Source organism: Paradesulfitobacterium aromaticivorans (assembly GCF_054657415.1).
The window spans coordinates 343,714-401,384 of the sequence record NZ_BAAHYT010000011.1 but is presented as its reverse complement, the minus strand read 5'-3'; the positions used below and the strand labels follow the sequence as shown (position 1 = coordinate 401,384).

48 protein-coding genes, 1 tRNA gene and 2 pseudogenes (2 of these 51 only partly in view) are annotated in these 57,671 nt (G+C 45.6%); 5 read left to right on the top strand and 46 right to left on the bottom strand.

The annotated features are described in order from the left end of the window. The 9 genes from ACYQ2N_RS18710 to ACYQ2N_RS18670 all read right to left on the bottom strand — a co-directional run. A protein-coding gene (locus ACYQ2N_RS18710) for a (Fe-S)-binding protein (protein ID WP_460000929.1) crosses the window boundary here: on the bottom strand, positions 1-1,090 show its 5' portion. 128 nt of this gene lie to the left of the window's left edge; 1,090 of the gene's 1,218 nt are visible here — the first part of the coding sequence; the start codon lies at positions 1,088-1,090; the stop codon falls past the left edge of the window. Between the two features lie 4 nt (positions 1,091-1,094). Further along, positions 1,095-2,621 carry an FAD-binding oxidoreductase gene (locus ACYQ2N_RS18705; RefSeq protein WP_460000928.1) on the bottom strand — a complete coding sequence of 509 codons (1,527 nt, stop codon included), beginning with the start codon at positions 2,619-2,621 and terminating at the stop codon, positions 1,095-1,097. Positions 2,622-2,935: 314 nt separating this feature from the next. After that, complete coding sequence (locus ACYQ2N_RS18700; protein ID WP_460000927.1) at positions 2,936-4,501, bottom strand: sigma-54 interaction domain-containing protein; 1,566 nt, start codon at positions 4,499-4,501, stop codon at positions 2,936-2,938. A gap of 173 nt (positions 4,502-4,674) precedes the next feature. After that, the gene (locus tag ACYQ2N_RS18695; protein WP_460000926.1) at positions 4,675-4,875 is read right to left on the bottom strand and encodes a hypothetical protein; all 201 of its coding nucleotides are present in this window, start codon (positions 4,873-4,875) and stop codon (positions 4,675-4,677) included. A gap of 18 nt (positions 4,876-4,893) precedes the next feature. Next, a complete protein-coding gene (locus ACYQ2N_RS18690) occupies positions 4,894-5,529 on the bottom strand; it encodes a methyltransferase family protein (RefSeq protein WP_460000925.1) in 636 nt (211 codons plus the stop codon). A gap of 20 nt (positions 5,530-5,549) precedes the next feature. After that, on the bottom strand, positions 5,550-6,803 hold the full coding sequence (locus ACYQ2N_RS18685; protein ID WP_460000924.1) for a purine-cytosine permease family protein: 1,254 nt from the start codon (positions 6,801-6,803) through the stop codon (positions 5,550-5,552). A gap of 1,171 nt (positions 6,804-7,974) precedes the next feature. Further along, positions 7,975-9,117, bottom strand: coding sequence for a glycerate kinase (locus tag ACYQ2N_RS18680; RefSeq protein ID WP_460000923.1), 1,143 nt, complete (start codon positions 9,115-9,117; stop codon positions 7,975-7,977). A 136-nt stretch (positions 9,118-9,253) separates the two neighbouring features. Beyond that, a complete protein-coding gene (locus ACYQ2N_RS18675; protein ID WP_460000922.1) occupies positions 9,254-10,720 on the bottom strand; it encodes a sensor histidine kinase in 1,467 nt (488 codons plus the stop codon). Further along, positions 10,717-11,400 (bottom strand): response regulator transcription factor, encoded by a 684-nt coding sequence (locus tag ACYQ2N_RS18670; RefSeq protein WP_460000921.1) that lies wholly within the window; start codon positions 11,398-11,400, stop codon positions 10,717-10,719. The genes ACYQ2N_RS18675 and ACYQ2N_RS18670 overlap by 4 nt, the downstream gene beginning before the upstream one ends. 441 nt (positions 11,401-11,841) lie before the next feature. Here ACYQ2N_RS18670 and ACYQ2N_RS18665 point away from each other — a divergent pair, with 441 nt between their 5' ends. Beyond that, positions 11,842-11,982, top strand: a complete 141-nt coding sequence (locus ACYQ2N_RS18665; protein ID WP_460000920.1) for a BTAD domain-containing putative transcriptional regulator — start codon at positions 11,842-11,844, stop codon at positions 11,980-11,982. Positions 11,983-12,009: 27 nt separating this feature from the next. Here ACYQ2N_RS18665 and ACYQ2N_RS18660 read toward each other — a convergent pair whose 3' ends face one another. Both ACYQ2N_RS18660 and ACYQ2N_RS18655 read right to left on the bottom strand, forming a co-directional pair. After that, positions 12,010-13,824 (bottom strand): ABC transporter ATP-binding protein, encoded by a 1,815-nt coding sequence (locus ACYQ2N_RS18660; protein ID WP_460001757.1) that lies wholly within the window; start codon positions 13,822-13,824, stop codon positions 12,010-12,012. Between the two features lie 125 nt (positions 13,825-13,949). Then, a pseudogene (locus ACYQ2N_RS18655) lies at positions 13,950-15,676 on the bottom strand (ABC transporter ATP-binding protein). A gap of 523 nt (positions 15,677-16,199) precedes the next feature. On the opposite strand from ACYQ2N_RS18655, the gene ACYQ2N_RS18650 reads away from it, so the two are divergent. Beyond that, positions 16,200-17,372: a S1C family serine protease gene (locus tag ACYQ2N_RS18650; RefSeq protein WP_460001755.1), complete on the top strand. Its 1,173-nt coding sequence runs from the start codon at positions 16,200-16,202 to the stop codon at positions 17,370-17,372. Between the two features lie 165 nt (positions 17,373-17,537). On the opposite strand, the gene ACYQ2N_RS18645 is transcribed toward ACYQ2N_RS18650, so the two are convergent. From ACYQ2N_RS18645 to ACYQ2N_RS18510, 28 genes and pseudogenes are all read right to left on the bottom strand, one after another. After that, positions 17,538-18,563 (bottom strand): molybdopterin-binding protein, encoded by a 1,026-nt coding sequence (locus ACYQ2N_RS18645; protein ID WP_460000919.1) that lies wholly within the window; start codon positions 18,561-18,563, stop codon positions 17,538-17,540. A gap of 94 nt (positions 18,564-18,657) precedes the next feature. Next, positions 18,658-18,981: an XdhC family protein gene (locus ACYQ2N_RS18640; RefSeq protein WP_460000918.1), complete on the bottom strand. Its 324-nt coding sequence runs from the start codon at positions 18,979-18,981 to the stop codon at positions 18,658-18,660. 2 nt (positions 18,982-18,983) lie between these two features. Beyond that, complete coding sequence (locus ACYQ2N_RS18635; protein ID WP_460000917.1) at positions 18,984-19,757, bottom strand: XdhC family protein; 774 nt, start codon at positions 19,755-19,757, stop codon at positions 18,984-18,986. After that, on the bottom strand, positions 19,750-20,559 hold the full coding sequence (gene yqeB / locus ACYQ2N_RS18630; protein ID WP_460000916.1) for a selenium-dependent molybdenum cofactor biosynthesis protein YqeB: 810 nt from the start codon (positions 20,557-20,559) through the stop codon (positions 19,750-19,752). The genes ACYQ2N_RS18635 and yqeB overlap by 8 nt, the downstream gene beginning before the upstream one ends. 113 nt (positions 20,560-20,672) lie before the next feature. Beyond that, a complete protein-coding gene (locus tag ACYQ2N_RS18625; RefSeq protein ID WP_460000915.1) occupies positions 20,673-22,991 on the bottom strand; it encodes a xanthine dehydrogenase family protein molybdopterin-binding subunit in 2,319 nt (772 codons plus the stop codon). A gap of 31 nt (positions 22,992-23,022) precedes the next feature. After that, a complete protein-coding gene (locus ACYQ2N_RS18620; protein ID WP_460000914.1) occupies positions 23,023-23,481 on the bottom strand; it encodes a (2Fe-2S)-binding protein in 459 nt (152 codons plus the stop codon). Positions 23,482-23,503: 22 nt separating this feature from the next. Next, positions 23,504-24,358 carry an FAD binding domain-containing protein gene (locus tag ACYQ2N_RS18615; protein WP_460000913.1) on the bottom strand — a complete coding sequence of 285 codons (855 nt, stop codon included), beginning with the start codon at positions 24,356-24,358 and terminating at the stop codon, positions 23,504-23,506. A 90-nt stretch (positions 24,359-24,448) separates the two neighbouring features. Continuing rightward, positions 24,449-26,383: an oxidoreductase gene (locus ACYQ2N_RS18610; RefSeq protein ID WP_460000912.1), complete on the bottom strand. Its 1,935-nt coding sequence runs from the start codon at positions 26,381-26,383 to the stop codon at positions 24,449-24,451. 265 nt (positions 26,384-26,648) lie between these two features. Beyond that, positions 26,649-28,142, bottom strand: coding sequence for a sodium:solute symporter family protein (locus ACYQ2N_RS18605; RefSeq protein WP_460000911.1), 1,494 nt, complete (start codon positions 28,140-28,142; stop codon positions 26,649-26,651). A 265-nt stretch (positions 28,143-28,407) separates the two neighbouring features. Further along, positions 28,408-28,884, bottom strand: a complete 477-nt coding sequence (locus tag ACYQ2N_RS18600; protein WP_460000910.1) for an SRPBCC family protein — start codon at positions 28,882-28,884, stop codon at positions 28,408-28,410. 11 nt (positions 28,885-28,895) lie between these two features. Continuing rightward, the gene (locus tag ACYQ2N_RS18595; RefSeq protein WP_460000909.1) at positions 28,896-31,229 is read right to left on the bottom strand and encodes a xanthine dehydrogenase family protein molybdopterin-binding subunit; all 2,334 of its coding nucleotides are present in this window, start codon (positions 31,227-31,229) and stop codon (positions 28,896-28,898) included. 25 nt (positions 31,230-31,254) lie between these two features. After that, a complete protein-coding gene (locus ACYQ2N_RS18590) occupies positions 31,255-31,725 on the bottom strand; it encodes a (2Fe-2S)-binding protein (protein ID WP_460000908.1) in 471 nt (156 codons plus the stop codon). A gap of 18 nt (positions 31,726-31,743) precedes the next feature. Continuing rightward, positions 31,744-32,595, bottom strand: a complete 852-nt coding sequence (locus tag ACYQ2N_RS18585; RefSeq protein WP_460000907.1) for an FAD binding domain-containing protein — start codon at positions 32,593-32,595, stop codon at positions 31,744-31,746. Between the two features lie 23 nt (positions 32,596-32,618). Continuing rightward, positions 32,619-33,440 carry a carbon-nitrogen hydrolase family protein gene (locus ACYQ2N_RS18580; protein WP_460000906.1) on the bottom strand — a complete coding sequence of 274 codons (822 nt, stop codon included), beginning with the start codon at positions 33,438-33,440 and terminating at the stop codon, positions 32,619-32,621. A 16-nt stretch (positions 33,441-33,456) separates the two neighbouring features. After that, positions 33,457-34,812 (bottom strand): dihydroorotase, encoded by a 1,356-nt coding sequence (locus ACYQ2N_RS18575; protein WP_460000905.1) that lies wholly within the window; start codon positions 34,810-34,812, stop codon positions 33,457-33,459. 257 nt (positions 34,813-35,069) lie between these two features. Beyond that, positions 35,070-37,901, bottom strand: coding sequence for a GAF domain-containing protein (locus ACYQ2N_RS18570; RefSeq protein ID WP_460000904.1), 2,832 nt, complete (start codon positions 37,899-37,901; stop codon positions 35,070-35,072). A 201-nt stretch (positions 37,902-38,102) separates the two neighbouring features. After that, on the bottom strand, positions 38,103-38,336 hold the full coding sequence (locus ACYQ2N_RS18565; protein ID WP_460000903.1) for a hypothetical protein: 234 nt from the start codon (positions 38,334-38,336) through the stop codon (positions 38,103-38,105). Next, on the bottom strand, positions 38,320-38,508 hold the full coding sequence (locus ACYQ2N_RS18560) for a hypothetical protein (RefSeq protein ID WP_460000902.1): 189 nt from the start codon (positions 38,506-38,508) through the stop codon (positions 38,320-38,322). Before ACYQ2N_RS18560 ends, ACYQ2N_RS18565 begins: the two co-directional genes overlap by 17 nt. Before the next feature lie 73 nt (positions 38,509-38,581). Continuing rightward, positions 38,582-38,701, bottom strand: a complete 120-nt coding sequence (locus ACYQ2N_RS18555) for a Ger(x)C family spore germination C-terminal domain-containing protein (RefSeq protein WP_460000901.1) — start codon at positions 38,699-38,701, stop codon at positions 38,582-38,584. Positions 38,702-38,732: 31 nt separating this feature from the next. Then, entirely contained in the window at positions 38,733-38,906 is a 174-nt protein-coding gene (locus ACYQ2N_RS18550) for an EscU/YscU/HrcU family type III secretion system export apparatus switch protein (protein WP_460000900.1), read from the bottom strand. Further along, positions 38,903-40,036 carry an AAA family ATPase gene (locus ACYQ2N_RS18545; RefSeq protein WP_460000899.1) on the bottom strand — a complete coding sequence of 378 codons (1,134 nt, stop codon included), beginning with the start codon at positions 40,034-40,036 and terminating at the stop codon, positions 38,903-38,905. The genes ACYQ2N_RS18550 and ACYQ2N_RS18545 overlap by 4 nt, the downstream gene beginning before the upstream one ends. 766 nt (positions 40,037-40,802) lie before the next feature. Further along, the gene (locus tag ACYQ2N_RS18540; RefSeq protein ID WP_460001754.1) at positions 40,803-43,484 is read right to left on the bottom strand and encodes a TOTE conflict system archaeo-eukaryotic primase domain-containing protein; all 2,682 of its coding nucleotides are present in this window, start codon (positions 43,482-43,484) and stop codon (positions 40,803-40,805) included. A gap of 66 nt (positions 43,485-43,550) precedes the next feature. Beyond that, complete coding sequence (locus tag ACYQ2N_RS18535) at positions 43,551-43,820, bottom strand: hypothetical protein (protein WP_460000898.1); 270 nt, start codon at positions 43,818-43,820, stop codon at positions 43,551-43,553. 624 nt (positions 43,821-44,444) lie between these two features. After that, on the bottom strand, positions 44,445-44,987 hold the full coding sequence (locus tag ACYQ2N_RS18530) for a hypothetical protein (RefSeq protein ID WP_460000897.1): 543 nt from the start codon (positions 44,985-44,987) through the stop codon (positions 44,445-44,447). Positions 44,988-45,225: 238 nt separating this feature from the next. Continuing rightward, positions 45,226-45,621: pseudogene (locus ACYQ2N_RS18525) on the bottom strand ((2Fe-2S)-binding protein); the annotation flags it as partial. A 213-nt stretch (positions 45,622-45,834) separates the two neighbouring features. Beyond that, positions 45,835-46,224: a mercury resistance transcriptional regulator MerR gene (merR, locus tag ACYQ2N_RS18520; protein ID WP_460001753.1), complete on the bottom strand. Its 390-nt coding sequence runs from the start codon at positions 46,222-46,224 to the stop codon at positions 45,835-45,837. A gap of 685 nt (positions 46,225-46,909) precedes the next feature. Further along, a complete protein-coding gene (locus tag ACYQ2N_RS18515; RefSeq protein ID WP_460000896.1) occupies positions 46,910-47,305 on the bottom strand; it encodes a secondary thiamine-phosphate synthase enzyme YjbQ in 396 nt (131 codons plus the stop codon). A gap of 125 nt (positions 47,306-47,430) precedes the next feature. Next, positions 47,431-47,778: a hypothetical protein gene (locus ACYQ2N_RS18510; protein ID WP_460000895.1), complete on the bottom strand. Its 348-nt coding sequence runs from the start codon at positions 47,776-47,778 to the stop codon at positions 47,431-47,433. Between the two features lie 115 nt (positions 47,779-47,893). Here ACYQ2N_RS18510 and ACYQ2N_RS18505 point away from each other — a divergent pair, with 115 nt between their 5' ends. The 3 genes from ACYQ2N_RS18505 to ACYQ2N_RS18495 all read left to right on the top strand — a co-directional run bounded on the left by ACYQ2N_RS18505 (position 47,894) and on the right by ACYQ2N_RS18495 (position 50,510). Then, positions 47,894-49,573 carry an IS1634 family transposase gene (locus ACYQ2N_RS18505; protein ID WP_460000894.1) on the top strand — a complete coding sequence of 560 codons (1,680 nt, stop codon included), beginning with the start codon at positions 47,894-47,896 and terminating at the stop codon, positions 49,571-49,573. Positions 49,574-49,876: 303 nt separating this feature from the next. Beyond that, a complete protein-coding gene (locus ACYQ2N_RS18500) occupies positions 49,877-50,353 on the top strand; it encodes a type II toxin-antitoxin system VapC family toxin (RefSeq protein WP_460000893.1) in 477 nt (158 codons plus the stop codon). Between the two features lies 1 nt (position 50,354). Further along, positions 50,355-50,510: a hypothetical protein gene (locus ACYQ2N_RS18495; RefSeq protein WP_460000892.1), complete on the top strand. Its 156-nt coding sequence runs from the start codon at positions 50,355-50,357 to the stop codon at positions 50,508-50,510. Between the two features lie 298 nt (positions 50,511-50,808). Here ACYQ2N_RS18495 and ACYQ2N_RS18490 read toward each other — a convergent pair. The 7 genes from ACYQ2N_RS18490 to ACYQ2N_RS18460 form a co-directional block, all read right to left on the bottom strand. Beyond that, positions 50,809-50,885: transfer RNA gene (locus ACYQ2N_RS18490), tRNA-Pro, on the bottom strand. A gap of 73 nt (positions 50,886-50,958) precedes the next feature. Further along, the gene (locus ACYQ2N_RS18485) at positions 50,959-51,405 is read right to left on the bottom strand and encodes an ACT domain-containing protein (protein ID WP_460000891.1); all 447 of its coding nucleotides are present in this window, start codon (positions 51,403-51,405) and stop codon (positions 50,959-50,961) included. A 97-nt stretch (positions 51,406-51,502) separates the two neighbouring features. Next, entirely contained in the window at positions 51,503-52,489 is a 987-nt protein-coding gene (locus ACYQ2N_RS18480; protein ID WP_460000890.1) for an arsenic resistance protein, read from the bottom strand. Between the two features lie 263 nt (positions 52,490-52,752). After that, positions 52,753-54,339: a cell wall-binding repeat-containing protein gene (locus tag ACYQ2N_RS18475; RefSeq protein WP_460000889.1), complete on the bottom strand. Its 1,587-nt coding sequence runs from the start codon at positions 54,337-54,339 to the stop codon at positions 52,753-52,755. 33 nt (positions 54,340-54,372) lie between these two features. Next, positions 54,373-55,596 carry an ABC transporter permease gene (locus ACYQ2N_RS18470; protein WP_460000888.1) on the bottom strand — a complete coding sequence of 408 codons (1,224 nt, stop codon included), beginning with the start codon at positions 55,594-55,596 and terminating at the stop codon, positions 54,373-54,375. Further along, complete coding sequence (locus tag ACYQ2N_RS18465) at positions 55,593-56,321, bottom strand: ABC transporter ATP-binding protein (RefSeq protein WP_460000887.1); 729 nt, start codon at positions 56,319-56,321, stop codon at positions 55,593-55,595. The genes ACYQ2N_RS18470 and ACYQ2N_RS18465 overlap by 4 nt, the downstream gene beginning before the upstream one ends. Before the next feature lie 39 nt (positions 56,322-56,360). Beyond that, a protein-coding gene (locus ACYQ2N_RS18460; RefSeq protein ID WP_460000886.1) for an efflux RND transporter periplasmic adaptor subunit crosses the window boundary here: on the bottom strand, positions 56,361-57,671 show its 3' portion. It continues 270 nt past the right edge of the window; the window shows 1,311 of its 1,581 coding nt (coding positions 271-1,581); its start codon lies beyond the right edge, outside the window — the gene reads right to left on this strand; its stop codon occupies positions 56,361-56,363.

Here is a 57,671-nt window from a genome sequence, read left to right as displayed (position 1 = left end):
CCGCTGAACAATCAGCAGCACTTCTGAGACGTTTCTGTCCAATCTTATAAGAAACATCCGGATGAACTTTTTTGAATGAGGCAGTGCCATTGCCACAGCAGTATGCCCACTGGGTGACCGGGTCTTCGTCGGCAAATTTGACACCGGGGATCATGCCAATTAGTTTCCGTGGGGATTCCCAAACTCCGCTTAATTTATTCAGAGCACAGGGATCGTGGTAACTTACCGTTAAATCAACCGGTTTGAACTCAACTTCTTTTCCTTCTAACAGTTCGAGGATAAAATCTGTGATAAAGACAACCTCAAACGGTAATGAGCCCAAATATTTTGGGTACTCCCTGGAAAAATAAGAGTATTCATGCGGGTTGATGATAACTACTTTGGCTGCCCCCATCTCTGCAAGCTTAGCAATATTTTCACGTGCATGCTTTAATGCTAAATCCAAATCACTTTCCAAAAGCTCACCATTAGACACAGCCGGTTTATTAAGAATGGAAAAATCGCAACCAAGATATTGCAAGATTTTAGCAGCTAAGCGGGACACTTCGGTCGTCTGAATCGCATTAAAATAGTCAACGAACAACACCGTTTTATTTGGTGAAGTAGATAGGCTCAAACCATTGGACCATTTGGTTACGACCTCATCAGGACCCTCGTAATATTGAAGGTGTTCATTGATGTACTTATCTACTTCCTCCCAACCATCTGCGGTAACTCCTTCGGCTTTAAGATCCCGTCTAACCTTACGTACCAAGTCTAAGGTTGTGGTCGTCCTTTTATAGAAGTCACCGGCAAACAAGGTCGTTGGGCAACGGAGTTCACAGGCTCCGCATTCCAGGCAGTAACTGAAAGTGTTGGCTACATTCGCAAGATCGTCGAGACCCTCTGAGACAGAGAGCAAGGCGGTGTGCAACCCATAAGAGCTATATGATTCATTGCGCGTTTCACCATAAACAGGGCAGATTTCCCGGCAGAATTTGTGGCGGCAGGCAAAAACAGCATAACAATCTTTTTGGAGCTCACTTTGAATATTCTCGGTCAGCTTTAAAGGCTGTTCGTAAAACTTTTTGTAGCTTATAAATTCTCCCATTTTCTTAACCCTCCTGGTAGGCTTCATCAAGCAAATATTTTCCGGGATTCATAATGTTGTTAGGGTCCAAAACCTTTTTGATCTTTTTCATTAAGTCAAAGGAGCCATCCTTCAATTCGTGGTAGCATGACAACTCAACATCTCCCGGCCTGCAGCCGCCGTGACAGGCAGAAATTGAAGCACCCACTTCCAAGACGACCTCGGAGATTTCCTTTTTCATTTCTAACCAGACCTGCCAAAGTTCGGGGGTCATATTTAATTCATCCACCCCGATATCAATTTCCGTCAGGTAATCTCCCCAGGGTTTAAACGGGTTGTTGGTGTACATAAACATACCCCAGTCATCAAAAACCCCATCATACTTAGCAATATATCTCTGAGTGATTTCATGCCATTTTTTTTGGACATAGGGTAAAGCGGAATAATGAACAGCAGCATCCTCACAATGCCAGGAAAGAAGCACGACTTGACCATCTTTCCTCCGTCCGTGGTACGGAATGTGGTAACGGTCATGGCGCGAGGCCCAGTCTCCTTCGGAGATTTCTTGGCCTAGGTAGGTTCCACCGTTCTTCTCGGCTATCTCAAACAGTTTTTTCTTGGCTTCCCCAACCTCATGCTCTGTCCCATAACAGACGGCAGCAATCACAGTCCGAACATCCGGGCTTTGTGGAATATAGGCCTCATCATCCCGTCTCAAGAACTCGATTTTATATTCGTCGAACATGACAACTCCGCTTAGTGTCTTAAGTCCAGACCTTCCCATATCATAAGCACATTTATGAGATTCCGCGAAACTCTTAAAGCCAAAGAAGGCAGGAAACTCAACTTCAGGTCTGGGGTAAAGCTCAATGGTCGCTTCGGTAATGATACCCAGCGTAGCCTGGTTTCCGATAAACAAGTCTTTCAGCCTGAAGCCTACCGATGATTTGCGAATTTTTTGCCCACCGCCTTCCCCAACTCGAATGACCTCGCCTGTGGGAAGCACGACTTCCATATTGATGATGTTATTGGGGATATGCCCGTAACCGGCACCTAACAGACTCCATCCCCCTGTACCAATCCTTCCGCCGATAACAGCATTAATATATCCAGCCGGATCATCCGGGAAGAAAAGACCGATTTTACCTAAAACCTCATTTAATTTCAGCATATTTATTCCAGGTTGCACGACCGCACACATGTTTTCTTCATCAATCTCTAAAATTTCTGACATCCTTTTAACATCAAGTACGATCCCTTTTTTCAGTGGCACTGCTCCATCAGCTAAGCCACTGGCTCCTCCTCTGGCAACGACCGGTACCAAATATTCATTGGCCAGTTTCACAATCTCTACGACTTCATCGGTGCTTGTCGGTAAGACAACAACATCTGGCAAATGTGTCTCCCAATCATGGACGGGAAACGGAGAACAACTTGCGCTGCGCAAAGCTCTTTGATGGGACTCCTTCAGGACATTCTCTTTTCCCAATATCTGTTCTAGTTTATTGATTATTTCTTCCCATTTCCCGGGAACCTTTTCGGCAACCGCCATTTATGAGTCTCTCCTTCCATAGTGTGATAAATTTTGTAATCTAAAATTATTGTCTATTTTCTGATAATTACACCCCCTCAATTCCCACTACATACATTAAGTACCCATAAATTTAGTGTTAGAAACCAACACCCACCTTATTAAGCAATTTTCGTGCCATCAAAAAAATGTTGCATATATAGAAAATTCAAGGTATTCTTCTTAAAAAGAAATTTATTCGTGAAATTTAGTTTCACAAATGAAATTAGTTTATATATAAAAAAGACCCTCTACATCAAAGACGCAGATGGTCACCTGCCAGACAATAGAAATTATCAAGAGATATTTAACATTTTGCTTAATTTAAGAATTTCTCTATCAATATAGTCTACGCTATAATCCGAACCAATGATCGCAATAACTTGTTCCATTTCATCACGGATAGGGGCTAAACTCGATTTCCATTCCCCAAATTTGTCAGAATACTTGGGTGTAACCCCCACTACTCCCTCCATCGCCGCAAAGATCGTTTCCATCATTACCGGTGGACCAACATACTCTTCTCCCGGTCTGATTTTTAGCTTTTTGTCTGTTACCAAACTAATTACCCTATGATCTTCTGTAACCCTCCAGATATAGTTCCACTCAATCTTCCCTTCATCATCTCGAATCATCGTGAGTCTCTTCTGAAGCTTGTGGTAGATTGGATTTTCCTCATTGATATTTTGGAGCAATTCTTTTATTTCATCAACATTAAGTGACGCAGCGGTGACGATAGCTATCGATTGTAATTGTTTATCCAGCTCCCTTTCCAGAATATCCATCTCATTTCTGGGGCTAAGTTCTGATTGATCTGACTTAAGCCTTTGCCTAATAGCCTGATACTTGCGACTCATGGTAGGTTGGCTAATCCCCAATGCTTGTGCGGCTAATTTAGCAGATTTATACTTCTCCATAGCCATAAGAATTAATTGTTCTTCAACACAGTCAAGCGCCTCTTGCAGCGGTATGATATTCGTGACAAGCGGTTTTGTCTTCCCCGAAGTTTTTTTCCAGTGAATATATTTGCTCACGAGTTTATAATCGATCTGCTCATGTTCGCTTGTAATAGCAATTCTTTCAATTACATTTTCTAGCTCCCTGACGTTTCCATACCAAGGGTAAGATTTCAGAAAATCTATCGCATCACTTGAGAAGCTTACCTGTCTTTTATAGTTCAAGTTGTACTTATCTAAAAAGTAATTCGCTAAATTTGCTATATCCTCGATCCTCTCGCGCAATGGTGGAATATGAATCGGAACTACATTAAGCCGATAATAAAGATCTTCCCGAAATGCTCCTTCATTCACCATTTTATCTAAATCTGCATTCGTTGCAGCAACAACTTGAATATCGATAGTCTCTGGCTCAACACCCCCGACCGGTGTTACTTTTCTTTCTTGGAGTACTCGGAGCAATTTAACTTGGAGATTTAACGGCAGTTCAGCGATTTCATCAAGTAGCAAAACTCCAGAATTTGCTTGGGTAAAAAACCCAGGCTTTCCTTTCGGGTCAGCTCCGGTAAACGCCCCGCGCTTGTAGCCAAATAGTTCCGACTCAAGCAAATTCACTGGAATTGCACCACAATTAACTTTAATAAAAGGTTTATCTGATCGTGGACCCAATTGATGAATTGCTTTCGCTACCATTTCTTTACCTACGCCGGATTCCCCAATTAACAATACTGTTGCTGAAACCTGAGCCACCTTCTGCGCGAGTTTTAACACATTCTGCATCTCAATACTGCTCGCAATGAACGGATATAACTTAGGATTATTCGAAAGATTTTTGCCATCAGCACGTTGTTGCTGTAATCCTGAGCCGATCGGGCCCTTAGATGCAGAGATAGCTTCAGATTCCATATAAAATCAACCTCCAAATAGTCACTCCTCAGATTTTGTCAATGTTATAAGTTAGCTCTAATTATAAGTCATTTTCTTTATAAAGGGGAGGTTGCTATACACATTTAGTTATGTCAAAACCGCCAAGATGCCTTGGCGGTTTTGACTCAATTTTTATGTTTGAAGATTGAGTGCTAAATTAACGCGATGAAAAAATATAGAATTACGGCAAGAATAGTAATTATGGGAATAATCCAGTCTTTGGGTGAAAAAGCGGGAACAATTATTGCATCATTATCAAAGGCTTTTAGCCTTTCTTCTAATTCTGAAAACAAATTCGCAACAAAGGGGTCACCCATATTTTTGAACTTTTGGAAATACTCGCGTTGAAACATAAAAGTCAGCCTCTTTCCTTAAAATGATTTAGATCGGGCAACCAACTCCCGTTCAGCAAAAAGCTTGGGCATGATTCTAGGTACTCTGGCTTTATAAACTTCAAATTCATCTCCGAACCTTTGTTGAAGAAATTTCTCCTCGTGAATCGCTAATCGATAATACATCAAAGCCAGGGCCGGCCACAGTATTAAACTCGATATGGTCGGCCATTGAAAAAACTGACCAAATGTTAAGATTAACAACCCTAGATACTGTGGGTTTCTTGTCTTAGCATAAATTCCATCCGTAACTAACTCTTCTCCATTGATCCCACTATAATGGATTTTGCGCCAGCCCAGATAAATCAAAATGAAGCCTATCAAAATCAGAATACTTCCCATAACCCTTAGAAAAGTAGGAATTGGGTAAAAGTTTAGCAAACCCAGCTTTCTACTGATTAAGGGCTGCGCAAGATATAATGTTAAAGGTACCCCATACATCTCGAAGTAGAGAGAGACGGTGAAAGCGATAAAAATATTTCTCGACATATACGTCGGCCTTTTAGGGCCAACAACCGCCGAACCAATAAATAGCAAGAACAGGCCTAAATGAACAGCAATCGAGATCATCACCAAGTCCCATCTACCCCAAGATGGCAACTGTGTTACCGGCATAAAAATCGCCTCTCTTTAATCTACCTAGCGCTGGAAATGGTATCAGCCACTGTAGTGGTTACACAAACACTCTTAAATACAACATTGGAAAATATCAAATAGATAAACCCTGCTACGAAAAAGGTTGGGATACCAGCAGACAGATAACCGAAGAGCGGGCCGGCCACATCCGCAAGCGGATTGTAGGTCCATACGTAGAATAAGTATGATCCCACCACGGCCACAACTGATGCAGGGTTTATCCCGCGCCAAAAACGATATTTTCCGCCGCGATCATATAAGTCCACCATGCTAACCTTCTTCTTTCTAAAGAAAAAATAATCTGCAATTAACACGCCGCCGTAGGCAGCCATGATAAATGATACCGCCGAGAGAAACTTGCTGTATGCATCATAAAAATAGGGGCTGAGCATTAGCAACGCGGCTGGGACCGTAGTAAGTAAAGCGTTTATCCACTTCTGCCTTGGAAAAATACTTTTGAAACTCAGAGCCTGGGAGTATAACAGGGTTATGGCGGAAGTAATATTAGCTAAGATCAACAAGAATAATCCCAACAGGCCCCATGAAACCCCGCCGATTTTAATCATCCAGTCGGTGGGATCCATCGAAGAAACTAATAATGCTGTAAACGCACCAAAAATTGCAGCCACATTCAACACGATCCCAAAGCCATATAGTGAACCATAATGTGCCTGTTTCTCAGATTTAACCAACCTTGACCATTGCCCGATATAAGGAAGCCAAGAAAAACCCAAGCCAGCATTCCATTCGATAGCGGTGACAATTCCTCGCTGCGTGGAATCGTACGGAGAAATAGGGGTTGCATCCCATACTTTTGCAATCCCTTCGCGGAACAGAACTATAACAATCAAGCCAACCAGAATAACCAAGATGGCAGGAACCCCAATGCGGTTAAACCACTTTATTGCGACTGGACCCTTATAGGCAATGTAAAAAGATAATAAGAATGCAATTATCGCAAAAATAGGAGCCCCTGAGGTTCTTGTCGTTAGAAATTCCGGTGCGCCAAAAGCACCTGCAACCTTAATAGCAGACTCACCTAACATAAAACACGCAACCGTTATCCAACCTAGATTCAATAGTGCAAAAATAAAATAGAATATGTCACTCCCTAGATAGCCAAGTGCACTTCGCGCACCGATAAATGTATCAATGCCATATCGAGAAAAGTATTGGCTTAAAGGTGTTATCAGAAAAACCGGTAGAGCATTTCCCAAAAGAATTGCCGGAAGCGCGTACTTACCGGGTAACACTGTTCCGGAAAGACCCCCGACCAAGAAGCACCATGCTGCTATACCAAAACCTGTTTGGATAGCTATAAAGTCCCATAAACCGAACTGCCTATCCCGCCCCAAAGCCGGTAGAAACCCGAAATTCACTTCACTTTCAATTGATTGTGTACTCACTTTTCAATCCACCCCCGATTAATGTATCCATTACATCTTTAAGAATTTTCAGATATTTACTTTTGTACTTACTTTAATCAGCAAATAATTAATAGCCAATATCTCTGTTATCTTCAGATCAAATGTTATTCACCTCCTGAAGTATTTTATTACACCCATTCTTATATGAATCGATCGTAGTTATTCCTCAGTAATTACGATCGAATACTGCCACATTTATAAAAACCCAAAAATATTTTTGTTTAATCTGTTGATATCAATAAGTTTGATTAATATTATTTAAGCTACCTACTATTGTCAACAATTTTTTCGAAGCTATCAGTAATTGATAAGCAATTTCCATGCCACAAGTATGAGTTAGAAAATACAGATAATTTAGGCAACAGAGCTCATAAAGTTATTCATTTCTGAAATTCGATTTCAACATTGAAATTCGGTATATATTATATAGAAATAAATAAAACCCGTAAAACATCATTAAGTGGCTTTACGGGCTCAAAGAACAATTCAGGTATGTTCAGAACCAATGCCTAAGCACCGAGTGTTTCCATTCTCCCGACGATTTGCTGAACCTTTCTGTCTGCCCGTCTTAAGGCATTATCAATTTGTTTGGCACGATATCCATACTTATCCGATATCTGCTTGTACGTTAACCGAAAAACATTTTTTTCGAGATATGCTTTGAATTCTAACTCTGATAAATCGACTTTCATTCGGTTTACAACTAACGCTGCCACCATTTTATCAATAATCAGGTTTTCATGGCTCCCAACCCACGGAGTAAATCCCAACCCGGATAAGACTGAAAGTTTATCAAAGTTATCTCTCCAAAATACTCTTCCCTTACTTTAACCGGCGTTCCTGAATTGGTACTTAATACTGACTGAACGTTTAGTGAGCGTTTCCTGAAAATTAGCTGAAAGAATAGATGGGAGCATGACCCGTATAAAGAAAAAACGGCCTCACGTGCGGCACAGCCGCGCGTAAGAGCCGTTTTTTCTTTAATATTCTTTTCTGCTTAATTCAAGTGCATCCCTACCTTGACCAACCGACATAGCCTGGCCGTTGCCGCACCTACCAGCTCGTCTGCGGCAGCCAGGCACTCCTCTAAAGTCATCGGCTGAGGTACGATACTCATGAGTCCTGCAATTCCATGCTGTAATACATATTCATGGCCGGGTCCGAGCCCGCCGGACAGGCATAAAGTCGGCACCTTGTACTTCTGAGCCAGAGCGGCTACGCCTACGGGCGCTTTTCCATGGGCCGTCTGCATATCGGTACGTCCTTCACCGGTGATCACCAGATCGGCATGCTTCACTTTATCCTCAAAACCGGCGGCCTCCAGGATGATTTGAATCCCAAGGCGCAACTCAGCCGGCGTAAATATCAGCAAGCCTGCGCCCAGACCACCGGCAGCCCCTGCTCCCGGAGTTTCCGCCACATCTTTACCGGTAGTGGATTTTGCCAGATCAGCGAAGTGTTTAAGGGCTTGGTCCAACTCAGTTACCATCGCGGGCGTAGCTCCTTTTTGCGGACCATAAACCGCCGATGCACCACGAGGACCGCATAAAGGATTATCAACATCACAAGCAACTAAAATCCTGGTTTCTGCCAGACGGGAATCCAGTTCGGAAACATCAATCTTAGCCAAACTCTGAAGCGCCGCTCCCCCATCAGGCAGTTCATTATCAAGTTTGTCCAGGAATTTCGCTCCCAGGGCTCTGGCCATCCCGGCTCCGCCATCATTGGTGGCACTGCCGCCGATACCGATAATCAATTTCCGGATTCCTTGATCGAGAGCCGCTTTAATCAGTTGCCCGGTGCCAAAAGTTGTGGCAATCAGGGGATTGCGTTTCTCTTTAGATAATAGCGGGAGCCCGGACGCCACAGCCATTTCGATGACCGCAGTTTTTCCATCTCCTAATATCCCCCAGCGCGCTTCCACCGTTTCTCCCAACGGCCCCATCACCTTATAGGGCACAATACGACCGCCGGTCGCAGATACCAAAGCCTCCGTAGTTCCTTCCCCGCCATCAGCTATCGGCACCTTGATGACCTTTGCGTCCGGAAAAACCGCTAATATCCCGCGTTCCATGGCATTTGCCACCTGGATCGCGGATAGACTTCCTTTATATGAGTCTGGAGCTACTACAATACGCACACTCTTCACATCCCACAGTAAATGTCTTTTACTATTGTTCAGAGCGCTTGGTTCTTAACGGTTAAATCTTTGCGCTGTCTACTCTTAGCAAAGCATGTGCCAATACGCGTCATTTGGGCCAGTATTAAAACGTTTTCTAAACTTTTGTTACTGCCGGGAGCCACACATAAAACACGCTTCCCGCTCCTGCGGAACTTTCTACCCGGATCGCTCCTCCATGAAGATCAACGATCGATTTGCTAATAGCCAACCCCAGACCGGCTCCGCCGTATTTGCGGGTGCGGGAAGAATCGATCCGATAAAACCGTTCAAACAAATGTGGCAGATGCTCCTCCGGCATACCTGAACCGTTGTCTCCTACGGCCATCTCGACACCTGTATCAACACCATCTAAAGCAATCTCAATGGCTCCATTTTCCGCATCCGTATGCTCGACCGCATTATGGAAAAGATTCAAAACGACCTGTTTCATTTTGTCCTCATCAAACCGGCACCTTGAATGCGGAGCAAGCCGCAAACTCACACGGCGATTGCCCGCCAGCAGCCTTAACTGCGGTTCCATTTCCCGGATCAGGTCATCCAATTCTCCTTCAGTAAGCGCAATATTCGGCGAGCGATCGAGCTTTGCCAGCAAGAGCAGGTCTTGCACCAGCTTTTTCATGCGTTCTGATTCGGCGTACATGCTTGTTAGGGATTTGTGCAGCTTATCCGGCTGATTTACGGCACCGCGAAGCAGGACTTCCAGAAACCCGTGAATCGAGGTCAGTGGAGTGCGCAACTCGTGGGAGGCATCGGCCACAAAACGGCGCATTTGCTCTTTGGCCTCTTTTTCGGCAGTGAAAGAGGATTCCAGCCGCTCCAGCATCCCATTAAAAGATGTTGCCAGGCGGTCAATTTCCATCTGACCCTGCTCGGCGGGGAAACGCTCGGTAAGATTTCCGGCATCGATTTGTTCCACCTTACCCACCATATTGGACAAGGGAACCAATGTTTTGCGCAGCACGGGAATAAATGCCAGCAGGCCCCCGATTAAGGCCAAAAGCGCGAGCGCCAGAAACGTGAAAAGCTGCTGCAGCAAAATGTCCTGTAAAGGCTTGGTCCCGACACTCACTTGAATCACCCCGAGCAGAAGGCCCCGATCCTCGATCGTTTGCAGAACCACCAACTGCTCATTTCCGGACCCCTTATCAAACACTTTATAATTCAATCTTCGCTTCGCTTGAACCGCGGCCTGGTAATCTTCCACCGCTAGCTTGGGCGGGGCTCCGCCATCCAGCCGTGAATTGGAGAGCACGGAAAAATTACCCCCCCGGTCAATGAACGCGATGGCAGCGTCCGGTAAAAACACAAACGGCACACGGTTGGGACCGTTTACAAATGAATTGATAACAACCTGTTCCCAGGCATCCGGGGACAGCGATAAAATCTGAGTCTGCATACTGGACGCTTTATTTTGGTAGATAAACTCCCGCATCACCGCATATTGGAACAAGCCGACGATCAGCATGAGCCCCGCCATTACCAGCAACGAACGGGACAAAAGCTGAAAGCGCAGGGAGTTCTTTTGCCTGAACAAGTGCTGAAAGCGGCCGCGTATGCTCATGACAAGTCAACCCGATAGCCTGACCCGCGCAACGTACGGATCAGCCGATGTTCTTTGTCATGCAACTTGTCCCGGAGGGAGCGGATATACACCTCGACGATATTTTCATCTCCCACGAAATCATAACCCCACACTTTATCCAGGATCATGGTTTTGCTTAAAACCATGCCTTGATTGAACACCATGAATTTAAGCAGCTCGTATTCAGTCGGGGAAAGCTCCAACACCCGGTCATTATGATGAATTTCTTTGCGTCGGTCGTCAATACGAAAAGGTCCGATCACGACCTCCCCTACCAAATTGGGGAATTGATTGCGAATTCTAGCCTGAATACGCGCCAGCAATTCCTCGAAGCTGAACGGTTTGGCCATATAATCATCGGCCCCGAGCGTCAGTCCTTTCACCCGGTCCTCAACTTCATCTTTAGCCGTGAGCATTATAATTGCAATATTCGCGGTCTTTTTGAGCATGCGGCACACTTCGAACCCGTCCATGCCGGGCATCATAACATCGAGAATCGCAATATGGGGCTGGAACTGCTTGGCGATCGTGACCGCCACCATCCCGTCCTGAGCCGTTTGCACCTCAAACCCTTCATTAAGAAGACCCATCTCTAAAAACTCCAAAATATTCGGTTCATCATCGACTAGCAATATTTTAATTCCTTTTAATTTTTGCATAGAATCCGCTCCCTTTAGGTCGAAACCTTCAATGAATCCCCTTCATTATGCAATATTAAACTGAAATGAGACTGAACAAAACTCACAAAAATATTCAGCATTTCTTCAGGTAACACTCAAGGCCAGCTCCGTTTCACAAGCCATAATAGTTACGTGGTTGGCAAACCAACACGCGCAAACGGTTATCTTATGGGGGTACCTATTAATGAAAAAAATTAAATTAAGGAACGGATACCTGTGCACTCGGATGGATGTACCTGATTTCAGGCATTGTCGTTGTGCTTCTTACGGGAATTCGTTTAGTGTTAACCCGAGTTCCCAAGGCAAATACGACTCCCTAATAATGTAAGTCGTTGGGCTTCCTAATATCCGCACGGGAATTCATCCAGAAAGCCCTGACTCTGTCTATTGTTCAGGAGAATGACCGCTGGACGGCAGGCCATGGATTTATTATGGCAAAACGGGCAGAAGCAGCAGGCTTTGTTCCTGTATCAGGAGCTGGCCGCTGTCCTGGCTAAGGAGTTCGATGTAACCCCAGCCGATGAAACCAACAACTTATATGAAGAAATCCTTGGCAGTTAAACTGCCTTCTTTCCTTTCTGGAATAACCTATACCGCTTCGTTTGCAAGATTGGCTCCTGTAAACTGGCTGTTATAAAGGTCGGCATAAAAACCGCCCTGCGCGAGCAGTTCTGTATGAGTGCCCTTTTCAATCACACTGCCGTTATTCATCACCAGGATCAAATCAGCGTCCCGAATCGTGGATAGCCGGTGGGCAATAACAAAGCTTGTTCTCCCTCTCATGAGCCCAATCATCGCCTTTTGGATCAGCAGCTCGGTCCTTGTATCGACATTACTGGTCGCTTCGTCGAGGATGAGGATCGCCGGATCAGCGAGAATCGCCCGGGCAATCGTCAGCAGTTGCTTCTGCCCTTGCGAAATGTTAGAGGCTTCCTCATTGAGGATGGTGTTGTACCCCTCGGGCAGAGTTCTGATAAAGTGGTCAGCGTGAGCCGCTTTGGCAGCCCGAACGATTTCTTCCTCGGTGGCACCCTCACGGCCATAGGCGATATTGTCCCGGATTGTTCCGTTAAAAAGCCAGGTGTCCTGGAGCACCATGCCGAAAAGACTGCGAAGATCGCCGCGCGTGAGATCTCTGATGTCAATGCCGTCTACGGTAATTTTCCCGCCGTTGAGCTCATAGAAACGCATCAGAAGGTTGACCAGGGTAGTTTTGCCGGCTCCGGTCGGACCGACAATCGCAATGGTTTGTCCCGGTCGGACGTCAATATTCATGTTCTCAATCAGGGTGAGATCTTCCTTATAACGGAACTTGACCTTGTGAAATTTGACCTCGCCCTGCGGGGAGTCGATGACCTTGGCCTCTCCGGTGTCCGGAATTTCTTCGATTTCGTCCAGAAGTTCAAACACGCGCTCAGCTGAGGCCACTGTGGACTGGATCACGTTGGCGATATTCGCCGTTTGCACGATCGGCCAGCTAAACTGCCTGGAGTATTGAATAAATGCCTGGACATCCCCAATTTCAATGCTCTTTTTAATGACTAAAATACCCCCAACCACACTGACAAACACATAGCCGATATTACCGATAAAGTTCATGAGCGGCATGATCAGACCGGAAACGAACTGTGCTCTCCAACCTGCATGATAGAGTCTTTCGTTAATTTCGTTGAACTTGTTGATCGATTTGTCCTCGTGTCCAAAGGCTTTGACAATAGGGTGACCACCATACATCTCTTCAACATGGCCGTTGAGCTCACCCAGTTCCTTCTGCTGGGCCACAAAATATCTTTGCGAACGTTTGGCGATCTTTGCGGTCACCAGAAACGAAAGGGGCAGGGTGACCATCGCAATCAGGGTCATGAGCGGACTTATCGTAAGCATCATGATGACAATCCCTATAATCGTAACGATCGAGGTAATTAGCTGGGTCAAACTTTGCTGTAAGGTGGTGGCGATGTTATCCACATCGTTGGTCACACGGCTCAAGATTTCACCGTGTGTGCGTGAATCGAAGAATTTAAGTGGCAGGCGGGACAGCTTATTATTAATATCGTTACGCATATCAAAAACGGTTTTCTGCGCAACTCCGGCCATGAGAAATTGTTGCACATAGCTGAAAAAGGCACTGACCAGATAGAGCCCGACGAGCAAGAGCAAAATTTGCGCGATGTACTGAAAATCTACCTGGGCCCCGGGCACATGCCTGAATTTCGTCATGATCCCTTCAAATAATTTGGTTGTGGCTTTACCCAGGATCTTCGGACTGACAATGCTGAAAACCGTACTGAGAATGGCCATGAAAAACACGACCAGCAGTTGAAATCGCCGGGGTTTTAGATAGCCGAGAAGCCTCTTCAACGTGCCTTTAAAATTTTTGGCCTTTTCTCCCGGCATCCCCATATGCCCGCCAAAGGGACCCCTGCCTGATCTTCCCCCGGGTCTGCCTGGTCCTGCGCCGAAACCTCCTGGTCCAGCGCCTAGTCCTCCAAATCCTCCGGCGGGTCTTTGAACTCTATGTTCTTCACTCACGCGATCTCCTCCTCAGAAAGCTGTGAAGATACAATCTCACGATAGACTTCACAGGTTTTTAAGAGCTCTCTATGCTTCCCAATCCCGGCAATGCGGCCTTCATCCATCACGATGATCCGGTCGGCATCCATCACCGTACTCACGCGCTGGGCCACGATCAGCACCGTGGAGTCCTTCGTTTCCATTTTCAGCGCAGCCCGCAGCTTGGCATCGGTTTTAAAGTCTAAGGCTGAGAACGTGTCGTCAAAAACATAGATTTCCGGTCTTCTCACCAAAGCCCGGGCGATGGCAAGACGCTGTTTCTGTCCACCGGAAATATTGGTTCCACCCTGCGCGATCAAGGAATTAAAACCGTCCTTCATGTCCGTGATAAATTCGGTTGCTTGGGCGGTCTCAGCAGCGTACTTAACCTCTTCATCGGTTGCACCTTCTCTTCCAAATCGGATATTGTCCGCAATGGTGCCGTTAAAAAGAACTGCCTTTTGCGGGACAAAGCCAATTTTAGCGCGCAGGTTTTCTTGTGCTATTTCCCGCACATCCACCCCGTCCACCAAAATGCTGCCACTGTCAACATCGTAGAAGCGCGGGATCAGGTTGATCAGCGTTGATTTGCCTGAGCCGGTGCCGCCGATAATCGCCGTGACCTCACCAGGGCTCACTTGAAATGAAATATTGCTGATGGCCGGCTGTTCAGCACCAGGGTAACTAAAGGTCACATTCTCAAACTCCACAAAACCCCTTCTGCTGTCAGCCCGTTTAACCGCTGTTGCATCCTTAATTTCGGGAACGGTGTCCAGCACTTCGTTAATTCTTACGGCCGAAGCCTGGGCCCGGGGAATCATAACAAACATCATGGAGACCATGATCAAGGAAAACATAATCTGCATGGCATACTGGATAAAGGCCATCATATCCCCGACTTGCATATCCCCATGGTCGACGCGGATACCGCCAAACCAAACGATGGCAATGGTTGTAAAGTTCATCACCAGCATCATGATAGGCATCATCGCGGCCATGAGTTTGTTCACCTTGATCGCGGTGCCGGTAAGGTCATCGTTGGCTTCATAAAAACGCTTCTGCTCGTGGTCAATGCGGTTAAAAGCACGTATCACTCTAATCCCTGTCAGATTTTCACGCAATACAAGATTCAACTTATCCAGTTTAATCTGCATGGTTCTGAACAGCGGTATACTCTTCGTGGCAATGAGCATGATTGCAGCGGCAAGGAGCGGTATGACCACAACCAGCACCAGGGACAGAGTGGCATCCTTCGATACCGCCATAATGATGCCGCCGATCGCCATCATGGGTGCGCTAATCATCATGCGCATGATCATAATCAAGACTTGCTGAACCTGGGTAATATCGTTGGTCGTACGGGTAATCAGCGAGGCGGTACCGATCTGGTCAAACTCGTGAAGTGAATAGCTCTCTACCTGTGAGAAAACCTTACTGCGCAGATTTTTGCCAAATCCCGTGGCAATTTTCGCTGATAAAAAACTTGACAGGATGATACAGACTGCACTTCCCCCTGCAACAAGCAGCATGAGGGCCCCAACTCTAAGAATGTAAGGCGTATCGCCCTTGACAATACCGGTGTCAACAATATCTGCCATCAAAGTCGGAAGATACAATTCAGCAAGGGATTGAAAAAATAAGAGGATCAAACAGCCGCCACCGAGATCGCGTAGGGTTTTAAGAACCTGAATAATTTGAGCAAAAATTATCATCCCCTTGTTTTGTGCGAACAATTTGTTCAAACAAAAACCTACTACACTTCTGCTAATGCGTCAAGCTTGAATCAACTAAATACCCAGAGGCGGCTGCCAAGTGAGCTGAAAGGAAAAATAAATTAAACATTCAGCATTTCTTCAGCAAACGATCAATTTCATCTCAGGTAAAAGTTTTATACTGAGCCATATAACGAAACATTTCTTTTCCAATTCTGAAACCTAACCACACCCATCTGGATAAAACAAGGAGGACTCATCATGAACGAGCAAATTCCTGATAACAACGACTCAATGGAGTTTAACAACTCTGAAACCGAACAAAACCGAGTAACGCTTAACACAAACGAGGAATCATCAGAGGAGGCTACAGAAGTACATGCAGAGAATAATTCAGAAACAGTAAAAACAGCCGCAATAGCCCTTACAGCAGATGCTGCTGCAACAGAAGATGCAGGAGACACCGCAAAAGAAAGCAGAAATGGAGCTGCCAAATCTGCTGAGAATGAGAAAATGCTCGGATCGAGTGCAACCGTAGTATCTGCCCCCCCAAATCGCAATAAGCGCTTTTCAAAATTTGCGGCCATCGCCGGTATTAGCTTAGTCAGCGCCATAGTGGGCAGTCTGACAACGGTTGCCGCCATTCCTTATATCTACCCCAACACATCAACAAACACTCAGCTTTCTTCAGTCCAAGGGACAACTAAATCGGCTCTTCCTGTTTCCAATGCAAGTTCCAATCTCACCAATTTCCCGGTCGCGCAAATCGCCAAAGCTGTCGGACCAACGGTGGTCGGAGTATCCAATTTTCAAACGAGCCGAGGCTTTGGCGGAAACTCCGGGCTCCAGGAAGCCGGGAGCGGCTCCGGCTTTGTGGTCGATGCTAAGAAAGGGTATATCGTAACCAACAACCATGTGATTGACGGGGCGCAAAAAAATACCGTCAGTTTGAGTGACGGGCGCAATGTTGACGCAAAGCTGGTTGGTGCTGACGCGCGCACTGATCTGGCTGTGTTGCAGATTTCGGATACGGCCAATCTGACAGCGGTCAGCCTGGGGGATTCTTCGAAGCTCGTCGTCGGTGAACCGGTCGTTGCGATCGGCAACCCCGGCGGCAATGACTTTGCCCGCTCGGTAACCACCGGAGTCGTCTCCGCCACAAACCGGACCCTCAATATCCAAGGTGAGGCGAGTTTTAACCTCATTCAAACGGATGCAGCCATTAACCCCGGAAATAGCGGCGGTCCGCTCGTAAATTATCAGGGGCAGGTTATTGGGATTACTTCGGCCAAATATGCACAGCAAGGCTTTGAGGGCATGGGCTTTGCCATTCCGATCTCCGATGCCATGCCAACCATCCAACAATTGATTAATTCCGGGGTAGCCAAGCATCCGGCCCTTTTAGTATCCGTCAACGATCAATACGTCAATTACGCGCAAACGAACAACCAACCCCTTGGCGCCTATATTGCTGATGTCGTAGCGAATGGCCCTGCTGCCAAGGCCGGAATCACAAAAGGTGATGTGATTACCAAGATCAATGATGGGCAAGTTCAAAATTCCTCTGATCTTGTGCGTGAACTCTACAAATACAATGTCGGAGACAAAGTAACCATTACCTTCGTGCGCAACGGGCAGACACACCAAGTTCAGGCTACGCTCGGGGAGATAAGTTCGAATCAATAGAAGCCCGTTCTGTCAGGCTAAACTCCCAAGGCCGCACCAATAACGGTGCGGCCCTGGGAATTCTTTGTTTGGCAGACGATGTTAAAATTTTTTGTCCATATATCATAGAAGAAGTCGAACATTTAAGGTTATGCCTTTCATACAAAAGGTTAGTGACTGTGTCGTTCAAGAGCCAGCCCCAAAAGGGCAAGAGGGATAACGGCAATCATCGCATCCAATGCATAAGCCGTTGTAACCTAGATGCACTAGGTCTTGCCGCTTAATTCTTTCTCCAGCAAAGATTTGCGGGAGAACCAGATCAAAAACGGTTATGCGATCATACATAACACACCCAGGAAGACCCATAATGGGCACAGAGCCCAGATATGCCAGCATGAACATCGATCCGGGCAAAACCGGTACTCCGTAGGTAATTACCTCAGCAGACGTATTCCTAATTCCTGAAGGTGTCAGGTCGTCCGGATCAACCGACATCCCCCCGGACACACAAACCGTTTCTGCACCTTTGGCAATTAGCTCCAGGATTGCCGCAGAAATTTGCTGTGCATCATCAGAAACGTAAATCTGGTCAAATATTTTTGAACCAAAGTTCTTAATTTTCCTTTCAATGACCGGAGCAAATTTGTCCTTAATCCGGTCGTTAAAAACTTCGTTCCCCGTGGTAACGAGACCAACCTTTAATGGGCGAAAAGGTTTGACACTTAAAACGCCCCGGGATTCTAGACATGTCCGTTCCACCGTTTCAATTTGTCCTTCCTCAATCACAAGAGGTATCACCCTAGTCCCAGCCACAACCTGTCCACGGGTCACCGGCAAATTATTCCGCCGGGTAGCCAGAACCACCCCTTCAACCGAGTTCACTTGGGCTAAAACCTCGGTATTAACTGTCAGCATACCATCGATAGCAGCCTGGAAATTAATCTTTCCTTGATTAGGTGCCGTCAACACCACCCCAGAACCGCTAGCGGCCAAAGCGATTCGTTCGGCGGCTTCATCTTCGTGTAGAAAACCCTTCGTCAATTCCCAGACATAAATGTGGTCTTTGCCAATTTTCAGTAGTTCATCAACGTCTTCTTCCCTAATGATATGGCCTTTTGCAAAAGCCCGCCCTTTAAATTCACTGGGGACAATTTTGGTAATATCGTGGCACAGAACCAAACCGATCGCTTCTTGAACAGATACTGTCTTCATCTTGCCTTTCCCCCTCTGATAACACAGCCTATATTCTGCTCGTTTATTTGCTGTTAAGAAATAATTTACTGTTATGATTGAGGAATCCCTGATTTTAGTGGTTGCTGGCTATCAATTCCAAAAAGACGTCCATTGTTCCTCCACAAACCATTCCTTCTTCTGCGGCGGCTTCGTTAGTGAGATCCAACCTATAGATTCGTGACTGGCCTTCTACCATAACGGATAGGGCTTCGCGACGAACTTCGGCCTCTGCGCAGCCACCACCAATAGTCCCCATGATACTTCCATCCCGCCTGACGACCATAGCTGCACCTGACTTTTGCGGTGTGGAGCCTTTGGTACGACAAATAGTCGCTAGCACTACCTTCTCTCCCGAAGAAAGTTCGTTTACTAACTCGCGTAACAGCTGAATATCCAAGCTCAATCAGCTCCCCTCTCACCCGTGCTCAGTGAGGTTCCGGCTCCTCCCCTGCGAACCATGATCACCTCTGCCATGATACTTATAGCAATCTCTTCCGGTGTACGTGCCCCGATGTCAAGCCCGATGGGGGCATACACACGAGGAAGTTTTTCTTCGGGATTGCCCGCTTGCAAACTTTCCAGAACGATTTTTATCCTTCGTTTACTCCCTATCATCCCAAGGTAGGCTGCCGGACGCCCAATACATAAGTTGAGACATTCGCTATCATGCCGGTGTCCACGGGTAACGATTACGACATAGGTATTAGGTCCAATTATTATTTTGTTTAAAGCAGAGATAAAATCGAGACAGATAACTTGATCCGCATCGGGAAAACGATTAAGGTTGGCAAAACTGGGGCGGTCATCAATGACCGTTACGTAAAATCCCGCAAGTTTACCCAAGGCCACTAGGGGCTTGGCAATGTGTCCGCCACCAAGGATTAGCAGCTCTGAGGGAGGGGACAACGGCTCAATGAAAAGTTCTAGCCACTCACCGGCACCCAAATTTTTGACAACTGTTTGGGGTTCACCGTTTTTAAGGCAGTCCACGGCTGCCTCGAAAACTTCAGAACGGGCCGTGGCCTCACCCTCTATTGAACCAGCATCTGAATTAACCACCCATTTTTGCCCAATCATACTTTTAAGCCCGGGACCCGCATTGATGGCCGTAACCAGGGCTTGCGTTTCTCCTCGATCAAATGTACTTAGCATATGTTTAAGTAGCTCAAGCATGTCTCTCACCCCGCTGTAAAAATAGAATTGCCTCAAGGACACCGCCAGCAACAGCCCTGGCCTTGTCCGAAATGGTAAAACAATACTCCCTATCCCCACGTGGATCGATATCTCCGACTTTCATCCCAGGGAACACCATCAGTCCCCCTCGTAATAACCCACGGATTACTCCTCCTATTCCAGCCCTTATTATCTCTGAGCCAACTTTTGCGATCGGGTCACCCGGATTAACCTGGCAGCCAATTTCTTTTAGCGTCTCAAACACCCCGCCCACCGGCGCCCGCAGAATCCGTTCCTCCCGGTATCCGCCGATGTCACCAGGTATTCCTGTATCGGGAGCAGCTTGCCCTTGAGTAATGACCCTGCCAAGGTAATGACCACGTTGAGTTTCGACCACAGCATGGACATCTATACCGGCTGTGAAGCCAGGTCCTAAACCGATGACCATGGCTGCATCTGAGAGTTGGGTGCCTAAATTCCTTTTAGCCAAAGTGGCATCAATATAGGCAACAGGAGCGAGCTCATCTACTATTGCCCCCTGAGGATCGACAACTACAGCCACTAATCCGCTCCTGGCTGTAGCCACAGCGTCACGGGCATTCTGAGCAAGGCGTCCGGTTACTCCCTCGACGCTATGCATAGTTTCATAGACCGCTTCCGCAAATGAGACTTGGCGCCTTATCACTGTAGGAGCTGCTAGTTCTGTCATTATTACGGAATATCCGCAACGAAAAAGTCTATGAGCCACCCCCGTGGCAATGTCGCCGGCACCTCTAACGATAACTAGTTCATCCCTCGGCATTTAACACCTCTCCAATTGAGTGGATAGTCCGCCTTATGGAGCATCTTGCACTAATTCATCCTCACAAGGCGGACCTTTTATCCATATACTACTTAAGGCATCCCGACTGCAGATTAAGCGTTTTTCGAGCGAATCGCTTTAAGAATCTTTTCCGGCGTGATAGGCAGATCCATAATTGGAACCCCAATGGCATCGTGGATCGCGTTGGCAATTGCCGCCGGTGGGTTAGTGAGAGCACTTTCACCAATACCCTTTTGCCCGTCTGGCACTTCAGGGTCATTGGTCTCGATTTCAAAGATCTTTTCGTCCAACATTGGCAAATCCATCATGGTGGGAACTTGATAATTAGTAAAGGATGGATTTAACAAGTGGCCGTTAGCGTCATAGACCATATCTTCATATAGAGCAAATCCTACCCCTTGAGCCAGTCCGCCTTGAATTTGTCCTTTCACAAACGCAGGGTTGAGCGCACGCCCAACATCTTCGGCCACTGCGTAGTCCAATATTTGGACAAGGCCGGTGTCTGGATCGACCTTAACTACTGCCATATGGCAGGAATTACAATAGACGATTGAGAAATGGCCGATACCGTTTTCATCGATAAGACTGGTCGGAGTATCATAAGTTGCATTACCAATGATCGCTCCTGCCGGCATGCCCGGGGGCAGCTTGCTGCGGGTGTAATGAGCAGCCATGGCTATATCGCCTATTGCCACACTGCGATCCGGCATGTCCCGCACAAATACCTTATTGTTACTAATTTCCAACTCTTCGGCGGAGGCCTCCAACCAATGAGCCGCTATTTTTAAGACTTGTGCTTTGACCTGTTGGGCCGCCAGTTTCACGGCCGTTCCTGCCACCACTGCCGTACGGGAACCCCATGTTCCCAGTCCGTGGGGCGTTAGGTCGGTATCATGAGTAATTACATTTATTTTGTCTAAGCTAACTCCCAGTTCGTTCGCACACACCTGAGCCAAAATAGTGGTATGCCCCTGGCCCGCATCACAGGCGTCGGTGGTAACAATCACACTACCATCATCCTCGAGTTTGATCACTGAACTAGAGGTATCGGCATCAAGGACAGGATTCCAGCGGCAGCTGCTCCACTCGATCATGTTGGACATTCCAATGCCTACATATGGTACCTTGGCAGCCTTTAGTTCCTCATAGTTGACCGCTTTTGCGGCTTGATCCATACATTCCTCAATAGCCAAGGTCTTAAATTTTAACCCGTTGCAGGTTTCATAGGGTAGATCTTGTTTACGGACAATATTGGCTTGTCTAATTTCCCAGGGACTGATGCCTAACTTTTTCGCAATAATATCCAGCATCTGCTCCCGGGCGAAAGTGGCCTGTGGATTGCCGAAACCCCGATACGCACCGGATGGCTGTTTGTTGGTGTAAACCACATAACCATCGCACCACATGTTTCGCGTCTTATAGGGTCCCACCGTCATGCCAAAGGACAGTTTGATTACACCGGGCCCGAAACTGGAGTAAGCTCCACTATCCTGGATAACCCTTTCCTTCCAAGCCGTAATCGTACCGTCTTTCTTTACCCCAGCTTCGACATACCGAATTTGGGGATGCCGGGAACGGGATGCTAGAAACTCTTCTTGTCGGCTAAGAGCAATTCGTACTGGGCGGCCAGTTTTCATGGCTAGAACGGCACTACAAACTTCGTGGGCGAAAAGGTCAATCTTGTGGCCGAAAGCTCCCCCAACAAAGGGGGATTTTACCGTAACCCTGGACTGAGGCAAACCCAAAACCGAGGCAAGCAAGGTTCGAATGATATGGGCATTTTGCGTTGAGGCATAGAGGGTCAACCGTTCCGTGTTTACATCGTAAGTCGCCAATGCTCCATGGGTTTCCATCGGGGTTGCTGTGGGCTTGGAGGTTTCAAATCGCTCTTTGAAAATGTAGTCCGCTTCGGCAAAACCTTTATCAATATCACCCGCTCGAACCTTGGCATGAGTATGGACATTCCCCTCAACTCCTGGAAGGTTTTGGTGAATTCGGGGTGCTTCTTCTTTCAAAGCCCATTCCGGGTCAACAACAGCAGGTAAAATTTCATATTCCACTGTAATTAAATCCAGAGCATCTTCAGCAATTAGTTCACTTTCGGCAGCCACTACAGCTACTTCATCTCCCTCGAAACGGACTTTATCCAGGGCCAGTACGAATTCGTCTGGAATTCCCGCTTGCCCATAGGGAGTCGTTAAGCCTACCATGTCCTCACCGGTTAGAACCGCAACAACCCCCGGTAGTATCTTGGCCTTGGACACGTCGATACTTTTGATGAGGGCATGCGCATGAGGACTGCGCAGGATTTTAGCATAAAGCATGTTCGGGAATGTCAAATCCGCCAGAAACTTCCCGGAACCCGTTACCAGTTGGCGGGCATCCCGTTTCTTAATGTCTTGACCTATCAAAACATAACCCTCCTTTCAAATTGTATTTGATTTAGTCACAGGCGGCCTTTACTGCCTTAACGATGTTTACATAACCCGTGCAGCGGCAGATGTTGCCAGCTAACGCCCTTTTAATTTCGTCTTCCGTCGGGTTAGGATTCTCATCCAGCAGAGCCTTAGACGCCATAATCATTCCCGGTGTGCAGAACCCGCATTGGAGAGCAAAGTTATCAATAAAGGTTTTCTGAATAGGATGAAGACCATCAGGACCGGTAAGCCCTTCAATGGTTGTAATGTCTTGGCCGTCAACGTCCACCGCAAGGATCATGCAGGAACTTACTGCTTTTCCATTTAACAACACAGTACAAGCGCCGCAATCTCCTGTGTCACACCCTTTTTTAGTTCCGGTTAAGCCCACTCTTTCCCGGATCACATCGACCAAGGTTTCCCTCGGTTCCACTTCCAGCTCGTACTTCTTACCATTAATAAATAGGCGAATTAAAGATTTCAAATTAACCATCCCTCCCTAAGACCTACTGACCCCGCTGCTGCGCCTCGGCAATAGCCCGCCGAACCATTACCCCAACCATCTCGCGACGGTATTCAGCCGTGGCGCGAATGTCCGTTATCGGCTTGGCGGTGCGCATCGCTTCGACTGCCGCGGCTTCAATGGATTTTTCGCTTATCCTTTCGCCCCTCAGCTGTTTCTCGGCGGCCTCGGCCCGAATCACGGTAGGTGCAACCGATCCCAAAGCAATCCGACAATCCCGGCAAACATCGCCATCTAAATCCAGAGTCACTGCGACTCCGACAACTGCAATCTCCATCGCTTTTCTTTTACCAAGTTTCAGATAGGAAGAGGTTTTCTGCTGGTCCTTTTTAATATTGATATCTATAAGAATTTCATCTTTGTCAAGAACCGTAAGTCCCGGACCCTTAAAAAAACTCTCCAGGTCAACTTTGCGTCTGCCTAGCGGACCGATCACTGTTACCTGGGCACCGTAGACAATCAGAGCGGGGACCAGGTCAGCAGAAGGTGCAGCTCGCCCAATGTTGCCCCCTATCGTTCCCAAGTTTCTTACTTGAACCGAACCTACGCTGCTGGCTGCATCGGCTAGGGCGGGAAAGTTTTCCCGCACCAGAGGAGACTTTTCAATAGAGCTGATAGTGGTCATAGCCCCGATAGTTAATCCTTGATCTCCTTGGATAAAGTCCAAAGCTTTGAGTTTTTTTAAGCTAATTACCTTCTCCGGTGACTGGTCGCGGTTAAATTTCATCTCGACAAGTAAGTCAGTTCCCCCTGCCAATATTCTAGTGGCAGGATTGGTACCCAGCAGATAAATTGCTTCATCGACAGAGTTTGGCTGAGCAAAATCAAACGCTCTCACATGCTTTCCTCCTTTTTTACAAGTTATTCAATTTTGAATCTTGCCTACCTGGTCATTCTCACCTCCCTACTCTTGAAACACTACTCGCGTCTACAGATTCATGGCCAACTCTGCTGCCTCATTAATGGCATCAATTATTTTCCCAGGCTTTTTGCTGTCCCCTATTACATATACCGAGGGCGCAGCCTCCCTCAAATTTGCAGCAAGTCTTTCCCTTGCCACAAACCCCACGGCTAAAATAATTGTGTCGGCATCAAGAGCTAAGATCCTTTGATCTTCATCGGAATATTCCAGCCCATTCCCGACAATGCTGGTAACTTTCGCGGAAGTAATAATTGTAATCTGTTTTTCCTTTATTTGCTGGTTAATTTCGAGTTTGTTAACGCGCACGACGTCATAGGCTACCTCTTCCAACATCTCTAAAACCGTAATATTTTGAACTGAACTGGCTTTTTCATGTGCTAAGTACAGTGCCGTTTCGATTCCAACCAGGCCACCACCTATGATCGCCACCTTCCCTTTGACCTTCGCTTTTCCCGTTAGAACCTCTGACGCCGTACACACCCTTTTATCGTCTATATTTTGAATCTTCGGCACGAGGTGTTCTGAGCCGGCAGCAACTACTAAAACATCGGGCTCCAACCTCTGAATGTCTCCAAGGCTAGCCTCCTGCGAGAGCCTTAGGTCGATGTTTAAAGAGTCCATTTGGTGCTTGTACCATGCAATCAAGTTTTTTACATCCTGTTTAAACTCAGGGATGGCTGCAACAGCGGCATTTCCCCCTACCTTACGGTTCTTCTCAACAATTGTGACCTTATGTCCCTTTTGTTTGGCGATTCTGGCAAATTCCATCCCAGCAACCCCAGCACCAACAATCACTATCTGCTTGCTTTCGCTGATAGGCCGCAGTGAGAAACTGGCCTCTCTACCTGTTGCTGGATTGGTAGCACAACGCATGGTTTTGCCCTGGAAGAAGCGTCCGATGCAGCCGTCATTACATCTAATGCAAGGGCGAACTTCCTCGTTTCTTCCTTCTCTTAGTTTATTTGGCAAATCTGGATCAGCAACAAGGGCCCTGCCCATAGCTACTAAGTCCGCATCTTCATTTTCAATTATTTTAGGCCCAACTTCGTGGTTAATGCCCCCCACTGAAATCACTGGAATGCTGACAACCTGCTTCATTTCCCTGGCTAAATAGGCTAAGTGGCCACGTTTTAGATAGGAAGGCGAGATCATGTACTGGTGGGATTCATAGGTGCCTCCTGAAGCATGGATGTAATCAATCCCTACATCTTCAAGCATTTTAACGAATTGTTTGCTCTCCTCCAAGGTAATTCCATCAATTAGGAAGTCGTCAACATTAAGCCGGAAACCGATGGTGAATTTTTTGCCAACTCTCTTTCTGATCTCTTTTACAATCTCCAGCGGGAATCTTACCCTAGCGGCAAAATTAGGTCCATACGCGTCATTCCTCTTGTTAAATCGTGGAGAGAGAAACTGATTAATCAAGTAACCGTGAGCTCCATGTATCTCTACGCCGTCAAAACCTGCGTTCTTGACACGTAAGGCAGCTTCTCCAAAAGAGTTAACTATCTTTAAGATTTCTTCGATGGTTAACTGCTTGGGGATTTCGCCAGATTTCGCTGGAATAACAGAGGGGGCCAGAGGAGCTTGCTTAATAAGGTATGAAGGAGATTGACCGCCTCCATGACATAGCTGCATTAATGCTTTCGCACCATGAAACTTAATTATTTCGGCGAGCTCACTTAACCCAGGCAATAAATTGTCATTATATACCCCAAGCTGACAAACGGCTGCTTTACTGGCTTCTTCGTCAATATAGCTATACTCTACAATTATTGCCCCGACCCCACCTTTGGCCCTAGTTTCGTAATACTTTAATAATCGTGCATTAACAGAGCCATCGGTATTGGATAATCTAGTGCTCATAGGAGGCATGACCATCCTATTCCTCAAGACCATCGTGCCAACCTGAATCGGTTGCCAGATTTTTGCTGTATTCATCTTACTTCTCTCCTAACATCAAAATGCATTTTAATTCAGCGACTGGTTTCCTCCTCTAAATGTCGCTCATCAATGAGGTAATTGTTGGGTCAGTCTAATTAATTTGTTGGCTTCATTATGGCTAGCGAAACCGCAACGTGAACTATACTCCAAATCATGAGTGCAATCACCCCTGCAAAGCTCGCCCAAATCCAGAAACTGAATAATCCGTTAGTTAACATACACTAACCCTCCTCTCTGTCGGACTTGCCCGATTGGTCAATAGCTAGGCCGGGATATGCTGATCTCCGAACAATTCCATTTGTTCAGGCTTGGTCGGTGCAACTAAAGACCATAAAACCGTAATTGCAGTACCGATGATAGTTCCTACAAGTGTAGCTATCCCGGGTGAGTTGGCAAAGAATAGATATATCGTCACTATTTCGCCGAGTAAGATAGCCCAAAACAAGCCTTGCCTGTTAACACCTTTCCAGAAGATTGTAAGCAACATTGGTATTCCTAATGGCGCATATACTGCGCACGCCAGAAGCACCATGAACAATACCGAAGGTTTAACAACCGCACTGAAAATAATGGCAATTAAAATTGCTCCCACGATGTAGTACTTTAATCTGAGCAATACGGTCTGGTCATTAGCAGCTTTTGTCTTTCGACGTTCACACCAGAACTCGTAGGCTCCCTTCAGCATAGTCGATTGAGCCATTGTTGTGACTGCAACTGTTCCACTGCCAGCAGCGAAAACCATGAACATCATCAAAAACTGAACGATTTTCGGTGAATACAGCACTGTTAAATAAGGATAAATTTCACTGCTATTAGCCGGTGCGGCTATGTGCCCGGAATTTACTAACGCAAAGCCAACAAAACCCATGGCTCCCGACAAGGAAGTGATCAAGATAACCCAAACAAAGGCAAACATATAACCTCTTCTGAGTTTTTTGGGTTTGCTGGCAATCCCCGGTTGGTACCATTCTTGCACGGCCCAACCGGAAAACCCGTAGAGCAAGGTCGCTAAAAGGAATACTTTTGCCGCTTCGGGATTCCAGAGACTTAATACTTCCGGCTTTGCCAAATTCTGCGCAGCCACATTGGCATATTGAAGAATTGCAGAAGTTCCGCCCGCTCCGCTAACAATATACGGAACATTTGCCACAACGCCTATACTAGCTATAAGGGCAAATATCCACGAAGCTAAAGCTGTGGTCCACAGGCCTCCCCTTACTAAATAAACTATGGTAATTAGGCCTAATGCCGTAGGTCCTACCCAGTATGGGACCACCCCGCGGCTTAGGGCGCTAATCACAAACCCAGCTCCACTAACATTAAATAAAAGTGTTAGGTACGATCCCATCCAAATAATCAGAAGAAAAAGCCCATAATTCTTATCGTTGAAACGGTGTTTAATAAAATCCGTAAGGCTGTCAATTTGCAGTCTGTCACTTATCTTTTTAAAGCGGGGAATGATTAAGCCGACAAAAAACAAAGATAAACCATACATGGAGTACATCCATAAACCACTGGCACCAAAACTTAGACTAGACTCGGCTGCACCCATGGTTGACGAAGTAAAAATCCAGGCCGAGACTAAAATTGCTGTAGTTAAAGGCCATGGTAACATTCTTCCGGAAACCAAGTAACTTTCGATATCCTTAACAACTCGCATTTTAGAAACGACAAAACTGACTGCCACAGTAAGTACTACAAACAGAAATATGGCCAGACCGATCTGAAAAATTATCGCCCCTGTACTCTCATTCATTATTACCCCTCCTCGTAAAGCATTTTGTGTAGCTTGAAGACTACTGTTATAAAGTGTCCGCGAGTTACCTATCTCTGAACTCATTCCAAGAATATTCTGAAAAATACACTAATCTTTTTCCTTCTCTCCTATATCTCGCGGCTATTCATTCATGCACCGTGCTCGTATTACTTTTTGTAATTAAGGCGTTGGCAATTGCCCACGCGAGCTCAGTTTTGACAACGCCTGGCACCCCATCTAAAGAGTTGATAAATTGATTTTTCTCTTAACCGCTAATTTTTTCCAGCGGTTGATTAATGTCTTCAATAAGCTTTTTCATGCTTAGACTCCATTCTTCTGCCATGCCCTCCACTTTAGCCCGCATAATCCGTGCGCCCAAATTTGCTAGGGTTCCGGTAACGCTCAATTCCGAGTCGATAGCAACTTCCGTGGAGCCGTCACTCAAAGAGTTTAGTTCGAGAGTCGTGGTTTGACTGACATTACTTAAAAGACCAACCCCCTCGCCCGTTGTGTAAGTCACTATACGAAAAGGCGCTTCTTGCTCCACAATCTTGCTAATCAATTTGAACCGGGCCTTAAGGTATGCAACCTTAACAGTTACCCTACTCAGATACGTGTTGTCATCTCTCACTTCCACTTCTTCACAGCCAGGAATTGTCTTACCAATGTTATACGGATCAAAAATGACTTCCCATACTCCAAGTATAGCAACGGGAGTTTGAAACCTGGTCGAAATTTTCATAATGGTACCTCCTATTCTTTTCTCGCCAAAGCCTGAAATACTCGTTCCCTAGTCATCGGCATTTCACCAAGGCGAATCCCAACAGCATCATAAATTGCTGCCTCAATTGCAGGACCGACAGAAATCATAACGCCTTCACCGATTCCTTTTGCTCCGAAAGGTCCCTCATTGTGATTAGCTTCAACGATAAAAGTTTTAATATTTGATGGCCCAGGTATTTCCCTCGTGGTTGGAATTTTATAGTCCATATAATTCGGATTCAATACCGCACCATTGTCAAGTGCCATCTCTTCGTAAAGAGCGCTGCCAATAGCCATCCCGATTCCACCATCCATTTGTTGCTCGCATAATTTGGGGTTGATGGCTTTGCCCATGTCATACGCACTGCAAGCCCTAACAACACGCACCTCACCCGTTTCTTCATTCACTTCGACTTCCACTCCGGTTGCCCCGTGGATGTAAAAGGCTACAACTCTTGTTCCCTGCCCGGTTTGAGGATCTTCGGGAGAGGCATACTGATACCAAGTAGCTTTGCCTAAAAGTTCACCGCCTTCCTTCAGAACCTTTCCAGAAGCGAACATCGTTGGAATAAACAGGTCACTGAAAGCTATTGACCGGTCGGACGATCTTTTGACATAGATCCTTCCGTTAGCGGTTTCGAGTTCTTCAGGCGAAGCTTCTAGCTTTTTGGAAGCCTGTTCAAACAGTTGTCTCTTGGCATCCTTACATGCTAAACGTACAGCATTACCGGTATTATAAGTGGTACGGCTTGAAATGGAGCCCTGGTCATAAGGTGTAATCAGGGTATCACCAGCTACGACCTTGACTTTATCAAAGCCAACATTAAACTCTTCCGCTGCGATCTGTGCCAAAACCGTTCGTGAACCCTGTCCCATTTCGTCAGCACTGGTTCTGAGCTCTACAAAACCATCATCGTGTAATTTGATAATTGCACACGATGCGGTCGGAGCAATGCTGTATTTATTGGCAAGCCCAATCCCGCGCCCACGTTTCCATGGTCCTGAACTCTTTGATTTTGTTTGGTTGTAACCAATTTCTTCGACTACCTTCTCTAAACATTCTTTGGTGCCATAGCTGTGAGTGGTTTCCCCACTGACATTGATGTCCCCCTCGGAAAGAAGGTTCTTACGTCTAAGCTCAACGGGGTCAATTTTTAGTTGATCTGCAATACGATCCATTTGGCATTCGATAGCCCAGCAAACCTGGTTGGAGCCAAAGCCTCTGAAGGCACCTCCAATCGGAAGATTAGTATAAACTCCGTAAGAATCCAGTTTGAAATTTGGAACCTTATACGTTCCCACCGCCCCGAAAGAGGCATTGCGGACCGTAAGATACCCGTATTCGGAATACGCGCCTCCGTTGAGGATAATCTTTACTTCCCGGGCAATGAGGGTTCCATCTTTTTTCACTCCGTCCTTAACATAAACAACGGAAGGATGGCGAACCGTAGCAGAAGTAAACACTTCCTCACGAGTAAAGGCAAACCGCACCGGCCTGCGGGTTTTTATGGCTAGGCCGACGGCAATAGCTTCGGTCTTAATCTCGACTTTCCCGCCATATCCTCCACCTACATAGGGAACGATGACCCGTACCTTGGAAGAACTCATTTGTAATGCATCACAAAGCATCTGCTTGATACCATATATGGTTTGGGCGGAAGTCCATACCGTAACATCTCCATTTAATTCGGCCCTAGCCACTGCAACATGCGGTTCCATTTGGCAGTGTTGGATCATGGCAGTCGTGAAGCGATTTTCAATAATCACATCGGCTTGCAGAAAACCGACCTCAAGGTTCCCATGGCGTATTTTGTAGTGGTTGTATACATTGGGTTTGTCATCATCAAAAGCGGGAGGGACGACGGGAGAAAAACTATAACTGCGCAAATCAGGATGAACAATGGCTGGGGGATTGGTTTGCATTGCAATCTCAGGATCAAAGACGGCAGGGACTTCTTCATACTGAACATCTATTAATGTTAAGGCCTCCTCAGCAATGTCCTCAGATTCCGCAGCAACCGCCACCACGGGTTCCCCCACGAAGCGAACCCTGTCAATGGCCATGGTGGGCTCATCGATCAGGCCTGCTCCATGATTTGTTTTAGGCAGGTCAGCCGCCGTCAGGATCCCAACCACACCAGGTAATTTTTCCGCTTCGGTGGTATCAATTTTGATGATTTTGGCATGAGGATAAGGGCTTCTCAAGACTTTGGCCCAAAGCATGTCAGGTAAAAACATGTCATACACGAACATGGCTTTGCCCGTAACCTTTTCCAGAGCATCGGACCTTTTAACACTCTTTCCAACGACATTTAAGTCACTCATTTTTCTTTTACTCCTTTCGAACGATTTACTGTCCGATCCTTTCTGCTGCATCCAAGACCGCCTCGACAATTTTTACATAGCCCGTGCAACGACAGATATTGCCATGCAGCCCATCGCGTACTTCTTCTTCTGTAGGATTTGGATTTTGATCCAGGAGCGCTTTGGCCGACATTAACATGCCGGGCGTACAATAACCGCATTGAACCGCATGCTTATCGATAAATGATTCCTGCAAAGGGTGCAATTCTCCGTTGTTGCTCAAACCCTCCACTGTTAAAATTTCTTTTCCCTCCGCTTGCAGGGCTAGTACTAGGCAGGACTTTACAGACATCCCGTCCATTACCACGGTACAGGCCCCGCAGTTTCCTGTAGAGCATCCCACCTTGGTCCCAGTCAGTCCTAATTCCTCTCTGAGTACATCCCTCAGGCTTTCCGAAGGAGAAACCTCAAGATTGTATGATTTTTGGTTTACGTGTAATTTTAAGGGGTATTTCATTTTGTTTTCCCTCCTTTTCTAGGCTTGCTTGGCACGACGAAACGCCGTTTGAATAACATTGCGTAATTTTATCCTAGCAATTTCATATTTATATTCTTTGGATACATAAGGATCCAACCGGATAATTGATTGATCGAAGTGAGGGTCGATTTCTAGATCTCCTTTGCCTCCTTGCCCTTGCAACTCTTTTTCAAGGGTATTCAGACGTATCGGCATCTCACCTACGGCTGCGACAACTACTACTGCCCGAGTAATGCCTTGGGAGCCCATTTCAATTAGAGCTGCAGCTGAAGCGAGGGCCATATCCCCTGCCCTTACTGCCTCCTTTTCATAAGCCATGCCGGCCTTTACACTTGGTAAAGGAACTACAATCTCTTGTAACATTTCGCTGACTGTCAATTTTGTCTCCAAGTAACCCGTAATAAAGGTTTCTAAAGGCATCTCAGCCGAATGGCTCTGGCTGATTACCCGGACTTTGGCACCAAGGGCTATTAATAAGGGAGCTAAATCCCCAGCCGGATCAGAATGCGCCAGGTTACCTCCGATGGTGCCCCAATTTCGCACCTGTACCGAACCAATTCCTGTGAATACCTCCGCTAGCACGGGTAGCTTTTCGCGGACCAGAGGCGAGGTTTCTATCTGGCGGTGAGTCGTTAGAGCCCCAATTTTTAACTCTCCCCCTTCCTCTTTAATGTAAGCTCCTTCCTTTATGCTTTTCAAATTGACCAAATGCCCAGGAACCACAACCTTTTGGCGAAGCAGAACCATCAGGCTCTGACCGCCGGCTATCAGTTTTGCGTCATCCTGATGTTTGTTGAGAAGGTCACAAGCCTCTTGGAAAGTTTTTGGCTCGTAATAATACATGGTCATCGTCTTTAAACCCCCTTGAATAACTATTTTTTCTTCGTAATCACTTTGTACAGTTCAGGCCGCCGATCGGCAACAATATCAAACTCATATTCTCCTGGCCGGTTTATCACGTGCTTTTCGTCTGCTTGTGAAGGTATAATTTCAGCTGTAATCAGGTTTTCCGCGACGTTATCTCCTTCCGCTAAAACCTGGCCAAAGATATTTATGATTTGGCTGCGTCCGATGAAGCGCACCCCGTTTTCAACTCCAACCCTGTTGGCTGCTACAATGAAAGCCCTGTTTTCACAGGCCCGCGATTGAAATAGGTGGTTTGGATACGCTTCTGCACCGGTAGGCAAATTCATCGGATTCAGAATAACCTGGGCTCCTTGCAGTGCTAACGCGCGGGCCGGTTCCGGAAAACGCTGGTCATAGCAAATTAACATCCCCATTCTTCCCAACGGCGTTTCAAACACCGGCAAATCATTGCCGGAGGAGGTATACCGGTCAACGCCTAAGCAAAGAAGGTGAGTTTTTCGATATTTGCCCACCAAACCTTCAGGTGTAATTAACAGGGAAGTATTATAGATTTTATCTTTGCTCCGTTCCAATAAGCCTACTACAGCCGAAATTCTGTGGTCGCGGCATGCTTCAATCAAACGCTGCGAACTCTCACCGGGAACTTCTTCGGATACTGATAAAGCTTCCTCGTAACTTGAAAAACAGTACCCTGTTAAGGTGCATTCGGGAAACACGACGATTTTTGCCCCATGGTGAGCCGCTAGTCGCAAATAGCTCAAGCACTTCGCTAAATTTGACCGTTTGTCCTTAAAGGCGATATCGATTTGCGCAACTGCTACCAACACGTTAAACCGCTCCTTATCAGCCTAGTTCCTGTTGGTAAGCCGGTATGAACTTCCCAGCAGGGCTACCAACAATTTTGCCGTCTTTAGCAACCACCTGACCGCGTACCATTGTGAGTACCGGGCTCCCCTTGAGGGACATGCCTTCAAACGGAGTGAAATCTGAGATGTGGTAAAGATTTTCCGCTTTAACTTTAACTGTCTTGTTCAAATCAACAATCGCGAGGTCAGCATCGGCACCGACTGAGAGAACGCCTTTACGAGGATGAAGACCAAAAACTCGCGCATTGTTGAGAGTGATTTCAGCTAATTTTTCTAGTGTTAGCCTGCCTTTGTTAACTCCTTCAGAAAGCACAGCCGGCAACATGGTTTGAACCCCGGCAAAGCCCACCACTGCAGACCAGAATTCCGTTTTATGTTTTTTAGCACATGGAGCATGATCCGAGCCTAGACAACTGAGGGTTCCATCCCTTAGTCCTTGCCAAAGAGATTCATTGTCCTCCGTATCTCTTAAAGGCGGATTTACTTTACCCAGAATACGATCGGCCCGTTTAGTAAGGGTTAAATATTGGGGGCATGTTTCTCCAGTAATATCAACTCCTTCAGCCCTCGCACGCCTTATTTCCTCTGGTCCTTCCTTAGCGCTCATATGGACGATATAAACCGGACAACCAGTCTCCTTCGCAAAAAACGCCACACGTCGAATTGATTCCACTTCTGAGAAATTTGGTCGTGTATCATGCCAGTCAATGTCTTCATTTTCTTGTTTGAGAAACTCATCTTTAAGTTTGAAAAAGACCTCAATATTTTCACAGTGGCAAAGAGCGCGACCCTTTGGATTTAACTCTGCTATCTTCTTAAATCCCGTGTAAATAATTCCATCATCGATTCCAACGGCCGGTGGTACAGCCTCCGAACCCCGGTAAGGTAAAAAGAATTTAAAAGAGCGAACGCCTATTTTAGCTGCTTCGGGAATTTCTTCAATATTTTTCTCGGAAAAAATCATACCGTGGAAAGAACCGTCTACATAGGAACCTTGTTCAAACTTGTGTTTCTGCTCTTGTATTCCTGCGATTAAACTTTCAGGAGCCATCACATAGTTCAGTACTGTAGTCACTCCGCCGGCTGCTGCGGCCTTGGTCGTCGGTCCCAAATCCTCTTCGAAGGGCCAATCCGGCCAACCAATATGTACGTGGGTATCGATTAACCCCGGAAGTACGTACAACCCGTTGGCGTTAACGGCTTCCTTAGCATCAACCGAACCACCCTTATCTACGATTGCTACAATTTTCCCATCGTTAACGGCAATATCACCTTCTACGATTCCCCAGGGATAAACCAGCTTGCCGTTTCTCACTACTAGATCAATACTCATAGACGCCATCCTCCTTCAACTATTTTTTAACTATTTTGAATATACCAAATAAACTCAGCTAAAACACTAGGACAAAAACCAATTATCACTTATAAAAAGCGAAAAAAATTTGTGGCTAAGCCACAAATTACCAATCTGAATTATCGTCAGCCCCGTATAGAGAGAGATTTAAGTTTGTCGCCTGTAGTTCGAAAAAATGGTCCGAGTGCAGCAAAAGGTGCAATTCCATTAGTTTCAAAGGATCTAGTCAGTTGGTTCTAGGGACTCTGTCTGCCAATTAAACCCTTGAGTAGCTCATGCCCTTTCAGGGCCAAAATTACTTTTTGCACTTGTTCCGAGTTGTCTAGTGAAATTTTAAGTATATCTTCAATTTTTTTAATCCGATAGCTGATTGTGTTTGGATGAGTGAAAAGCTTTTTAGCAGTTTGGTCAACATGTTTTCCCAGGTTAATAAATTCTTTCAAGGTATCAAGCATTACACCATGCCGATCTTTTAATAAAAGGTTTCCAATATGTTTGGTCACAAATTGACTCAACCACTCGATTCCCTCCTTTTGGTAAGTCTTATAAATCAAAGCGTACACTTCCAACTCTTCAAAGGTAAAAGCTTGCCCCCGCCTATTCAGTAGCCTGGCAAGTTCAATATGTTGCGCAGCTTCCAGAAAGACTGTCCTTATTTCCTTTACTCCAGAGGCTAGACCTGCTGAAATTATGGTAAAAAAGTCAGTCTTTTTGTCAGGTAGATAATTCGTAAGAATTTGCTTGATACGCTTGATATGTTTGTTCAACAGGGCGTAGTCCTGATTAATGAGCAGTTTATCAATCAGTATTAAAGCAAAACGGTCATTCGCTACTACAAGGGAAAATTCGAAAGAGCTTTTGAGATAGGTACGGAGGGATTCGAGGGTTTTTAGCCGCAATAAGCTCTGCCCTGAGACCAATCCTTCCCCCAATGCCCCTACATCGACAACCATAACATAACTGGATCTGATTAAATCATAATTAAAATAACCGGCTTCACGCAGCATTTCGTCCTCATTTTTTTTGCCGTCAATAAAATCTTGTAGAAAACCCTTTCCAAGTTGGTCGTGGATTTCCAATGCCGTCTTCTCTTTGAGCAACGCCATCCCCAGGACCGTTGCGGCTTTATCTATTACCATAAAGCCAAACTTATTAATAACATTAGTTGTTGAAACAATTGAAATATAGCCCCACACTTCTTGTCCAAGAACAATTGGGGCTACCAACTGATCAAAAGGATATCCCCGGCTTGGATTAGCTTGGAGATATACTGGTTCAAGTATTTTGCAGAGGCTTTTTCTTTCCCGTGCTAAGGCCGGATGCTTTAGAATTTGCTCCATTGCAGGAAAATCTGCCGAAAAATCACTTTCCCAATATACTACTTTCCTACGGTCTTCCACGCGGACTGGATTGCCGACCAACCTGGCCAAGGCCCTAATCATATCCTCAATTGTTTGACCTTCTAAAAGCAAGCGTGAGAGTTCGCGGAAAACATTTACAGAACCTTCGAGCAGAATGGTATGGTTTTCTGCGACTCGGCACATTTCCTGTTCCTTTTTCAACCTTTGCTGGAGTTCATCAATCAAACATGCATTGTTAATAGCCACTGCGGAAAAATCGGCAAAGGCCTGCAATATTTCTATATCTTCCGAAGAAAAGGCATCGACCTCAGAAGAATAAACGGCAATCATCCCTAAGGCCTTATTGTCAAATAGGATCGGCACTGCAACAATTGAACGATAGCCATATTGCCCAGTTTGCTCACGCCAAGGGCCGAAATCCGGATCCAACTGGGTATCACGTATTAAATGTGGTTGTTTTGTTTTTATTGCTTTTCCAGATGGGCCTTTGCTAGTCACCGAATCATCAATAGTTACCTGTATCTTATTCACATACTCGGTATCCAAACCAACGAACGCATCCGGTCTTAAAAATGCAGTCTCTTTTCTGACCAAGCTTATCCAAGCAAGTTTAGCTGAAAGCGTTTGCGCAGCTAGATTAACGATATCACTAAGAACCTGTGATAGCTCTAAATTCGCAGAAATTTTTTGGAGAGCAAATTGGAGAGACATTAGCTTTTTTCGAATATCTTCTTTTTGACGACGAATTTCCGACCACTCCAGAAGTTGACCTAAGAGCCATGCAATACTTTGAAGACCCGAAATTTGACTATGCTTAAACATGGAGAACTGTTCCGAATAGCAATATAAATTGACGAGTCCCAGAAGTATATTTTTTAATCCGTAAATAGGGATTGAACAAACTTGATTGTCTTTCGCGTTACCGGAACTTTCCCGACTAAAATAAACCTCTCCTCCCTCCTCGGCATTGCGAATAAATTCATATTGCTGTGTAGTTAGACTATTACTGGATTCGTATGAACAGATCCTAGTTAAACTAACATAGGTATAAGCTCCCTCCCGTTTTAAGAGAACCTCAGCGTCTTCAAATAGGCCTGAAGAAATCATAATTTCTAGGCATTTCCTCATTAAGTCCTCATCAGCTAATATCAAAATATCACTACACGACAGCAATCGTATATTCTTTAAGACACTTTTAATCCGCTCTCTGTGTTTAACATGTTGCTTCTTATGAATTGAAATTATGAGAAATTTCGTTAAATTCGCAATAATTTGCTTATTAATTTCAGGGGCTAAACGAGAACTTTTGCTTCCCACTATTAACCATCCCTGGACGACCTTTTGAGAGTCAAATAGGGAATAAACCTCCGGATTCGTCAAACCTGAAGAATTCAGACAAGATAGCAAATTAACTATACCTGATTCCCGTCCGTTACAATTCCATTCTTCAGCTTCTGGCCCAGGGATCTGCGAACCAGCGAATTCCAGAAGCTCAATTTTATTATCGGAAGAAAGCCACCATATTCCAGCAAAATCTAACAAAAGAGCCTTCGTTAAAGATTCCAAAACCTGCCGAAGCTCGAAGTTCTCTGAAAGTATGTCGTCAACCAAGTATTCAGTAATTTCAGACAACTGTCCACTGCCTTGGACATTTAACGGTAAGACGTTAGATTTCGCCCTTTCCACAAAATTAACCTTTTTCTTCATCGCTACCCCCCCTATTGACGTCAGACCATTCCGAAAGGCAAATTAAAAAGTCCAGCGGAGTTTGGCATTAATGACAACAGACTGGCAACCTTGATTATTGGCTCTTAGCATTTGAATCATTTTAGCCTAAAATTAAACTAAAGTCTACAATAATTGCCCTAAACAGTTAAATGTAACCATGAAAACTATATAACAATTTGTTTAGTCGGCAATCGACCCGACGTTTTTGCTGATGCCATCGATCGCGTGAATTTCATGCTTTAAGTCGTCTAAATTGACTGCAGCAGCTTTCTGCAAAAAAACGTTGATCATATTGATCGGCTCGTTCAACTCTTCCACCGTTTTGGTATTACCAGTTGCATTTTCCGTCAAATCCCTCATGGCAAAGTTAATTTCTTGGGACGAAGTTGCTACTTCTTCAGGGGTTGCTGACATTTCCTCTGCAATCGCAGCAAGCTCCGCAGCTTTTGGCTCCAACTTCTGATACTTTCAAATTTACTTGAAAAGCAACGAGTTCTGCATGTGCCAACCCAAAATTGCCTAAAGCAGCAGCAAAATCATTCATATCCTTATTTTCCATTACTTTTTCTTTCTTCTTTATAATCATCCAAGTATGCTCCTTAATAATTCTTATTAATAATGTATGAGAATTTTAAGAAGAGTGACTCCAGAAATCACCACTATTTGCTGTGGCCCACGCGTACAATCTTGGAATTAACTTTTACTTCTACTTCTACCTGGGAAAATTTATCTTTCCAGTGATCTTTAAGCTCCTTCCATTCCTTGGGATACTTGCGCATAGCAACGTGTGTCGTTCAATATTTTGCTTTGTCAGCCATGACTCGACCTCTTTTTGGTTTCTTCATCAAGTCGCCATACGAAGGCTAATAGTTCAGCGACGGCTTTGAAAAGCTTCGGGGGTATTTCATGGTTCAGTTGGACCTGTAGAAGAGCTTCAACGAGGGCAGGGTTTTCCTGAATAGGGATCCTTTGAATCCTACTCAATAGACTTCAATCGTACGGACCAAATAGTCTTTCAGCATCGACTCCACAAAATAATAACTTCCACGACTGGACTTTTCGATAATAGCCTTAGCAAGCAATGTATCAACAGCTCGTTTTATTTCGTTGGGATTACTGCTCTGGCCTGAGTAAATACGTTTGCCCTTAGCTAAGGCAATCATAACATTCCGAGTATGTGTCATTTTCCCCAGATCATCTAAAAGTTCATCAAAGACCGGTGATAAGGTTGCTAAGGCCCTGGCGTAACCAAACAGTACGAAATCAAGGGTCAGCCTTTCTTCGCCTGCTTCCAGTAATGCATAATGGATTTCCGAACACAAAAGCATAGTGTCTTGTGGATGCCCGCCACTTCTTGCAAGGATCTCGGATATCGCTCCGTCATTAACCGATATTTTCTTCTCAACGAACTTCCGGGAAATGTATTTTTCCCAGGCACCAGCCGAAACAGGTGGAATCGGTAATATTGTAGCAAACCTGTAAAAAGCCTGTCGTTTATCGCCAAAAATAGTGTTCATCATGCCTTTTTTTGATCCGAGAAAAATATAGGCAACGTCCTGCTGGGTTTGAAAATAGGAGCGCATAACCTTGAGCGTATCTTCACCAGCAATACGGATGGCTTCTTGGAATTCATCAAACACAAGCACAGTATGCTTGTTATCCTTTTTAGCCAGAACGTCAGGTAACTGTAGCGCGTAGTTGAGTAGTTCATCATCACTTCTGTTTTCTGAGGGTAAGCCTAATGCGATTTCCAAATCTTGTACCTTAGCGGTTAACTTTGCCGCTCCTGTAATTTTCTTTAGGCCATCTTTCAAGGCGGTTGTCGTCTTACTTATACCGCTGCGATTTTCGTAACAAGCATTAATAATGCCCAGGGCTAATTCCTTTTTAGTGTTGTAACGGAACAGGTCAACAAAAGCGGTGTAATAACCCTTGTTCTTTAGTCGTCTCAAGACCTCTAGCGCAAGAGATGTTTTTCCGATCCTCCTCGGACCAGCCAACATAATACTTTGCCCTTCAGATAAACGTGTTTCGAGGGAAACCAGAAAATCTCCGCGATCCACAATGTCTTTCTCCGATACGGGGCCGCCTAAAGGAAATAATTTGCCGGGCATGTCACCATCTCCAATATTACTTATTATGTAACATTATATTACATGATAAGTAATATTGAAAGTAGAGAACTCAGCAAGAAATCGCGTTAAAAACCCTGTCAATAGAGGTAACATCGCTGATGTGAGAACTTCAATAAGATTTTTTCCATATTGAAGTCCATCATAAGCAAAAAGAACCCGCCTAGTCTAGGGCAAGTCCTTTATCGAGTTCTTTATTTGGATAGCTTGTTGGGCATTTATTGGGCATATATATTTAGTCTGCCCAATTTTTACCACTGAAACTCGCATGAATACTGGTCGGAGCGACACGACTTGAACGTGCGGCCTCTACCACCCCAAGGTGTTTAATTTCTCGAACATATGTTCTCAATTTGCATTAAGACACTTTAATTATGCGCCCTTCTAGTGTTCTCCTTTGTTCGGGGTGGAACACTCTTTTTTATATATTACCATCTTTTTTTGCATTACATTTTGCTCATTGCATTACAAATTGCATTACACTTAGACCCGAGGTTATCCGGCACCAGGACGGCTTAGATTTCGGTTGCAGAATGCCCTTTAGAATCCGAACTTTTTTGAACTCATAACTTTAAGTTGAGATCGCGCTGCCCGTTCTTTTATATTCCTGATATATTCAGATCTGGTCATACCTGGTTTCTTCATAATGCCGTTCCCTTATCTTACGAATCTCCTTCATTGCTTCAGATTCCTTCATTTTCATCACCATCGCCTTCCCCTTCAACGATAATCTCAGGTGTAATTATCTCTAATTATAGATACTTTTCATTAGCTCATGTGCAATATTTGGGCTCTCAAGCCGCATTATGCTCTCTTCAGAACTGCCAAAGCTCAACAGATTAATGCTTCCGTACCATACCAGTTTTTGATCCATAACCGCAAACTTTTGATGGATGTTGGAACGGAAAACAAGAGTAATCTTTTCATTCTGTAAAAGTCCCAGGGCTTCGACCAAGCCCGCAGGGTTCTTGCCCTTGAAATCTTCCTTAGGTCTGGTGACAACAACCACCTTAACCTTTTTCTCAACTGCAGCCCGCAAATATTCCAGCATATTTAGAACCCTCTTTTTGGTTATGAAAGGGCTAACTATGACAATTTCCTTTTCCGCGCTGATAATGTCATTGCTGTATACCGGTAAGAAGCTCTGCTTATCGAAGATTATGTCGATGGGGTTGGGCCCAATGCTTTCTCCTTTTGCCTTATATCCTATTGAAGCGTAACCTGACAGGCGCTTGTGGTACATCTTCTCCAGCATTCTGACATTAATATCTACATAATCATAAATCTGCACTTCACTTTTGCCTTCACATAAACGGTGGAGCCTGCCGGCATACTGCTGCAGAGTACCTTTCCAAGATATTGGCATAGCCAAGAACAGCGTATCAAGCCTCGGTTCATCAAAACCCTCCCCGATATACTTTCCAGTTGCCACCAATATCAAAGGCTTATCTGTCAGAGTGTTAGTAATCCTTTCCCTCATTTCTCTCGTTTGTTTTGCTCCCATGCCCCCGGTAAGTGAAGTGACGTTCGGAATAGTTTTACTTAATTCCTTGGCAATCCGCTCTACATGGGCAGTTTGTTCGGTTAAAACAATGCAGTTCCGGCCGTTTTCATGGCATTTGATGATGTCCTCAATAATCTGCTGATTTCGCATTTCATTAACCACAATTTCTGCATACAACTCTTGGATAGTAATTTCTTTTTCTGCTTTATCCAAAGGAACCCTAAATGAGGTAAAGCGGGGAACGATATAGTGTTCAAATGGCCGCCGTTTGGCTTGCTTTAAGGCATCATCCCGATACCGGATCGGACCGCACTGCATGAAAATAATTGGATGGTGTCCGTCCTTACGGGTCGGCGTCGCCGTCAGACCGTATACATATTTGGCAGAAGTTTGTTTCAATACTTGTTCAAAACTAACCGCAGACACATGATGGCATTCGTCAACGATGACCATCCCATATTTTTTTACGCACTCTTTTACTTCACCTTGTCTGTACAAAGATTGCATGACCGCAATATCAACGATCCCGCCTAAACTGTCCTTTCCGCCTCCGATCTGTCCAATTACACTTGACTGTTCTTTCCGTCTGCGCGTTTTCTTCTCACATTTCGGAATGACCTCATTGATGAAAAGAAACTCCTCAAGTCGTTCCTTCCACTGTGAAACAAGGCTGACCTTGTCCACCAGTATCAACGTGTTAGTTTTTCGCTCAGCAATTAGATTGATTGCCACAACAGTCTTGCCGAAAGCCGTTGTACCACACAGTACCCCATTCGTGTGATTAAGCATCAAACGTACAGCTATCGGCTGCTCATCCCTAAGAATTCCATTAAACTCAACATCAATGACTTTCCCCTTATTCGTTTTATCAACCCAATTTATTAAAACACCGGCGTCCTTTAGCATTTTATCTAGTGCGTCTTCACAACCCCTTGGCAAACAGATGTATTCGACCGTCTCTTCTGAACAAGAAATAACTCTTGGTTTATCAAAGGTAGGCATCCGCATGGCTTGAGCTTTGTAGAACTCAGGATTCTTAAATGCTGCCAGCCTTTTAATCTGGTTAAGCGCCCTTTCGCTAAAACCTGACTTCGATATATAGAGCATACTGCCTTTGACTATTTCCGTGTCTCTGGGGAAATCCTCTTTCTGCAAATGGACTTTGACTGTTTCCCAAGGTTTTGGTGCTTCTTCTTCATCCTTTTGCAGTACTCCAAGTTCATGACCACGGCACAACCTGCCAATATAGTCCTCGACTTCTTCTTGGGAAAGCTTTCGAAGCGATACGAGAAAGCCCCACTGGTCTGCGTAAGGTTGGAAATTCTCATCAATAAAAACACTATTGTTTTTCTCTCTCGCTGCCTTCTGAAGAGGGAGGGCGATGAGGTTACCAAGACCGCCCTTGGGCATGGTATCTTGATTAGGGAAAAGGCGGTCGTAGGAGTTAAAATTCATTTCATGTCTTCTGCTCATGGTGAAAGTAATTATTGCCGAACCAAGCTTTCTGGCCAAAGAGGCTCCAATCGCTTGTTCAAAGAAAATCCAAACATGGGCACCGTTTCCCGAGCGGGAGCGCTCAACTGCAATAGGAATACCGAACTCCTCACAAACTTCTCGTATCGCTCTGACATCTTTTTGCCACTCTTCATCATCAAAATCAGCAGCAACAAACCAGCAGGTTTCATCCGGCAACAACGGGTAAATCCCGGCAATTATTTTGCCCCTTAAATGCTCATTCACCAGACTGTCACTTAGTGCAACATAGGCTTTATAAATACAATCGGAGCATTTTCCATTGGGCTTAGGGCAAAGTCCTTTCTGCCATTCATTACTACAAACCGGCGTATATCCCGAATTGCCCTTTTTATTTTGCCAGCGCTTGGCAAAGACATCCTCTCTGCCTTTGAATAAAAGATTTCGTTTAATTTCGTTGGCATAGCATACTGTCTAACATCGGCAAGAATGTAGCTTTATTAATTTAATGAAGCTACATTAACCAATGTATTTTTCCAGTCCCGAATCACCAAGAATCATTTCTGTCCCACACCTTGGACACACTATTTTTTCGCCAAAATCTTCTCCAGGTATCTCTCTCATAAGTAAAGACCCTGCTCCACAAGAAAGGCAATACCCGGCGTCGTATTCCCACTGACCTTGCGCCATTTCATAACAGGTTTTTTGCCACAAGACTAATTCGATTAGCCCAGTGTCAAGTCCGGTTCTTTCCTCAATATATTCAATCTCATCCAGACTACTAGTCATGGTTTCACTACTCTCAGCTAGTTCCCAAAACTCTTGATCAATATCAATTACCCGATTAACTGTTACATTGACATTGGCACCTGGGATATTAATTCTTTACGATCACTTAAGCCGTTCGATGATAAACTGCTTAACATTTGTTAATTCATCAGCTTGCATAAAAACTGTCCTCCATCTTCCCTTTATTGTATCAAAATCCCAGCGAGCTTGTCCAGCATTTTCAACCTCCTCAGCCCGTTGTCTATATTTTGCGGTGAGCTCCCTCTCGGGACTCCCCGTCGGCTCTATCCAATGTACACCACGAGAGTTGAAAACTCCAAGTCGAAAACCAGAACGCATTTTTTCTGAATCCTTGCGGTTAAGAGCTTCGGCAGCGGTTCGATCGATCCATAGACCATTAGAGTCAGGTGGACAATATATGAGGACATTTCCTACATGGGTAAGTGCCACTTCCAAATGACCTGATTCAGAACATATTCGTTGGGTTTCTGTAAGCCATTTATTAAACTGATCCGCTAAAAAAGAGCCGTCAGGTTGTAATCCTGGTGGGGTTCTCCATTCATGAAGTAGTCGCCATGAATTGGTAGCAATCGCTTTCTCCTGTTCGCTAGGCTCCTTCTCAGTTTATTCTTCTTTCCTTGATTTATAGACCAGACGAATCACTTCACAGAAAAAGTCGGAGTGTGACGCCAAACGATTCTCTAAAGATTTTGGATATGTGCCGTTATAACGTTCAAGTAGCGGTAGATAAGCCCATTCAATAGGGAATAGTTCATCGAAATTGGAATCAGGATCATCTTGTAGTGCCTTAATTACTTCAATAATGTCATGCACGTCCCTCGAATACGCAGGCTCCGGTGAAGTAACTGCTGAAAGAAGCGCCTTAATACTTAGGGCCTTGTTCAGTGGTTGCTTTTTATGTAACATCCTGCCTAAGCAATCAATAGCAGCATTTGGTCTGCTGTATTCAATTAACTTTTCTATGGCAAGCTCAAGCTCACAATCAGTTTGATAAGGGTATACCGGAGTTCTACTCCAGTACTCTACTTCAGAAGTACCAAGTAAAGCATTTGATCGTTTCCTGTCTCCTCCGTAAATGGAAGGTAAGAAAGTAACTGTCCAATCTGAGCAAGAGTCCAGCCAATTAGGTCTAAGCTGTCGACCCATTCCCTAGGATGCAGGTAGCTCGGCCAAAAAGATTTATTAAATAGCTGCCAGCAGAGAACTGTATAGGGAAATAACGGAAGGCGGTTTGCAATAAGCTTGCGAAGCTGTTCAAACTAAAGAACCGGCAGTTGGCGGCATCATTATGTTCCCCTTCCTGTTTCACCTTCTATTATCGAATGTTTGTATTTCTCATTTCAAGACCTTTGGCAATCACCGATTGCACTACCGATGAACATCAGCCACCGGCAGGATTTTTTGTCAGGCATTCACAACCAGTGTTAGCCCCCGTATGCCTCTTAATATCTTCAAGGTTAGAGCAGCACTGAGCTACAGCCACATGATAAAGAATTTCCTCCTTAGTAACACCTGCACAATAACAAATGAGAACCGGGGGCGGGACATTCTTAAACCAGATCTTGTTGATTAATCGGTCTTGAAGTATTGTTTTGTTCCCGTCATCAGTATAATAGGCGACCTCACAATCAGGAGTTCTACAGAGGAAAAACTGTTCTCCTGCAATTTCCACATCAGATTGCACCTGATATTCAACTGTTATTTTATGTACTTTCTGCCCTATCCCGTTACAAACAGGACAGGCCGGTATTACTTTTGAATTTGCAGATAGTTCAAGCATCATGGGGCAAACACTCCTTCCATTACCTACAACCCCCGGCGAAACAGACTATTCTTTACATGAATGGTCACATATTTTCTGAAACACCGTAATTGACATTTCCCAAAGCCTGTTTAATCTTATCCATGTTGACCTTGCTGCGGCCAAGTGCTGTTTCCGCAGTCAAGAGACATATGTCTTTTTCAAGTATGAAACATGCTATATATTAGATTCTTAATCCTGTAAGCTTTCGATTATTGGACAATGTTCAATTGCCCATTCGTCACAGCATTTGCTCGATAAATCTTGAAGAACGTTTTTGATGTTTTGCAGGTCACGTATTTTTTGCTCTATTTCTTTTATCTTTTGGGATGTAAATTCACGAACTTCCCGACAACCATAACTTCCGCTCTCAGCCATAGTAAGTAGTTTCTTAATTTCCGAAAGAGTGAAACCTAAATCCTGAGAGCGTTTTATAAACCTAATACGCTCGACCATTTCCGGAGTGAAAACTCGATAACCCGATTTTGTCCGTAACTGTTCCGGGATTAAACCTAATTTTTCGTAATATCTAATTGTATCAATATTTACCCCAGCGTTTTTAGCTAGTTCACCTCTTGTCATTCCTTCCACTTGTTCACCATCCATGTCCATTATAAAGTCTGTAGTTAAGTACAGTGTCAATAGCGTTATTTTAACCTCTTTTGTAGTTAGCTAACAACTAATGAGTGAAAAAAAGCCAAAGCGTGAGATCTACTGTAATAATAACAGACCCCAAAGATTGTCTCTCCAAGTCTGTCCCAGCATTTAATTCATTGGTAAGCTTTATGCTTTTTTCGTCTTAAATGGATCTCGATCGTTATTGACGCGTGAGCCACATTTGACTTGCAAAGTTTCATTTCCAAAATACAAGGTTAAATGGGCAGCCGCCCATTACTTAAAAGGCCGGCATCCGCCGGCCAAGTTAATACCCGTTAACGTCCGGGCTTAATAAGAGAAGCGGAGCTTGACCCTAGAGCGGTACCAAACGCGGCCGGCATGACCGACGGCGCGGCATTACCCAGCTGCCTGAGAGACGAAGCCGACTCCGAGGGCGGGGCCCAGACCCTGAAGCCGCTTCCATGAGGCTCTACCGGCTGACCTAACGTCTTGACCCGGAAGCCAACCGGTATGACCAGCCGGGTAAGGGGCGAAACCCTATTCGGAGCGGGCGGAGGCCCCTGACCCTCGGAGCAAGGGCAATCTGCCGGCCAGGCGGATCCCACAACTTTGCGGCTTAGGTCCTGGCCGGCTGTCTGCCCAACTTGCACTAGACTATTTTCACATAACAAGTGCGTGTACGGGGACCGTCAAATTCACAAAAGTAGATACCTTGCCAGCGGCCAAGCAACAATTTCCCATTATGAATAATGAGAGTTTGGGATGCCCCTACCGTGCTTGCTTTCAAGTGAGCAGCAGAATTTCCCTCAAGGTGCCGGTCTTCGGGATCATCTCGAGGGTAAATCTTATCAAACCGCCGCAGGATATCTTTTTGGACATCCGGGTCCGCATTTTCATTGATGGTGATCCCAGCAGTAGTATGGGATGAGTAAACTACGGCCAGTCCGTCTTGAACATTTTCCCGGGACAGAATTTCCTGAACTTGTACTGTTATGTCTAGCATTTCGTCCCGGCTCTTGGTCTGTAACTGGATCTGATGAATCATAGTTAAGCTCCTGTTTTAGAGATTGATTCCACTTAAAAAATGCCTCAACTTTTTCAGTTCTTCTTTAGTCGGAGTCATAGTCCCATGAGTTTTAGTTAATAAGCAAAATGAATTATCTTCTACAATTAAAACAAATACAATATATAGCTATATACAGAAGCCGCAATCATAAATATAACCAGTATTGGCAATGTACTTTTTACTAAATCAAACATCGAGGTTTGAAACTCTTCTGTTACTATGGCTAAACATATGTGTGTCGGGGAAATTTGCATTGCAATATAACTTAAGCTCATTAAGAAAATGAGTAAGGCTACTCCAACTGTTGGAATAGCAGCAAATGCCAGTGGTAAACTCAATGCAATCATGGCCGTTGCTCCCGCTATAATGGAACCAAAGAAAAATATGAATGAAAAGATCACTACTACTGGAACAGGTAAGGTTGCGAACTGCTCAGGCAGTCTCCCTATCACGCCTGTGTCTCACATTCCGCAAGTTAAATTTTGGGAAAAGTTATTTTATTCCATTTAAAGGATTTCAGCTATTTCGTGTCGAATGTTATCTCTAAATTTTCATGAAGGTAACATTATGACGAATTCATTCGCTGATATCCGCACCATACGAGCATCAAGTGTTCCCGTCGCTGCGGCCCTGTGCCGTACGGCAAAAATCGCTCAGACGGTAAACCAAATGGTTCACTGGAAAGAAGCTAATTCAAAGATTTCTCCCGGTTTGCTCATTGAAACCTTGGTGATTTGCATTCTTTGTGGCCGCAAACCCCTGTGGAAGATTGAACAATTCTGGGCCCAACAAGACTTGCCAAGTTTATTCGCTGATGTTGAACTCAGTGTTGAACAACTTAATGATGATGCTTACGGCCACGCCTTGGATAAGCTTGCCGAGGTATCGATGGAACAATTGGTCAGTACGGTTTCCCTATCCTTGCTCCAGGCATACTCCCTTGGCATAAATGTTGTTCATTTTGATACGACATCAAAGTCCGTCCAGGGGGCGTACACCGGTCAGGCCCATGATGAATTTGAGATTAATCACGGGTTTAGTATGGATCTGCGCCCCGATCTGAAGCAGTTCAAACTTGGTGCCGCTGTTCAGGAACATGGATTAGTCATAATGGGTGAATTATTAGCCGGCAATAAAGCTGACGCAGAGTGGAATCCGGATGCTGCTCTCAAGATGCATGAGCTTTTCACCAAGCAAGGATTCAAAGACGTCATCTTTATCGCTGATTGTGCCCTGATTTCTGAGGGCTTAAAGCGCTTAGCCGGACAGGAGGTGCAGTTTATCTCTAGGTTTCCCGAAACCTTTGGCTTAGCCAGGGAATTAAAACAGTTGGCATGGGACCAAGACGATTGGCAGGAAATCGGGATGCTAGCGAGTAGTAATGCCAACCAGGCAGCTCGCTATCGGGTATTTCCGGTACAAAGAAAACTGGATGATCGAGAATACAACTTCCTGGTCGTTCACTCTAGCATGCTGGAAGCCAGCAAGGAGAAAACCTTGATTAAGAGGATAAGCAAACAGAAAGAAGAATTGGAACGCAAGGCGAAAAACCTAACTTCCACAGCTTTTGCCTGTGAACCGGATGCCCAGAGCGCTCTCCAAGCTTTTGCCAAAGAGGTTGCTAAGCTAGGCTACTCATTTTCTGGAACAGTGGAGTGCCAGACTGTCACAACCTATGCACATAAGGGGCGTCCGAAGAAAGGTGAACAACCGATTGAGACGGTTAGTTACCGAGTTAACTGCACAATAGGAGACTTGAATCCTGATCTTTTTGAACGGCTGCGCCAATTGGAATCAACCTTCGTGCTCATTTACTCCATACGGGATCAACAGAAATATACTCCGGCAGCCATTTTAGCTGAATACAAGCGTCAAATCTCGATCGAAACGAAGTTTCGGTTTTTGAAAAGTCCGGTGTACCTAGGGCCGGTTTTTCTAAAGAGTAAGAAACGAATCCATGCGCTGGGATATGTGTTTATTTTGGTGCTCATGTTGGCATCTTACCTTGAGTATCGGGTACGGCAGAGTCTTAAGGAACGAAATGAATTTGTCCAGTTACCGGGAAATAAGAAGACTGACACTCCATCAATAGCAACAATTCTGGAGGTGCTAGCCACAATAGAAGTTGTCGTTGTGCAAGGGCAACGATATTTCCCGAGCAATTTGAATCGCCAGGCTTTGGACATGGTGCAGTGGGCAGGTTTTGACCCATCAATTTACCTAAAGCCTGCTGAAAGCATCCAGTAAGACATTGTAAGGATTTACCATGTCTTTAATTAAAATGAGTGAATCTGAACTCGCGGAACAAGAGACATAACTGCAAAGCTTTCACATTTTAAATTTGTCATTTCACGCTAATCCTCCACTAACTTGATTATATCACCTCTCTCGGACAAATTGTTGAACAACTAATTAATGTTCCCTATACAACCAGCGTTGTCATGCAAACATATGCCCACATTGAAAAAGCGCTCTACTATGAATAAATATTTATTAATCCTTACTTTTCCGGTATAATATGGTTAGAGGGTAAAGAATGGGGACAACCGTATGAAGAAGTTCAAAATATACCTTGATACATCGGTAATCAGTCACCTGCAAGCGGATGATGTGCCGGAGAAAATGGCAATCACCCGTAAGTTTTGGGATGATCTGAAAGACGGAAAATATGATGTCTTTATTTCTGAGGTAACCAAGGCTGAAATAGCAGATTGTCCTGAGCCTAAAAAAGTTTTGCTGGAAAACCATTTAAAAGAATTATCTTACCAAACGATTGAGCTATCTGAAGAAATAACTGAATTAGCACAGCGATATTTAACACAAGGGGTGTTGCCACCAAAATGTATGGATGATTCTATACATGTGGCTACTGCTACGGTTATTGGATGCAATGCGATTGTATCTTGGAATTTCAAGCACATGCTGAAATTACGTGCTTTTATTGGTGTTAATGGAGTAAACCGAATGCTAGGTTATGGTGAAGTTGCTTTAGTACCCCCTTATGAGCTTCTAGAGGAGGACGATTGATATGTATAAAGAATCAAAAGAAATGAAAATGATACGTGATGTGCGTGACAAACATTATGAGGAAACAAAAGGAATGAATAGTAAACAGCTATTAAATTTCTATAAACAAAGAGCAGAAAGATTCAATAACTATGTAAAAGAATCAAAGAAAGTTTGAGGCTGTCACTGGAAGCGGCTTCTTTGATTTGGGTTTTATAAAACCCTGCTTTTTCCCCCAGGAGCAACTGGCAGCCAAAGATAGCTCATGAGGATATTCTACGACTGGAAACACGTATGCCCATGTTATGACAGAAATAAAAAAGCAAGCTGCACAGAATTAAAACAGCTTGCTGACAAAAAAAACTTCTCCGAAAGGAGAAGCTATACGGGAATCACTATCTTTCTTAAATTGCATTACAAATTGCACTACAACGGCTTTTTCTGATTATGAAAGAGGCTGAAAGCCTTGATATTACTGGTCGGAGCGACACGACTTGAACGTGCGGCCTCTACCACCCCAAGGTAGCGCTCTACCAAGCTGAGCTACGCCCCGACATTAGTTAGAACAAAATGTTTTTTTAGAAGGACTTTTATAAAATACCACAATTACTCGCTAATTGCAAGTGCTAACTCTGTCCGACGACTTCAATCTTGCGCACGCCGTCTAACGCCCCCAGCCCTCCTAAAAGGTTCTCCGGCGTATCATCCATCCCTGCCGTCTCGATTGAGATGGAAACAGCAGCGATCCCTTGCAAGGGAATCCCCTGATTGATTGTCAGGATGTTCCCTTTCAATGAGGCAACAAAGTTCAAGACATGAGATAATATTCCGGCTCTGTTCTCTAAGATCAGGGAGACGGTAATGATTTTTTCGCGGCTGGCTTCATAAAACGGAAAAACCCCGTCTTTATATTTGTAGTAGGCGCTGCGGCTAAGCCCGACACTTTCGACGGCATCATTGACCGTTGCCACGTCCCCTTTGGCCAAAAGCTCTTTAGCCCGAGCGGTCTTGAGAATAGCCTCGGGTAAAATATCCTTACTGACAATTAAGAAATCTTTGCGCCGAATTACCACACCATACGCTCCTAATTCGAATCAAACCTCATCAAGTTAGCTTTAATTATAAACAATCTACGGCCCCTTAGCAATTCTTGTTAAAATTAAAGACTGACTAAACGGCCTTCGGACTGACTGCCTGAGCGCGGCGGGCGACAATGAACTTCGAGTAAAGGGATGAGAACGGAACTTGCACGAAGAAGGCCAGTGCTACTAAGAATACGACCATGCTTCCTTCATGCCCGCTGCCGAGAAGCGGTACTGCAATGCCCAAGGCCAAAGCGAGGTAGCGGACTGAGGTGCCGTAAACCACGGCAATTCCGACCGGATAGTCCATGCCGCGGCTGAGCAACGTGCTGGTGCCAAACATCAGGACGTAGTAGAAAAGCAGAGGTATGATCCCTTTAACCACCAGCAGCGGATTAGAGATCAACATTTCATTAGTGTTCAGAGACATAATCAAGAAGAGCACGAACAAAAGCCCGGTCGAGCTGAGGCCTGAGAACATTGGTTTAAGACCCTTATAGTACGGCTGCCCTTTGCGCTTGATAATCAAGCGCCGGGTGATATCCCCCAACACCAAGGGAATGGCAATAACAAAGAGCACGCGCATCAGGATAAAGAGCGGGCCGGCGCTTAAAAGTCCTCCGGCAAATACCGGCAGCATAAACGGCAAGGCTACAATAACAACAACTAAGCTGGTGGCAATAATAGATAGGGCAACTTTAAGATTCCCCTTAGCAAGCTCGGTCCAGGTCGCTGTCATACCGCTGGTCGGGATCAGAGAAATAAGGATTAGGCCTAAAGCCATGTACGGCTCGTTTGCCAGGAAAATCTTGCCTAGGATATAGGCATAGAGCGGCGATAAGATAAAATTAATAATCAGGCTGGTGATGACCGGCTTCTTGTAGTTTTTAATTTCCACCACATCGCCGATCTTAAGGTTAATAAACATCGGATAAATCATTAAAAATGAAGCCGAGGCGCAAATTACGATGTTAAAAGGAATTCCGCCAAAGAAATAGCTGTTGGCAACGCCCAGAATCATGACCGTAAAAATAAGCTTAGTCAGGTTTTTGCTCACGAACTTCAGAATAGGCATTTTTTCGCTTTCCCCCTTTATATTTATAATCAGTGTATACCCTGTACCCCCTATAGGTATAATCATGCTCAAATTATACCATTGAATACAGCAGATGCAAGAGGAAAAACTGACAGAAATGCTTGAAATTATTAATAAATGCTATTCGGAAAATAAAAGCTGCCGCCTGTCATTCCTGGCAGCGGCAGCTTTCACAAACTCCCTGCGATCATATCAACTGGGTTAAAAATTTAGTTTTTTCCTCTTAGCTCTAAACCCCCACATTAATGACTAAGCAGCTTTTGCAGTTGTTGTTCGAGGTCATTACTGATAGCCGAAGTATTTCCAATGATGTTCGAGGTTGAGATATACCCTTTATTGTACAGCAGAAACGTACGAATCGTTGTGGGAAGGTTCTTGGGAGGAAGAGCTACTGTGAAACCTCCCGTCTTTGCAGCCAGAGCCGCAGTTGGCAAGGCATCTGCAAACGGTTTGCCGCCGCCGACATCCGCAGCTGTCACTAAGGCGGAAGTAAAATAGAGCGGGCTCTGGGGAGACTGAGTATTAAAATACTCTTGAAAAATCAGTTGTTCCGTCTCATAGCGATCCTGTCCGCCCAGGCGCCTGACGGTATAAGTCTGGCTGAGTGTATCCTCTACACTCTGGCTGACCACCCCAGTCCCGCCCAGAATGACCACTTCCGTAGGTTTTAACGCGGTGAGCCTTTCCTGGGCTGCGGGGGACAAGGCATCTCCTGCGCTCAACAGAATCGGATCTCCCTTAGCCGCCGCAAACGCGCTGGCTGCCAAAGCATCGGGTTCGGCATAGGCGTTCGCAAGAAAAACCGTTCCCGGTGAACCAACCCAAGAGGCGACCTGGGCAGCCGTCTCAGTGCGATCGGCACCGGAAATCCGTATAACCCTAAGGTCCCGAGCTGCCAGGCTTTTCTCCACATCTTCTGACAGAGCCCCGGTCCCGCCGATAATCAGGACGGTTCTGGCCCCAAGCGTGCTAATCTCGTCCATAACCCTGGAGTCCAACGAGCCTGTCGGAGTCATTAGGATAGGGGCATCGAATTTCTTGGACAGTGGCACGGCCACCATGGCATCCGCAACCAGATCATCCCTGGTGATTATTACGGTATTGGTACTTGTCCAGCCCTTGCGTGCGATCTCAACTGAAAGCGCCACATTATCTGCAGCATTGCTGCCAATGCGGCCACCGCTCTTGTATGCGGGTTCAACCGCCAGAGTTAACACCACATGTCCGCCATAGAGTATGTTTACATTTCCCATCTTAGATGGAGTCATCCAAAAGTTAAATGTACCATCGTAGAGTGTAGTATATGGAGCAGAATTGCCCCCCACTTCCGTTCCGTCAACTGTAACTGACTTCCTTCCCAAGGGATTCCCGTCCGGGTCAGTTAGCTTGACCGTGACCATTTGCTTGGAGTTTAGGACTAAGGATCCTGTCGCAGAAACACTGGCGTTAACGACCGTAATCGTCCCGCTCGCGTAGCCACCGTTCGAATCGGATAAGACTAGGCTGTAGCTCCCGGTCTTATCCAGGATGACATTGGATACGGTGTAATTGCCACTGGAACCGCCAATCGAATAATAAGTCACTTTGCCATTCGCATCTGAAATATAGGCTGTGACACTTCCGGAAAAGAGAGCATTTGAGTTATCGTATAATGTAACATGAATCTGATTGGTATCCCCCACGATCAGGGTCTGGTCGGACGTGGATTGAAAGACAAGGTAGCTCAGTGGGGGCGGAGTTACGGCCAAAACAAACTGGGGACTTAGCAGCAATGCCATAATTAGTGTGGAAATAAACAAAGTCATAATTCTCTTTTTCTTATAATTCACCGGGAAAATCTCCTCTCTTTTGTAATCTCTTTCTTACTCATACCTTAAAGCATCGATCGGATCCATCCCGGCGGCTTTCCTGGCCGGAAACACGCCGAACACGATTCCAATGGCCGCCGAGAAGGCAAAGGCCATTAGGACTGAAGAGGCTGAGACACTTGCCGCCATGTTGAGCATTTTTCCGATGAGGGTGGAGCCGCCCCAACCAAGTATTATTCCTATCCCCCCTCCCAGAATGCTCAAGACTACTGCTTCAATCAGAAACTGCATTAATATATCACGGCCCTTGGCACCGATGGCTTTGCGGATGCCTATTTCCCGTGTGCGCTCAGTCACGGACACGAGCATGATATTCATAATCCCGATCCCACCAACCAAAAGGGAAATAGCGGCAATCCCTCCCAAAAGCATGGTCATGGTTTGGGTAACACCCTGCATAGTCTGGAGAACCTCAGCCTGATTCATGATGGAAAAATCATCCGGCTGCCCAGCCTGAATCTTGTGCGCCTGTCTTAAGGCCATCGCAACTTCATCCTGAGCAGTCTGCATCATATCCGCAGACGCAGCCTCAATAAAAATCTGGCGCACATACTTATTTCCGATCAAGCGGGCTTGTGCCGTCGTTATCGGGACGAAAATCATATCATCATTGTTCTGGAAGCCGGACGATCCCTGGCTGGCTGTGACCCCAATCACTTGAAAGGGCACATTCTTCAGTTTGATAATCTTGCCCACGATATCTGCATCCGGGGAGCCCATGAGATTTTGAACCACTGTGGGGCCGAGCACGGCTACCCTTGCGTACTGATCCACATCTGCTTGAGTTAAAAATCTCCCCCGTTCCGTACTGACGCTGCGAATCGCGGCATAATCTGCGGTCGTCCCCGTCACAGTGGTGGAAGTGTTGCCCGAACCGTATACTACCTGCACACTCTGTCCTGCCGAAGGCGCAACTGCCTTTACTGCCGAACCCATTGCGGCTTCTATTTTGGGAATATCGTCCATTGTCAAACTATTAGCGCTGCCCGCTCCTCCCCTTACACCCCCGCTACTCGCTTGGCCGGGGGAGACGATCAGGAGATTGGAACCCAGTCCCTGGATCTGGGAAGTGATTTGGGCGGTTGCTCCGTTGGCGATGCCAACCATGGCTATGACCGCACTGACCCCGATGATAATTCCCAGCATTGTTAAAATTGAGCGCAGTTTATTGGCGCGTAAAGCCCGCAAGGACACGCGTACAGATTCAAGGAAATTCACGATACCGCCCCTTTCTCTACCTGTTCCTGAGGCTGAGCCACCCGCGGATTAATGACTTCCTCATCCCCGACGATTTCCCCGTCCCGGAAGCGCACAATCCGCCTTGTGTATTGGGCGATGTCCGGTTCGTGCGTGACGATCAAAATCGTGTTACCAGTGGCATGAAGTTCTTGAAAAATTGCCATGACTTCCTCACTTGAGCGGGTATCCAGGTTGCCGGTGGGTTCATCAGCCAGAATGATAGCCGGCTTGGTCACTAAAGCCCGGGCAATGGCTACCCGTTGCTGCTGCCCACCTGAAAGTTCTTTGGGCTTATGGTTGACCCTATCCCCCAGACCCACGGCTTCGAGAGCCTCAATCGCCTTTTGCTTTCTCTCCTTGCCCCCGACACCCGCGTACAGAAGCGGCAGTTCTACATTTTCCAGGGCAGTGGTCCTGGGCAAGAGATTGAAGCCCTGAAACACGAAACCGATTTTACGGTTGCGAATGTCAGCCAGCTCATTGTTAGAAGCCCGGGCCACATTCACTCCGTCCAAAATGTATTCTCCATCGCTTGGAGTATCGAGGCAGCCAAGAATGTTCATCATTGTGGATTTTCCGGAACCGGAAGGGCCCATGATAGAAACAAACTCCCCCGCTCCTACTTCAAGATTAACCCCGCGCAGGGCTGCGACCTCGATCTCCCCGGTGGCATAGATCTTTTTAATCCCTTTTAGTCCGATCAAATTCCGTTCCTCCTTCCGCCTCAAACCTTCAGCAGTTTGTTACCTTCCCTGAATGGCCCGGTTTAACTGCCCCATATTGTTCTGACCACCGGCGGCACCGGATCCAGGGAACCCGGAAGCCGGGCTGTTGTTGGTGGTGGTTGCGGAACGAACCCCGATAATAATTTCTTGTCCGTCAGTCAAGCCGTTTTTCACTTCTACGTTCGTCCCATCGTCCAACCCGATCTCCACCGGGACAAGATGAGCGTCTATTCCTGAAGGAATTGCAGCTGCGCCTGCACCTGATCTGGATTGATTCTGTTGGCCCTGGGTTCCTGAAGTTTGGCCGCTGCCCCTGTTGGAATTCCCAGCGGTGCTTCCCGCCCCCGCCCCATTCGGCGCTGCTCCCGGTACTAAGACCATGGTGCGCTCTCCCATCCTTCTGACCGCTTCGCTGGGGATGGTGAGAACATTTTTCGCTTCGGCCAGGACAATGCCAACATTGACATTCATGCCTGCCCGCAGGAGATCTGAAGTCTGATCAAGCTGAATTTCAGCTTTATAGGTTGTGACATTTTGAGTGCTCGTACCCTGCAAATCGATGGAAGTCACCGTACCGCTGATATGCATGTTGGGAGTAGAATCAAGCGTAATGTCAGCCTTTTGTCCGATTTTTATTTGGGCAATATCCGCCTGATCAATCACCACATCCACCTGAAAATTTCCGGAGTCTGCGGCCAGCGTCATGATCGTGGTTTTATCCACATTTTGATTGTTTTCCACACTGACAGAAGTTATCACTCCATCAGCAGGAGCCTTGATGATGGCATTATCCAAATTGGTCCGGGCAGTGGCCAAACTGCTTTGTGCCTGGGCGACACTGGCTTGAGCCGACAAAAGATCAGCAGACGGTTTTCCCTCATTATACTCGTTTACCTGTTCCTGAGCTTCCCTAAGCTTTGCCTGGGCCGCGTTATACTGGGCTTCAGCAGCAGCCAAAGCCTGAGCGGCCCCTCCGTTTAGAGCGCTTTCCGCTATGGTTAAGTCTTGTTGAGCCTGGGTGAGCTTGCCCTGAGCTCCCTGAATTTGGGCAGCATCCCCAGCCTGTTGAGCAGCAGCCAAGTCATTTCCGGCCTGAGCAAGTTTCTGTTTGGCCATATTTACCTGGTTGTTCAAATAGGCCGGATCCGAATTTTGCCTAGTTGTCGCGAGGTTCTGGGTAGCCTGACTCAAATTCTGCTGAGCTGTGGCCAAAGTGGAATAGACAGAGGAGTCTGCAGATCCAAGCGTCTGTTTTAATTTAGCCTGAGCAATAGCCAAATTGGCTTGGGCTTGGGTAACACTCAATTGCAGGCTGTCCGTTTCTAATTG

What these genes read in the sequence shown, in the direction of transcription:
- ACYQ2N_RS18705 (WP_460000928.1), bottom strand. Translation starts at nt 2,621, where the DNA reads ATGGCGGTTGCCGAAAAGGTTCCCGGGAAATGGGAAGAAATAATCAAT.
- ACYQ2N_RS18700 (WP_460000927.1), bottom strand. Translation starts at nt 4,501, where the DNA reads ATGGAATCTGAAGCTATCTCTGCATCTAAGGGCCCGATCGGCTCAGGA.
- ACYQ2N_RS18695 (WP_460000926.1), bottom strand. Translation starts at nt 4,875, where the DNA reads ATGTTTCAACGCGAGTATTTCCAAAAGTTCAAAAATATGGGTGACCCC.
- ACYQ2N_RS18690 (WP_460000925.1), bottom strand. Translation starts at nt 5,529, where the DNA reads ATGCCGGTAACACAGTTGCCATCTTGGGGTAGATGGGACTTGGTGATG.
- ACYQ2N_RS18675 (WP_460000922.1), bottom strand. Translation starts at nt 10,720, where the DNA reads ATGAGCATACGCGGCCGCTTTCAGCACTTGTTCAGGCAAAAGAACTCC.
- ACYQ2N_RS18670 (WP_460000921.1), bottom strand. Translation starts at nt 11,400, where the DNA reads ATGCAAAAATTAAAAGGAATTAAAATATTGCTAGTCGATGATGAACCG.
- ACYQ2N_RS18665 (WP_460000920.1), top strand. Translation starts at nt 11,842, where the DNA reads ATGGATTTATTATGGCAAAACGGGCAGAAGCAGCAGGCTTTGTTCCTG.
- ACYQ2N_RS18660 (WP_460001757.1), bottom strand. Translation starts at nt 13,824, where the DNA reads ATGGGGATGCCGGGAGAAAAGGCCAAAAATTTTAAAGGCACGTTGAAG.
- ACYQ2N_RS18650 (WP_460001755.1), top strand. Translation starts at nt 16,200, where the DNA reads ATGCTCGGATCGAGTGCAACCGTAGTATCTGCCCCCCCAAATCGCAAT.
- ACYQ2N_RS18645 (WP_460000919.1), bottom strand. Translation starts at nt 18,563, where the DNA reads ATGAAGACAGTATCTGTTCAAGAAGCGATCGGTTTGGTTCTGTGCCAC.
- ACYQ2N_RS18635 (WP_460000917.1), bottom strand. Translation starts at nt 19,757, where the DNA reads ATGCTTGAGCTACTTAAACATATGCTAAGTACATTTGATCGAGGAGAA.
- yqeB (WP_460000916.1), bottom strand. Translation starts at nt 20,559, where the DNA reads ATGCCGAGGGATGAACTAGTTATCGTTAGAGGTGCCGGCGACATTGCC.
- ACYQ2N_RS18610 (WP_460000912.1), bottom strand. Translation starts at nt 26,383, where the DNA reads ATGAATACAGCAAAAATCTGGCAACCGATTCAGGTTGGCACGATGGTC.
- ACYQ2N_RS18605 (WP_460000911.1), bottom strand. Translation starts at nt 28,142, where the DNA reads ATGAATGAGAGTACAGGGGCGATAATTTTTCAGATCGGTCTGGCCATA.
- ACYQ2N_RS18600 (WP_460000910.1), bottom strand. Translation starts at nt 28,884, where the DNA reads ATGAAAATTTCGACCAGGTTTCAAACTCCCGTTGCTATACTTGGAGTA.
- ACYQ2N_RS18595 (WP_460000909.1), bottom strand. Translation starts at nt 31,229, where the DNA reads ATGAGTGACTTAAATGTCGTTGGAAAGAGTGTTAAAAGGTCCGATGCT.
- ACYQ2N_RS18590 (WP_460000908.1), bottom strand. Translation starts at nt 31,725, where the DNA reads ATGAAATACCCCTTAAAATTACACGTAAACCAAAAATCATACAATCTT.
- ACYQ2N_RS18585 (WP_460000907.1), bottom strand. Translation starts at nt 32,595, where the DNA reads ATGACCATGTATTATTACGAGCCAAAAACTTTCCAAGAGGCTTGTGAC.
- ACYQ2N_RS18575 (WP_460000905.1), bottom strand. Translation starts at nt 34,812, where the DNA reads ATGAGTATTGATCTAGTAGTGAGAAACGGCAAGCTGGTTTATCCCTGG.
- ACYQ2N_RS18570 (WP_460000904.1), bottom strand. Translation starts at nt 37,901, where the DNA reads ATGAAGAAAAAGGTTAATTTTGTGGAAAGGGCGAAATCTAACGTCTTA.
- ACYQ2N_RS18565 (WP_460000903.1), bottom strand. Translation starts at nt 38,336, where the DNA reads ATGTCAGCAACCCCTGAAGAAGTAGCAACTTCGTCCCAAGAAATTAAC.
- ACYQ2N_RS18560 (WP_460000902.1), bottom strand. Translation starts at nt 38,508, where the DNA reads ATGATTATAAAGAAGAAAGAAAAAGTAATGGAAAATAAGGATATGAAT.
- ACYQ2N_RS18555 (WP_460000901.1), bottom strand. Translation starts at nt 38,701, where the DNA reads ATGCGCAAGTATCCCAAGGAATGGAAGGAGCTTAAAGATCACTGGAAA.
- ACYQ2N_RS18545 (WP_460000899.1), bottom strand. Translation starts at nt 40,036, where the DNA reads ATGCCCGGCAAATTATTTCCTTTAGGCGGCCCCGTATCGGAGAAAGAC.
- ACYQ2N_RS18535 (WP_460000898.1), bottom strand. Translation starts at nt 43,820, where the DNA reads ATGACTAGTAGTCTGGATGAGATTGAATATATTGAGGAAAGAACCGGA.
- ACYQ2N_RS18530 (WP_460000897.1), bottom strand. Translation starts at nt 44,987, where the DNA reads ATGGGTCGACAGCTTAGACCTAATTGGCTGGACTCTTGCTCAGATTGG.
- merR (WP_460001753.1), bottom strand. Translation starts at nt 46,224, where the DNA reads ATGACAAGAGGTGAACTAGCTAAAAACGCTGGGGTAAATATTGATACA.
- ACYQ2N_RS18515 (WP_460000896.1), bottom strand. Translation starts at nt 47,305, where the DNA reads ATGATTCATCAGATCCAGTTACAGACCAAGAGCCGGGACGAAATGCTA.
- ACYQ2N_RS18505 (WP_460000894.1), top strand. Translation starts at nt 47,894, where the DNA reads ATGACGAATTCATTCGCTGATATCCGCACCATACGAGCATCAAGTGTT.
- ACYQ2N_RS18500 (WP_460000893.1), top strand. Translation starts at nt 49,877, where the DNA reads ATGAAGAAGTTCAAAATATACCTTGATACATCGGTAATCAGTCACCTG.
- ACYQ2N_RS18495 (WP_460000892.1), top strand. Translation starts at nt 50,355, where the DNA reads ATGTATAAAGAATCAAAAGAAATGAAAATGATACGTGATGTGCGTGAC.
- ACYQ2N_RS18480 (WP_460000890.1), bottom strand. Translation starts at nt 52,489, where the DNA reads ATGCCTATTCTGAAGTTCGTGAGCAAAAACCTGACTAAGCTTATTTTT.